Origin of the sequence: Pseudomonas baetica, assembly GCF_002813455.1 — a bacterium.
GTDB lineage: Bacteria > Pseudomonadota > Gammaproteobacteria > Pseudomonadales > Pseudomonadaceae > Aquipseudomonas > Aquipseudomonas baetica.
Window position 1 is genome coordinate 113,879 of the sequence record NZ_PHHE01000001.1, and the last position, 57,671, is coordinate 171,549.

Below are 57,671 nucleotides of genomic sequence, written 5' to 3' on the forward strand. Positions count from 1 at the left end.
TTTCTTCGGCCCGAGCTGGCGCCAACCCACCGTTGAATTGATGGGGTCGAACCCAGTTGTACTGATGCATCAAGAAGTGACTGATATCGCGCTGGGCTTCTTGAGCCGTTCTGTAACCCGTGGTCGGTATCCATTCCGTTTTCAAGCTGCGAAACACGCGCTCCATTGGCGCGTTGTCCCAGCAATTTCCCCGCCGGCTCATGCTCTGGCGCATCCGATAACGCCACAGCCGCTGGCGAAATAGACGACTCGCATACTGTGACCCTTGATCCGAGTGAAACAGCAGGCCTTGAGGTTTGCCTCGTTGCTCGTAAGCCATATCCAGCGCCTTGATAACCAGATCGGCGTCCGGCTTTTCCGACAACGCCCAGCCCACTACCCGGCGTGTGCAAAGATCCAGCACGACAGCCAGGTAATGCCATTTCCCCTGGGCCCAGATGTAGGTGATGTCGCCGCACCACACCTGGTTGGGTGCCGGAACATCGAACTCCCGATTCAAGATGTTCGGGATATCCAACCGTTCAACTGTCGCTCGTTTATAGGCATGTGATCCGGGCTGTTTACTGACGAGTTCAAGCTCGCGCATCAGGCTGCGCACTTTGAATCGACCGAGCTGCTCACCGTCGTCACGCATCAGCGACAGGATGCTGCGGCTGCCCGCAGCACTGCGACTTTGCGAGAACAGCTCGCTCACCCGGCTGCGCAACCGCAGCCGTTCGACATCAGGTGTTCGGCGCCTAAGGCGCTGGGCGTAGTAGCACGAACGGGTGACTTCAAACACCTTGCACAGCCAATCAATCGGCTCATGGACGCTCAGCTGATTGATCAGCGCGTACGCTCGTGATCTTCCGACATCAAGAGCGCGGTAGCCTTTTTTAATATCGATTTTTCCCGTTCAAGGCGGGCAATCCGGGCTTCCAGCTCCTGGATTTTCTGCTGTTCCGGAGTCAGCGCTTTGCTCTGTGGAGTGACGCCTTGGCGCTCCTGCTGAACCTGATCAACCCAGCGGCGCAGGGCCGATTCGCCGATGCCGAGTGAACGGCTGGCTTCGATGTAGCTGTAGTTTTGTTTGAGTACGAGGTCGGCAGCCTCGCGCTTGAATTCAGCAGAAAAGGAACGGCGTTGTTTGGTCATCTGACACCTCGATCTGGCGAGCATTCTCGCCTAAATGGGTGTCCGGTTTCATTAGACCACTACAGATAGCACTCAAGCGACCGCTAATTGCGAGAAGAAGCAACGGTTGGTTGATGAGATCGACCAACTGATCACCCGACGTGATAAATACCTGAGGACGGCTGAAGAGCAATACGCCGAGATTGCACCGTTGGAAGCATTACTGGAGGGCGACGAAGAATTAGACGCGATTCGTCTGCGTGAAGTCCGCAGTGAGTACAACACGCTGAAAATTCCATACGACTCCAATAAGCACCATGCCTGGATCTTAGATACTCAGATCACTCGTCGCGAGCAACTGCTCAATCACGAAACCTTGATGGCCGATTACACCGAATCGATGGCGAACTGGAAAGCCGACGAGCAAGAGCTCAACGAAAAACGCGAGAGCCTCAGCACCCGTTTGGAGCAGATCCAGCAGCAAGCAGTGGAAGACTTGGCCAAAGCTCGGCAAGCCGAAACCGATGCAGCCACAGCCTACGCACAGTCAGTTGCCTGGGGCGACACTGAGGGCGAAAAGAACGCCAATACAGACGCGCAAAAGGCTGCGAAAAACCTTGCAACTGCCATCGAGCACAATCGTCGCCAGCACCTAATCATTACCGCGCTGGAGCAGGAACTGGTCATCGTCGACCAACACATTGCCGAGGCGCAAAGCGAACACCTCGCCATCCAAAGAACGGCCTTGTTGCTAGCCGAAAAGGTACTGGCAGAGCAGTGGAACGAAAAAGCTCAAGCACTAATGAATATAGGCGCCAAGCTGTGGGCTACCCAACGTTTGCTGGGTGGCGACCAACTCAGCCTTAGAAGGTTGGTGCTGCCTAAAGAAGGTGAAGGCTTCGACACGTGGGGTAGTCGTGAACTCGCTGACCGCTCATACAAGTTCACCGTAGAAGACATCCTCTCGCTGTAACGCAATGAGCCGCCTGAAACAGCCTGCGTACGCGGGCTGTTTATAATTTCACCGGGACCAACACCATGATTATTCAAATCCAAAGCAGCGCAAGCTGGAACGACACCTTGAAAGCGCGCAAGGAACACTTGACTGACTTGCTGAAAATCGTCGACATCAAAACCGGAAAAATCACACCCGTCCAGACGCTCACTGTCACGCTGATCAAGGAAGAAATCAGCTATATTGAGAGTAAGTTGAAAGGTCGGCCATAATTATAAACTTGTAAGCTCTACCACCATTCAGATAATTATTTTCTTAGCGCACATCAGGAAGTCACAATGTCTAAACTTGCCGAATACCGCCAGCTTGAAAAACACCTTGCCGAGCAGCTCCAAGCCCTGGAAGCTTTGAAGGGTGACAGTGATCTGAAGAAAGAAATCGAGTTCGAAACCAAGCTCCGTGGATTGCTAGGCCAGTATGGTTTCAGCCTGAAGCACATCATCAACCTCCTAGATCCGCAGAGCACCAAACTCGGTGTAGCTTCGACCGCTAAAAAAGACACTCGTAAGCCCCGAGCGCTCAAGACGTACAAAAACCCTCACACAGGCGAGGTTGTGGAAACGAAAGGAGGTAATCACAAGACACTGAAAGAGTGGAAAACCAACTACGGTTCCGAAGAGGTTGAAAGTTGGCTGAATAAATAATGTAGCTTGCATAAAAGGCCTCTGAGAGGTCTTTTTCTTTATCCTGAGCTGCAATTGTCCTGCGAGCATCAACATTTCTTGTATTCTTAACTCGACGTGATCGAGGGTGTTCTAGGATTACCGTAGCCTCCTCGATGCGCCATGGGCGGATGACAACAGCACCGCATAACTTGGTGCGAAGCAGAATTGCGCCACTCAACAATGCCAAATAAAGGGAATTTAATTATGCACCTTATAATACCATCTTACGAACCCGCCGCTGGAGAAGGTTTCGGTAAGGATCTTTTCAACAGGAAGCCGTTCGCTACATCTCTTACTAATCTTGTCCGCAGAACAAATGATCCGCTTGTAATAAGCCTTAACGGTCATTGGGGCGAAGGAAAAACCACATTCGTCAAAGCCTGGCAAACGCTCTTGGACGAAAACAATGTGCCAAATATATATATAGATGCTTTTGCTTCGGACTATGTAGACGATGCATTTATGGTGGTTGCTGGGGCGATTACCGACTATGTGCAGCAAAAAATACCAAAAGATAAAACCGAAGTTTTTTTAGATAAAGCCAAGCACGTTGGCGCACATCTCCTATCCTTAAGCACGAAAATTGGCATCAGAGCAGCAACGGCTGGCATAGTTAGCGGTGATGACTTCAAAGATTTAGACAAGGCAGTTGAGGGAGCGGGCGCCGACATTAGCAAAAGCGCTGAAGAATATATCAAACAAAAGCTAATTAATCACAAAAAAGAAAGCGCCTCAATAATACAATTCAAAAAATACCTCTCAACCATTCCAAACTTATTAAAACCCAAGACTGATCACTCTCTTACAATAATAATCGACGAACTCGATAGATGCCGCCCGTCATTCGCAGTTGAAATGCTCGAAAAAATCAAGCACCTATTCTCCGTAAACAACATTACATTTGTTTTAGTAATAAACAAAACTCAACTACAAGAATCTATCCGCGCTACCTATGGTACGAATATCGATGCACACACGTACTTGCAGAAGTTTTTAACCATTGAGGCAGATATACCTCTAAAGGGTCTTAGCGAGAAAAGTACAGTCTCGATCTATTGTGAATACCTAGCCGAAGCTCACGACCTAGATGATAAAGAGGATGTACAGGTGCTAATGGCAGCCTTGGGAGACCAGTTGGGAATGACGCTAAGGCAAATGGAGCGTGCGTTCAGCATTTACGCTCTTACATCATTGTCGGGACGTATGCCAAGAGACGAGTCCATAGGTCTCTTCGTAGTACTATGCGTTATTAAAGTAACACATCCAGATATTTTCTTCAGAATAAAGAATGATACGATCACGTACTCTGAAATTTATAAAACACTAAACTATATTGAATCAGGCGACAAAGAATACCCTCACGAGCTAAATTTCAGCTTAAAATGGCTAAAAGCCCTCATAATAAGCAACGATGAATACGTAAAACTACCTGAAGACGACTATTCGAAGCAGTTATTTTCCAGAGGACATAGGCGCAACAGGAAAAAAATGGTAGAGGACGCAACAAACAGAATCTCCACCTTCAATATATCCTAACAACTCATTTAAGCTCATTGGATACATGCACAACATATAACTGAAAGCGTCGCTCACTAGCGACTGCTTTCAGCCAAAAAATGTCGATATCAACCAGCACTCGAATCATAAATGTCCAAAAAATCGCAAAAAAAACCCGTAAAATCATTCATCCAAACTGGATTTAAAACCTAGCGCTCTCTTCTCCAACCAATGAGCAAGTATATCTTTTTGTTTGCCATTAACAAAAAACCTATCAATATCCTTCAACCTTAATTCGAGTACCTCCTCATAAATCACTGGACAACGCTTATTACCGCCATTAGAGAGCGACATATACTCCTCCCCCTTTATTATATAATTACCATTACCAATAAAATCGGAAGTTACATTGGACACGGAATCAATACTGCAGGCGAGTTGAATCCTCCCTTGAAGACTCGCCTCATTCCAGTTGAAACGCGGAGAGTATTGAAGTTTAGTTAATAGCGTGACAATCAATTTAGCCGCAGAATGTTGATCCTCTTGCCAATCCCCAGTACTTCCAGCTGTTTTATACCAACAAAACTCTTTAACCAGCGAACCGTTAAGCGGATTTCTTAACACATCCACCGCGCCATGTTTGAAAGGACTATTAAGCAAGGTTAGCGATTTTTCGTAAATAATATCGTCAATGAATACCCTGCATCCTTTTCCAGACTTCTCTAGACCCACCGCTCGAGTTACTGCGCTTCCCAAAACAAAATGCCCAATTGACCGATTGACTTTACTTGGTTCAACAATCTCACCGTAAGCGATACCTCCCCTAGACAATAGTCCTACACCGACAGAGTCCCACATGAAGGACCGAGCAGCATCCAAGACAGCTACTACATTCTCTGACCAAATATATGCACAGTCGGAAAGTTGAGCGACTTTTAAATCTTTGTGAGAGCCGGCAATAGACGTCAAGCAAGACCTAAACTGTGTGAGTAGCTGACCGCAAAACAAATTGGCGGTAGAACTCGGAGAAGATGAAACCCCCCACACCTTAAAATCGTGCTCGCTTAGAGCTACCTGATTTTGAGTTAAAGCGCCAACCCCTAGCATGTCTACAAAAAAACCGCCCCCTGATATTGCCTCATATTGCACTCCTCCGGCGCATCTATACCTAATGAAAGACTAACCAATGACAACTCCGTTGTCGTTGCAAATCAGCACAGTCGTTCATGAGCGGATTAGTTGGTCTGGATTGATATATCCGTATCCACCGTTGAAGTTATAATGCTCGCGATCTCAGTATATAGATCCACATCCTCTTCATCAGAGGATATAGAAACGACCAAGCTATAGCGCGCTTGTGAATTTGACTTCCCTAAGTGCGGGCGATATTTCCACCAACCGGATACCGGAGAAATTGCAATTTTGTCTCGCGATGCTAATTCAATAGCTGGACCTATCCAGACATCACAGTGTATTGATCCAGCAGAAATGCTTTTTGGCCCAAATACCCATCTATTATCCGCCTCTGTTTGTGGAGGCCTCTCCGCCAATGAATCAAGCTTATTAATTCGATGCCGAAAAGCTGGTTCAGTCTCATCTTTTTTCTTAAGATCGAATCGAAGCCCAAAGGACTGGTATCGTGCTGGATTTACCTGAGCCATCTCGCCAGGGCTAGGTTCGACGAAGTATGAAAGAGTAACCTTCAGCCGTACTGTTCGATTCTCAAGACGCTCCAGCTCAATTCTAGGCCATGGTAAATTGTAGTAGTGAATCTCTTTAAAATGCGCGCCCCCAACTTCTCGACCTTTTTCGTTTAGATCTCTCGCAAACGGTTGAATCTTCGTCTCAGCAATCAGCGCCAAATCATTTTGGGCAGACGCTAAAGCACGAGAAAGAAGAGGCACCCCGTATCCGAAGTGGCGTGCGAGTGAGATCCGCTGGCTTTTATTTTTATTTTTTCGAAGTTTCTCCGTCATGACGGGTGTCCACTGAGCACTGTGGATCATGAGCGCACGAACCGTTTCCGGCCACATTTTTGGATACTCCGCCATAATTGCTGCAGCCATTCCGGCTGCTTGCGCTGTAGAGGAGCTAGTCGCCCAAAACTCTTCAAAAGGCCTATCAGTGAAATCCTTACCAGTTGTTAACACTGATAATATCGGGACACCTGATATGATTTGCGTTGCATCAGGGCTAATTGCCTTATTACCAGCTTCAAACACGATCTCGGGTTTGATCGGCGTCAGGGAGTGCTCCCAGTCTATGGATGCACGACTGTAAGGACTGTGATCGCCAGCACCTGCTGCTACAGACCAACCTTCATAACCTGGTTGATCTTGGATATCTATCTTGTCGGTAAAACCACCTACTGCAATAGCGTTCCAAGACTGTGCCGGATCTTCGATAGGAAAATCATACAGATCTGCTACATCTTCAGGATTCGTAGAGTCAGGAATATTTCCCGCTGAAACGATAAAAAGTCGGCGCGGACCACTCTCCCCGCTTTCACCAATATCACCTGTCATTGATCCGCTACAGATCTGATCTATGGCAGAGCTCCAGGTCGTAGGTCGCTCTCCTGAGACATCTTGGTTGGATACAGCCATGCAAAATACACGGTTTCGAAGTGGCTCATTAGTCTCTGCCAAGCTCACCGCTGACTGGGTGATATATCCATAGCTTGAGGGTTCATTTCTATCCCAGCCCACCGGCGGGAGGAATTTAATTGACTCCAGCTTTGCGGATAGATCAATTACTCTGTCCTCCGCAAGAATATAAGTGAGATCCCCGTATAAGGCGACCCCCGCCATGTTGGTTCCATGGCCATCGTGATCGAACACCCCCCACTCTGCCCTAATTGCTTGGCAGTCTTCAGGAGCTAAAGCTGGCTGTATCAAGGGGTGAGTATAGTTGACGCCATGATCTAGCACGCAAATGGCCGGACTCTCCGCTCTAGGGGGAATCAGTCTACTCACGAGATCAAGAGTCCACTCGGACTTCTCTCTAGAAGTTAAACGTGTAAAGAAATAAGGGTTATCACTTGCCTTTCGTAGCTCTTCTACGCCGTCAGAATTTGCAACAAGAATAGATACCTCAAGAGTATTAGCGTAAATCAACACTACTTCTGTATCCGGAAAACTTAGAGAATTCTCGCTGACGCGAAGCTTTAGATTTTTAGCTATACGCCGAACTTGGTCAGCTCTCGATGATACACACCAACATTCCCACCACAGCGTCGCTGATAAACCTTCCGGGAAAGGTCGAGAGTCCGTCCAAAGAGTTTGAATATCTCCCAACGTAAAATTTTCTATAGGGGAGAATTTAAGATCATTTTTTGGCTTTCCAGAATCTGTTCTCTCCTCGGCGTATTCCTGCAACTTCAGTTCCAGAAAATCCATAGCATGGTGAGGAACGTAGAGCGCTCCGAGAGTCGAACCGTCTTCGAGAATGCGAAGCGCTGACAGTCGAATATTTTGCGTTTTCCAGTTTAGGTCAGGAACCGGCGAGTCCGCTTCAAGTTCCACTTCCAAGTAACACGCTTGAGGAGACTCGCTGATGTCATCTGCAAAGTAACCATTCTGCCCACTCCGTGCTGCAGAAAATGCAAGTGAAAGCTTTTCGCGGAGACGAGTGCCATGTCCCTCTTCCCTGATATTCACTACACTGCTTAGATCACGATCACGGCGCTGGTAAGGTCGATCAACCTTGTATCGATCAACTCTAAAATGTGGAAGCTCGTAGGTGGACGCCATACCGGATATTTCCCTAATCCAAGGCTTTTTATTCTGAGCAACCTAGCCAAGGGTAAGTCCGGACATGGTTTCTTTCAGACTGTGGCGCTCTTTCAACGCATTAACTATTGCTTCAGTCGATGCATGTTTCTCTTCCAAGAGTATGACATCTTTGATTATCTCGGAGGCAGCCCTAGTGATCTCCGCCTGACTGAGCCCCTTCGCAGCAGCTACAAGTTTCGCCCACGGCACTCTACTTGGTAAATAGCTGTGTATTCGCATTTCCAGTATTTCTTTAATACCATTTGCGTCAGGAAGAGAATACTCAACTATGTCATCAAATCGCCGAAATAAAGCACGATCAAGAAGCTCAGGATGGTTGGTGGTCGCTAGAACGAGGCTGTCCGTACTATTCGCCTCCTCAAGGAACTGGAGGAAGGAGTTAAGCACACGGCGCATTTCACCAACATCGTTGTCGGCGTTTCGGCGCCCCCCAATTGCATCAAACTCATCAAAAAGATATACGGCTCTAACAGAGGCTATTTGATCAAAAATCAGACGCAGCTTAGATGCTGTTTCTCCCATAAAGCGTGTCATCAAAGCGTCTAGACGTATGGTAAAAAGTGGGAGTCGCAATTCACCTGCCAAGATCGAAGCAGTAAGTGTCTTTCCGGAACCTGGAGGCCCCACTAGCAACAACTTGGAGCTAGGAGCTAGGCCGTGGCTGCGCAATTTATCTCGCTGACGCTGCTGATGAATCAGACGGGTAAGGCGCTCTTGTTTCGGACGGTCAAGAATCAAATCTCGCAGTTGAGACTTCGGATAACTGACCGACAGCAGAGCCTCCAGCTCACCACGTGGCTTGGAGATTGGGATCGCAACCTGCTGGTTCGGTCCAGGCTTTTGCGCCTTGGTGAGGGGATCGCGCTTTCTAGCTGAATCAACAAGCGCTTTAAGCTCATCGGCAGTATCGCGTCGGCCTCTACGCGCCTCTGCTGCAGCAACCTGTAGAGCGATAGAGAGAAACTGTTCCTCATCACCTTGGTTGTGACTACTCAGCAGAGCAATGATTTGTTGGGCCGTAGCCATCGCCGTCCATGTCCTATCAATGGGTCGTAGGGTTAGCTACCCAGTTTAGTCGATCACCTGGCTAGAGCCTACACACGGCCATCCGATTTATTTAAGAGCTTAGGAACGCTGCCACGCGGTAAGCGGCCAGCGAACACACCTTCAGAAATCCGGAATTAAGGGCGATGGTGTCCGCCTATTTTTAAGCGGACGCGATCACCCTTATCGCCAGGATTTCCATGCGCCAACGAAGCTCCTATCCCAAACCCTTCAAGGCCCAGGTTGTGCAGGAATGCCTGAAACCCGGTGCCTCAGTTTCCAGCGTCGCCATCAGCCACGGCATCAATGCCAACGTGATTCGCAAGTGGCTGCCGATTTACCGTGATAAACCTGTCGCGCCACTTCCCGCGTTTGTACCGCTGCAACCAATGCCTAAACGGCACGCTGATGAAGCGGTGGTGATCGCACTGCCGCTGGGCGACAAAGCCATCACGGTCAAATGGCCCATCACCGACCCGGACGGCTGCGCACGTTTTATCCGCAGCCTCTCGCAATGATACGCATCGACGCCATCTGGCTCGCCACTGAGCCCATGGACATGCGCGCCGGCACCGAAACTGCGTTGGCCCGCGTGGTCGCCGTGTTCGGTGCGGCGAAGCCGCACTGCGCTTATCTGTTCGCCAACCGCCGGGCCAACCGGATGAAGGTGCTGGTGCACGATGGCGTGGGCATCTGGCTTGCCGCACGGCGTTTGAACCAAGGCAAGTTTCACTGGCCTGGCACTCATCGCGGTTTGGAAGTCGGGCTCGACGCTGAACAACTTCAAGCGCTGGTGCTCGGTTTGCCATGGCAGCGAGTTGGCGCTAACGGCGCAATCACAATGATTTAGCCTTGCTTTTCAGCTGTGGCAGGTGGATCGCTTTGGTAAAATCCACGGCATGACTTCCTCTCCCAATCTCGACCAAATGACACCCGAACAACTGCGCGCACTCGCTGCGCAGTTGCTGTCGAAGGTCGACACCATGGGCCGAAAAATCCATCGTGACGAGACGATCATCGAGCAGCTCTCTCACGAGATTGCCATCCTCAAGCGGCACAAGTTCGCCAAGCGCAGCGAACAGATCAGCCTGGCGCAAGGCAACTTGCTCGATGACCTGCTCACCACTGACCTTGAGGCTATCGAGGCAGAACTGAACGCGCTTCGTCCCGCCCCAACGTCGGACGAAACCCGCCAAAAACCCAAGCGCGCGCCGCTGCCGCCGCAGTTCCCACGTACCGTCATTCGTCACGAGCCAGAGAACACCCAGTGTGTCTGCGGGTGTCAGCTTCAGCGCATCGGCGAAGACGTCAGCGAGAAGCTGGATTACACGCCGGGCGTGTTTACCGTTGAGCAGCATGTACGTGGAAAGTGGGCCTGCCGCCAGTGCGAAACACTGATCCAAGCACCGGTGCCGGCCCAGGTGATCGACAAGGGCATCCCGACCGCAGGCCTGCTGGCGCATGTGATGGTGGCCAAATTCGCTGATCATCTGCCGCTGTACCGGCAAGAAAAGATCTTTGGCCGTGCAGGCCTGGCGATCCCGCGTTCAACGCTGGCTCAGTGGGTGGGCCAAACTGGCGTACAGCTACAACCGCTGGTGGATGCACTGCGCGAAGCGGTGCTGGCTCAGCGAGTCGTGCATGCCGATGAAACGCCGGTGCAGATGCTGGCGCCCGGCGAGAAGAAAACGCACCGAGCTTATGTCTGGGCTTATTGCACCACGCCGTTCTCGGCACTGAAGGCCGTTGTCTACGACTTCAGCCCCAGCCGTGCTGGCGAACATGCACGGAACTTCCTTGGCACGTGGAACGGCAAGCTGGTCTGTGATGACTTCGCGGGTTACAAGGCCAGCTTCGAGCTGGGCATCACCGAAATCGGCTGCATGGCGCATGCCCGCCGTAAGTTCTTCGACCTGCATGTGACGAACAAAAGCCAGTTGGCCGAGCAAGCGCTGCACTCAATCGGCGGGCTGTACGAAGTTGAACGGCAGGCCAAAGACATAAGTGATGAAGAACGATGGCGATTACGCCAAGAAATAGCGGTGCCCATTGCACAGAAATTACATGAGTGGATGCTGGCTCAGCGCGACCTCGTGCCCGAGGGCTCGGCCACGACCAAGGCTCTGGATTACAGCTTGAAACGCTGGGTAGCGCTGACGCGCTACCTGGATGATGGTGCCGTGCCCATCGACAACAACCCGGTGGAGAACACGATCAGGCCATGGGCGCTTGGGCGCTCCAATTGGTTGTTCGCAGGGTCTCTGCGCAGTGGCAAACGAGCGGCAGCGATCATGAGTTTGATCCAGTCGGCACGCATGAACGGGCATGATCCGTACGCGTATCTCAAGGATGTACTGACGCGATTGCCGACGCAGAAAGCCAGTGAGATCGAGCATCTACTGCCGCATCAATGGATGCCTGGCTGATCTACGCAAGGCGTATTCCCCATACGCTTACGAATGAGCGGCTGGCGAGGCCGGGAATAAGCCGGCGCTACCTCGATCAGCAGAGATGCCCTCAGGCAGCCCGAGCCTCGCTCTCATCCTTTCCCGGAATCGTCTTCACGATGTAGCAGCGCTGCGGCCCCAGACCGGGTAACCGGACCAAGCTCGATGCCTTGCCGTCGCTGGCCGGCTCCAGCACTCCGCGTTGCAGCAGTTCCTTGTTCACGGCGTTGATGTTCATGCCCCGGAAGATCTCCGAGCGCCACGCTTCGGGCAGTACGTAATAGGTGTTGGTGGTATGCATGGTGTCGCCCATGCCGTGCTCCAGCGTCTTGCGAAAGCCGAGACGATCGATGGTGCGCGGGCCGTGTTCGTCGATCTTGGCCGCCGCCGATTCCCAACGGGTGAAGCGGCTTTCGCCGAAACGTTCGATGACCTGGCGCAGGCGCGCCAAGATCGCATCACCCTCGAAGTTACCGGCGCCGCCCCGCACCTTTGGCCAGGTTTTAGGCTCACGCGAGCAGCAGCGGTCCGTCAGCATCCCGGTGATACGGACGCGGATGTTGAGTGAATTAGGTATCGAGAGGTCGTCGGTGGATTTCGCGCGGAATAAGACAGGGCGTCTTTGCGGATGCACCAGTTAGATCTAACTAGATGCCAATGTCAGTTATGCGAATAGGTTTTAGGGGCTGGGTCGAAATTAGAGTGAATGGCGCAACCGGTTCGAGTCGGCAGGGGGCTGTTGTTAATTAAAGGGTAGGTAACACCGTGCGGTGCAATGCCGTGTCGGGAATGAATAGGGGGAGGGCGTACCACTTTCCAGCAGACGAAAAAAAAGGCCTTGCTAAGCAAGACCTTTCTTAATTTTGGTGCCCCGAGGGAGACTCGAACTCCCACTCCTTTCGAAAACGGATTTTGAATCCGCCGCGTCTACCAATTCCGCCATCAGGGCTCAATGGCGGCGAAGTATAGAGAGGTGATTACCGTTGGTCAATCACGTTTCATGGTCAATTTTCGATATTTCCGCTAGACTTTCGGGCCCTGCTAGACGAACCCCATCATGCGCGTTGCTGACTTTACCTTCGAACTCCCTGATTCGCTGATCGCTCGCCACCCTTTGGCTGAGCGTCGCGGTAGTCGCCTGTTGACCCTGGATGGGGTCAGCGGCGCCCTCGCACACCGTCAATTCACTGATTTGCTTGAGCATTTGCGCCCGGGCGATTTGATGGTGTTCAACAATACCCGGGTGATTCCGGCGCGGCTGTTCGGGCAGAAAGCGTCCGGCGGCAAGCTGGAAATCCTCATTGAGCGGGTGCTCGATGCGCATCGCGTGCTGGCCCATGTGCGTTCCAGCAAGTCGCCGAAGCCGGGTTCGAAGATTCTCATCGACGGCGGTGGCGAAGCCGAGATGCTCGCGCGTCACGACGCGCTGTTCGAGCTGGGCTTCGATGAAGAGGTGCTGCCGCTGCTCGATCGCGTCGGGCACATGCCGTTGCCTCCTTATATAGATCGCCCGGATGAGGGCTCGGATCGCGAGCGCTATCAGACTGTGTATGCCGAGCGCTTGGGCGCTGTAGCGGCGCCGACGGCGGGGTTGCACTTCGATCAGCCGCTGATGGAGGCGATTGCCGCCAAAGGCGTCGAGACTGCATTCGTCACGTTGCACGTGGGCGCCGGTACGTTCCAGCCCGTGCGCGTCGACAAGATCGAAGATCACCACATGCACAGTGAGTGGCTGGAAGTCGGCCAGGACGTGGTCGATGCCGTCGCGGCCTGTCGTGCGCGCGGTGGTCGGGTGATTGCCGTGGGCACCACCAGCGTGCGTTCGCTGGAAAGTGCGGCGCGCGATGGCGTGCTCAAACCGTTCAGTGGCGACACCGACATCTTTATCTACCCAGGCCGGCCGTTCCATGTGGTCGATGCCCTGGTGACCAATTTCCATTTGCCGGAATCCACGCTGTTGATGCTGGTTTCGGCATTCGCCGGTTATCCCGAGACCATGGCCGCCTACAAGGCTGCCGTCGACAACGGTTACCGCTTTTTCAGCTACGGTGATGCGATGTTCATCACCCGTAACCCCGCACCTACTGCCCCTAAACAAACCGGCCCAGAGGAAACAGAATGAGTCGCGAATGTCGCATGTCCTTTGAGCTCCTGGCCACCGATGGCAAGGCCCGTCGTGGTCGGCTGACTTTCCCGCGTGGCACCGTCGAGACCCCGGCTTTCATGCCGGTCGGTACTTACGGCACGGTCAAGGGCATGTTGCCGCGTGACATCGTCGCCACTGGCGCGGAGATCATCCTGGGCAACACCTTCCACCTGTGGCTGCGCCCCGGCACCGAAGTGATCAAGGCGCACGGCGACCTGCATGACTTCATGCAGTGGAAAGGCCCGATCCTGACCGACTCCGGCGGTTTCCAGGTGTTCAGCCTCGGCGCGATGCGCAAGATCAAGGAAGGGGGCGTGACCTTCGCCTCTCCGGTCGATGGCTCGAAAGTGTTCATGGGCCCGGAAGAGTCGATGCAGGTTCAGCGCGATCTGGGTTCCGACATCGTGATGATCTTCGACGAATGCACGCCGTACCCGGCTGACGAAGACGTCGCCCGTGTGTCGATGGAGTTGTCGCTGCGTTGGGCCCAGCGTTCGAAAAACGCCCACGGTGAAAACACCGCGGCACTGTTCGGCATTGTGCAGGGTGGCATGCACCAGGATCTGCGCATGCGTTCGCTGGAAGGCCTGGACAAGATCGGCTTTGACGGCCTCGCCATTGGCGGTCTGTCGGTGGGCGAACCGAAGCACGAAATGATCAAGGTGCTGGATTATCTGCCGGGCATGATGCCCGCTGACAAACCTCGTTACCTTATGGGCGTTGGCAAACCGGAAGATCTGGTTGAGGGTGTGCGCCGCGGTGTGGACATGTTCGATTGCGTGATGCCAACCCGTAATGCCCGCAATGGGCATCTGTTCATTGATACCGGCGTGCTGAAGATCCGTAACGCGTTCCATCGCCATGATGATTCGCCGCTCGATCCGACCTGCGATTGCTATACCTGCCAGAACTTCTCCCGCGCTTATCTGCATCACCTGGACAAGTGCGGCGAAATGCTGGGAAGCATGCTCAATACCATCCATAACTTGCGCCATTATCAGGTGCTGATGGCTGGTTTGCGCGAGGCTATTCAACAGGGTACATTGGCCGCCTTTGTCGATGCCTTCTACGCCAAACGCGGGCTCCCCGTTCCGCCTTTGGACTGAGTTTTCTGACCCCAAGATTCAACATTTGCAACTGGAGTGCTAAATGAGCTTTTTTATCTCTAATGCCATGGCTGACGCCGCTGCACCGGCTGCTGCCGGCCCAATGGGTGGCGGTTTCGAGTGGATTTTCCTGGTCGGCTTCCTGGTCATCTTCTACCTGATGATCTGGCGTCCACAGGCCAAGCGCGCCAAAGAGCAGAAGAACCTGCTGAGCAGCCTGCAAAAGGGCGACGAAGTGGTCACCACCGGCGGCATCGCCGGCAAGATCACCAAAGTGGCCGATGACTTCGTGGTTCTGGAAGTTTCCGACACCGTGGAAATGAAGTTCCAGAAAGGCGCCATCGCCGCCACGCTGCCAAAAGGCACGCTGAAAGCGATCTAAGGTTCCAACTTCTACTCAATCGACGGGGCGCGCAAGGCGCCCCGCGTTCATAACGGGCGGCGTGATGCTGAACAAATACCCTCTGTGGAAATACATTCTGATCCTGGCGGTGCTGGCGATCGGTCTGATTTATTCCGCTCCCAATCTATACCCCGATGACCCGGCCATTCAGGTCAGCGGCGCCAGCACGGCACTGCAGGTCAATCAGGCCGATCTGGATCGCGTAAGCACCGCGCTCAAAGAGTCCGGGATCAACGTCAAGGCAGCCACGCTGGCGGCCAACGGCAAGGGCGGTCTGATCCGTCTGACCAAGGCTGAAGACCAACTGCCGGCCAAAGACGTTGTGCGCAAGGCATTGGGTGATGACTACGTCGTCGCGCTGAACCTGGCACAGACCACCCCGCAATGGCTGCGCAATCTGGGCGCGCACCCGATGAAGCTGGGTCTGGACTTGTCCGGTGGTGTGCACTTCCTGCTGGAAGTGGACATGGACAAAGCCCTCGATGCACGCCTGAAAGTCTACGAAGGCGACGTCAAGAGCCTGCTGCGTAAAGAGAAGCTGCGCTATCGCAGCCTGCCGCAACTGGGCGGTGCCATTCAGTTGGGCTTCAGCGATGAAGATGCCCGCGAACAGGCCCGTGCGCTGATCCGCAAGAATTTCAACGATTTCGACATTGTTCCGGCCGACCTCAACGGTCAACCGGTGCTGCGTCTGGCGATGACCCCGGCCAAGCTGGCGGAAATCCGTGAATACTCCATCAAGCAGAACTTGACCACGGTACGTAACCGCGTCAACGAGCTGGGTGTTGCCGAACCGATCGTCCAGCGTCAGGGCGCCAACCGCATCGTGGTTGAGCTGCCGGGCGTGCAGGACACTGCCGAAGCCAAGCGTATTCTGGGCAAGACGGCCAACCTTGAGTTCCGTCTGGCGGCAGAGCCGGGCGCTTCGAAAGCCACTTCCGAAACGTTCGAGTTCCGTGAAGGCAATCGTCCTCCGGCGCAGATCGAGCGTGGCCTGATCATCACCGGTGACCAGGTGACCGATGCCAAGGCCGGTTTCGGCGAGCACGGCACGCCTGAAGTGAACATCCGTCTGGATGGCCACGGTGGCGAGCTGATGAGCCGCGCGACCCGTTCGAACGTCGGTCGCAGCATGGCGGTGATCTTCATCGAGCAGCGTCCGGTCACCACTTACACCAAGCAAGTGGTTAATGGCGTCGAGAAAGACGTTGCTGTTCAGACCTTTAAAGAAGAGAAGAAGATCATCAGCCTGGCGACCATTCAGTCGCCACTGGGTGCTCAGTTCCGCATCACTGGCCTGAACGGTCAGGGCGAATCCTCCGAGCTGGCGCTGCTGCTGCGAGCCGGTGGTCTGGCGGCGCCGATGTACTTCGCTGAAGAGCGCACAATCGGCCCGAGCCTGGGTGCTGACAACATCACCAAAGGTATCGATGCGTCGCTGTGGGGCATGCTGTTCGTGTCGCTGTTCATCATCGCCATCTACCGCTTCTTCGGCGTCATCGCCACCGTCGCACTGGCGGTGAACATGGTGCTGTTGCTGGCCCTGATGTCGCTGCTGGGGGCAACGCTGACCCTGCCGGGTATCGCCGGTATCGTGCTGACCATGGGTATGGCGGTCGACGCCAACGTGCTGATCTTCTCGCGGATCCGTGAAGAGATCGCCGCCGGCATGACCGTGCAGCGTGCAATCAACGAAGGCTTCGGCCGGGCATTCACCGCGATTCTCGACGCCAACCTGACCACTCTGTTGGTCGGCGGGATTCTCTTTGCCATGGGCACCGGCCCGGTCAAAGGTTTCGCAGTGACCATGTCCCTCGGGATCTTTACCTCGATGTTCACGGCCATCATGGTGACCCGCGCAATGGTCAACCTGATCTTCGGCGGACGTGACTTCAAGAAGTTGTGGATTTAAGGGGCTGCCATGTTACGTACAATCAACTTCATGGGCGTTCGCAACTTTGCGTTCGGCGTCACAGTATTCCTCACCCTGCTGGCGATCTTCAGTGTCGCCACCAAGGGTATGAACTGGGGTCTGGACTTCACCGGCGGTACGCTCATCGAGCTGACCTACGAGCGTCCGGCCGATGTCACCAAGGTGCGCGAGCAGCTGGTGACTTCGGGTTATCACGAAGCCATCGTGCAGAGCTTCGGTGCGACTACTGATCTGCTGGTGCGCATGCCGGGTGAAGATCCGCAGTTGGGCCACCAGGTGGCGGAAGCGCTGCTGAAGGTCGGCGGCGACAACCCGGCAACGGTCAAGCGTGTCGAGTTCGTCGGCCCGCAGGTCGGCGAAGAGCTGCGCGACCAGGGCGGCCTCGGCATGCTGCTGGCGCTCGGCGGCATCCTGATCTACCTGGCGTTCCGCTTTCAATGGAAGTTCGCGGTCGGCGCCATCGTTTCGCTGATCCACGACGTGATCGTGACCATCGGTATCCTGTCGTACTTCCAGATCACGTTCGATCTGACCGTACTGGCGGCGGTGCTGGCGATCATTGGTTACTCGCTGAACGACACCATCGTGGTATTCGACCGGGTTCGTGAGAACTTCCGCGTGCTGCGCAAGGCGACGCTGATCGAGAACATCAACATCTCGACCACCCAGACCCTGCTGCGCACCATGGCGACGTCGATCTCCACCTTGCTGGCAATCGCAGCGCTGTTGTTCTTTGGTGGCGACAACCTGTTCGGCTTCTCGATTGCCCTGTTCATCGGTGTACTGGCGGGTACTTACTCGTCGATCTACATCGCGAACGTGGTGTTGATCTGGCTGAACCTGACGACTGAGGATCTGATTCCTCCGGCCAACACCGAGAAGGAAGTCGACGACCGTCCATAACGGCCATCGCTTTTCCAGCTGTCAGCCAGAAAAGGCGCGAGTTGAACTCGCGCCTTTTTTTATGCTCCAAGGCTGGGAGAAGCGCGGGCGCGTCCCGCATGTGATGGTCAGGAGGTTCATGTGAACAAGTCGTTGCTGGTTGGTGCGGTATTGGGTGCTGTCGGTGTAACTGCCGGGGGTGCTGTTGCCACCTACAGCCTGGTTAAAAGCGGCCCTGAGTATGCGCAAGTGCTGGCCGTTGAACCGGTCAAGACACAGATCAAGACGCCACGTGAAGTATGCAAGGACGTTGCGGTGACCCGGCAGGCGCCGGTCAAGGATCAACACCAGATTCTCGGTACCGCCATTGGTGCCGTAGCGGGTGGTTTGCTGGGTAACCAGGTCGGCGGCGGCACCGGCAAGAAGATTGCCACGGTCGCTGGTGCTGTCGGTGGTGGTTATGCCGGTAACAAGGTGCAGGAAGGCATGCAAAACCGTGACACCTACACCACGACACAAACTCGCTGTAACACCGTGAATGACATCAGCGACAAAGTCGTTGGTTACGACGTGCGTTACTCGCTGGACGGCAAGGAAGGCAAAGTGCGGATGGATCGCGATCCGGGCAACCAGATTCCGGTCGACAAGGAAGGTAAGCTGGTTCTGTCGCAGAATGAGCCGGGTCAGTAAGTACCGACTGTTTTAAAAAGAAGCACCCTGCGGGGTGCTTTTTTGTGCCCGCCATTTCTGGCTTTGCCGTGATCCCTTGTGGGAGCGAGCCTGCTCGCGAATGCATTCTGACAGTCAACATTGATGTCGGCTGGCATGCCGCATTCGCGAGCAGGCTCGCTCCCACATGAAGATTTTGGTGATCTGAAGATCGAATCCCAGGCATAAAAAAAGGTTCTTCACGGATTACCGGGAAAGACGCTCTTGATTTTCATGAAAAAGAATTCGCTATCCCGGTAACCGTACGCCATCCGTTTGATAACCTTTATTCGATTGTTTATGCCTTCCAACTGCCCCGTGTGCATCGGCCAGCGAACCCGGCTGACGATTCCCCGCCAGTAACCCTTTAGCCGTTTGGCGAACAGGATCAGAGCCGGTATCGCGCTTTCATCAGCGTGGCGCAGCCATTGCTTCCAGGCTGATCTCCAGCCCCAGGCGGTACTTGGCGTCCAGAGCGTTTTGAGTTCAGCTTTCATCAAGTAGACCGTCATCAACGCTTGGTTGGCCGCCAGCAAATCCTCCAAGCGGACCTGTTGCTCCGGTGTTTTCAGGTTCTGCGGGTTGCGCAGGAGCAGCCAACGCGCTTGCTTGATGACCTTTCGGGCCGGCTTGTCGTGACGCAGTCGATTGGCTTCGTCGACGCGAACCCGATCAATCACCTCTCGGCCATATTTGGCCACCACATGGAAAAGATCGTAGACCACTCGCGCTTTTGGGCAGTGCTGACGAACCTCCAGATCAAAAGCGGTGTTCATGTCCATTGCCACCGCTTCGATTCGGGCGCACCCCTCTGGCCCCAGCTCTTCGAAAAATGGCCTGACCGCCGCCCGGCTGCGGCCTTCGCCGATCCACAGCACCCGTCGCGTATCCGCGTCCAGAACAACGCTGGCATAACGATGACCTTTGAATAATGCGAACTCGTCCATCACCAAGCGTCGCGGTTGCGCCTTTGGCAAAACGCTCAATGCTGCTTGCAAGGCTCGACGCTCCAGCACCCGAACGGTCTCCCAATGCAGCCCAAACATCTGCGCTACGTGCAACGTGGGAAGGCGTTCACAGGCTTGAATGACCGCCTCTGCCAGACGCCGTGTCATACGGGCATAGCGATCCAGCCAACTGACGGCCTCCATGCGTTTGCCACAGTCGCGGCAACCAACGCGTCGGAGCAAAACGCTCAGGCGTACTGCGCGACCGAGAATGGGTAAATCACGAATGACTCGCTGGCAATACTCATGCGTGGTTGAACAGGGTTTTTGGCACCCACCACAGGAAGGGAATCGGGTGGCGTGGGGTGTCAGATCGATCTGGAGGGCATCACCATCAGGCTTGATCGTGACGACAGAAAAGCCCTCCCAAAAAGGAAGGAAAGTATTAATATCGTGCATAAGAACGCCGGTTTGTTAGATGTGTTTGCTCGCACGAACATCATCAATCAAATCGGCGTTCTTGTTTCTGTGTTTCCCGGGATTCCGTGAAGAACCTAAAAAAAGCACCCCGAAGGGTGCTTTTTTCGTTTCGCGGGAAGCTTAGCGCTTCAGCGAGGCCGGCAGGTGCGGCTGGATCGCCGTCAGGACTGCCTTGAAGCATTTGGTGTTGCCGGCAACGATGTGGCCTTTCTCAAGGAAGTCGTGACCGCCGGTGAAGTCGCTCACCAGACCACCAGCTTCCTGGATCAGCAGGGCGCCTGCAGCCATGTCCCACTCGGACAGGCCCGACTCCCAGAATGCATCGAAACGACCGGCAGCCACATAAGCCAGGTCCAGGCTTGCCGAGCCGGCGCGGCGGATGCCGGCAGTCTGGCCAACCAAGGCGCGGAACATGCCCAGGTAGTTGTCGAGGTTGTCCATCTGGTCGTCACGGAACGGGAAGCCAGTGCCGAGCAGAGCGCCGTCAAGGCTGGTGCGACCGCTGACGCGCAGACGACGACCGTTCAGTTGAGCGCCGCGACCACGGCTGGCGGTGAATTCTTCCTGGCGAACCGGGTCCAGAACAACAGCGTGTTCCAGGCGACCGCGGTATTTGCAGGCAATGCTGACAGCGAAGTGAGGAATACCGCGCAGGAAGTTGGTGGTACCGTCCAGTGGGTCGATGATCCACAGGTATTCTTCGCCTTCGATCCCGGTGCCGGCGTGCAGGCCAGTCTCTTCACCCTGGATCGAATGATTCGGGTAAGCCTTGCGCAGGGCATCGATGATTTTCTGTTCGGCGGCGCGATCGACCTCGGATACATAATCCTTGGCGTCTTTTTCGTCGACCTTGATGGTATCCAGGCGCTCGATGGAGCGGAAGATCAGTTCACTGGCGCTGCGGGCGGCGCGCAGCGCGATATTCAGCATGGGCTGCATGGATGTGTCACCTAAGGTTGTTAAAGAAAGCCGCGCATTCTATCAGAACTTTTCTTCAGGTGAAGGTCGCTGTTCGCTTTCATAGCTTAACGGTAGGCTGTTCTGTAAGATTTGCACCCCTTTCCTGTGTCCGAGAGCGCCTCCCTTGCTGCAGAATATTCGTGTCGTCCTGGTCAATACCAGCCACCCCGGCAACATCGGCGGGGCCGCGCGCGCCATGAAAAACATGGGTCTGTCGCGGCTGGTGCTGGTCGAACCGCGGCTATTCCCGCACCACGAAGCCGATGCTCGCGCTTCCGGTGCCGGTGACATCCTTGAAAACGCCCAGGTCGTCGCCACCCTGGAAGATGCCTTGGTCGGCTGCAATCTGGTGCTTGGCACCAGTGCCCGCGACCGGCGCATTCCCTGGCCGCTGCTGGATCCGCGCGAGTGTGGCACCAAAGTGGTCGAAGAGGCCGGGCAGGGCGCTGAAATCGCTTTGGTGTTTGGTCGTGAAGATTCCGGCCTGACCAACGACGAGCTGCAGCGATGTCACGTTCACGTACACATCCCCTCCGATCCTGAGTTCAGCTCGCTGAATCTCGGCGCGGCGGTGCAGGTGTTGAGCTATGAAGTGCGCATGGCGTGGTTGGTCGCGCAAGGTCAGCCAAGCAAGATCGAGAAGGAAGAAGTGGCCTCGGTGAAAAGCGCCGAGCTGGCGACCATGGATGAGCTGGAGCGATTCTATGAGCACCTGGAGCAAACCTTGGTCGCCATCGAATTCCTCGATCCGGAAAAACCGCGGCACTTGATGGCGCGCCTGCGCCGGTTGTACGGACGCAGCTCGGTCAGTCGAGCGGAAATGAATATTTTGCGTGGCATCCTCACGGAAACCCAAAAAGCGGCCCGTGGTGAGCTTCTTAAGCGGAAGGACTAAATGATGTTTGAGCGTTTGCGTGAAGATATCCAAAGCGTATTCCATCGAGACCCGGCGGCGCGTAACGCTTTTGAAGTCCTGACGTGCTACCCCGGCATGCATGCGATCTGGATTCATCGACTGGCCGGGATGCTGTGGCGCCATGATCTGAAATGGCTGGCGCGTCTGGTGTCGAATTTCGGCCGCTGGTTGACCGGGATCGAGATTCATCCGGGGGCGAAAGTCGGTCGTCGCTTCTTTATCGACCACGGTATGGGCATCGTCATCGGCGAAACCGCCGAGATTGGCGATGACGTCACGATTTATCAGGGCGTGACCCTCGGTGGCACCAGTTGGAATAAAGGCAAGCGCCATCCGACGTTGGGTGACGGTGTCGTCGTCGGTGCCGGCGCGAAAGTGTTGGGACCGTTCACTGTCGGCGCCGGTGCCAAGGTCGGCTCCAATGCGGTAGTGACCAAGGAAGTGCCGCCGGGCGCCACGGTTGTGGGTATTCCAGGGCGGATCATCGTCAAATCCGATGAGGAGCAGGACGCCAAGCGCAAGGCCATGGCCGAGAAGATCGGTTTCGATGCCTATGGTGTGAGCGAAGACATGCCTGACCCGGTGGCGCGCGCCATTGGGCAGTTGCTCGATCACCTGCAAGCGGTGGATGGGCGTCTGGAGGGGATGTGCGGCGCACTGAAGGATCTGGGCAGCAATTACTGTGCGAAAGATCTGCCTTCGCTGCGCGAAGAAGACTTCGCCTGCGTGAAGGGCAAGGATCAGAGTCAGGCCAGCTAAATCGCGTCGACTTCTTCGCGAGCAGGCTCGCTCCCACTTTGGAGTGCGTTCTCCTGTGGGAGTGAGCCTGCTCGCGAAGAACGATAACGCGCAACCACTGGCTGTACGCCGACAGCCTTTGCTATGATGCGCGCGCTCTTTTGCGGGTAAACCCGACTAAAGCACTAGGTCTTATAGTTGACTTAAATGCTCGGGAATTGCATACTCCCGCCCATTCTGAACTCCGTGGTAACTGTCCATGCGACTGACTACAAAAGGCCGATACGCCGTGACCGCCATGCTTGACCTGGCGTTGCACGCGCAGCACGGGCCGGTGTCCCTGGCCGATATCTCCGAGCGCCAAGGCATCTCCCTGTCCTATCTCGAACAGCTTTTCGCCAAGCTGCGCCGCAGCAACCTGGTTTCCAGTGTTCGCGGTCCGGGCGGTGGCTACCAGTTGTCCCGCGACATGCAGGGTATCCAGGTGGCTCAGGTGATCGATGCGGTGAACGAATCGGTCGATGCCACCAAATGCCAGGGCCAGGGCGATTGCCATTCCGGCGACACCTGCCTGACCCATCACCTGTGGTGCGACCTTAGCCTGCAGATTCACGAATTTCTCAGCGGTATCAGCTTGGCTGATCTTGTGACTCGCCGTGAGGTGCAAGAAGTAGCCCAGCGCCAGGATCAGCGTCGTTGCAATGGCAAGGCGCCGCGCCTGGACAAGATTGAAGCGTCCGCCGTCGAATGACAGCCAAAGAGCTAGCGGCACGCCAGCCAGCCTGATTTAGGAGATAGTCCATGAAATTGCCGATTTACCTTGATTACTCTGCGACCACCCCGGTCGATCCGCGCGTTGCGCAAAAAATGAGTGAATGCCTGCTGGTCGACGGAAACTTCGGTAACCCGGCTTCCCGTTCCCACGTGTTCGGCTGGAAGGCTGAAGAGTCCGTAGAAAACGCCCGTCGTCAGGTGGCCGATCTGGTCAACGCTGATCCGCGTGAAATCGTCTGGACGTCCGGTGCTACCGAGTCCAACAACCTGGCAATCAAGGGTGCGGCACATTTCTACGCCTCCAAGGGCAAGCACCTGATCACCTCCAAGATCGAGCACAAGGCTGTCCTCGACACCATGCGCCAACTGGAGCGTGAAGGTTTCGAAGTCACCTACCTTGATCCGACTGAAGACGGTCTGATCACTCCGGCCATGATCGAAGCTGCGTTGCGCGAAGACACCATCCTCGTGTCGGCCATGCACGTGAACAACGAAATCGGCACCGTCAACGATATCGCTGCCATCGGCGAGCTGCTTCGTTCGAAGGGCATCCTGTTCCATGTTGACGCTGCTCAGTCCACTGGCAAGGTCGAGATCGACCTGCAGAAACTGAAAGTCGACATGATGTCGTTCTCTGCTCACAAAACCTACGGCCCTAAAGGCATCGGCGCGTTGTACGTCAGCCGCAAGCCGCGTGTGCGCATTGAAGCGACCATGCACGGTGGCGGTCACGAGCGTGGCATGCGTTCCGGCACCCTGGCGACCCACCAGATCGTTGGCATGGGCGAAGCGTTCCGTGTCGCAAAAGAAGACATGGCCGCTGAAAACGTTCGTATCAAAGCCTTGAGCGACCGTTTCTACAAGCAGGTCGAGCATCTGGAAGAGCTGTACGTCAACGGTAGCCTGATTGCCCGCGTTCCGCACAACCTGAACCTGAGCTTCAACTACGTTGAAGGCGAGTCGCTGATCATGGCGCTCAAGGATCTGGCGGTTTCGTCCGGTTCGGCCTGCACCTCGGCATCGCTTGAGCCTTCGTACGTGCTGCGCGCCCTGGGCCGCAACGACGAACTGGCACACAGCTCGATCCGCTTCACTTTCGGCCGCTTCACGACCGAAGAAGAAATCGACTACGCCGCGCAGAAAGTCTGCGAGGCTGTTACCAAGCTGCGCGCTCTGTCGCCGCTTTGGGACATGTACAAAGACGGTGTCGACATTTCGAAAATCGAGTGGGCGGCACACTGATTTCAAGTCGCCGCGAACCGGCCCTGTCACCCAGGTTGCAGGGCTTTAAGAGCGACTCTCTGATGAGTGAGGATTAAGCATCATGGCTTACAGCGAAAAGGTCATCGACCACTACGAAAACCCGCGCAACGTCGGCAAGATGAACGCGGAAGATCCTGATGTCGGCACCGGCATGGTCGGCGCTCCGGCGTGCGGCGACGTCATGCGCCTGCAAATCAAGGTCAACGATCAGGGCGTTATCGAAGACGCCAAGTTCAAGACCTACGGCTGCGGTTCGGCAATCGCTTCCAGCTCCCTCGCCACCGAGTGGATGAAGGGCAAGACCCTGGACGAAGCCGAAACCATCAAGAACACTCAGCTGGCCGAAGAATTGGCCCTGCCACCAGTGAAGATTCACTGCTCGGTACTGGCTGAAGACGCTATCAAAGCGGCTGTTCGCGATTACAAGCAGAAGAAAGGCTTGATCTGACTTTCTGGATTTGGCGACGAGTAAGGAGTCAACGATGGCTATCAGCATGACAGAAGCGGCTGCTCAGCACGTGCGACGCTCCCTCAACGGGCGCGGCAAAGGTGAAGGGATTCGTCTGGGTGTTCGCACCACAGGTTGTTCCGGCCTTGCCTACGTGCTGGAGTTTGTCGACGAGGTGGTTGCAGAGGATCAGGTGTTCGAAAGTCACGGCGAAAAAGTGATTATCGACCCGAAAAGCCTGGCCTACCTGGACGGCACCGAGCTCGATTTCGTCAAGGAAGGGTTGAACGAAGGCTTCAAGTTCAACAACCCCAACGTACGCGGTGAGTGTGGCTGCGGCGAAAGCTTCAACATCTGAGGCTTGTCGTGGGTATTCCTTGTCATTTCGCTTTATTCGAGCTGCAACCGAGTTTCCGTCTGGATCTCGAGCAGTTGGCCACGCGCTACCGAGAGTTGGCGCGCGGCGTTCATCCTGACCGTTTTGCCGATGCTTCCGAGCGCGAGCAACGGTTGGCGCTCGAGCAGTCTGCACGCCTCAATGAGGCCTATCAGACGCTCAAGAGCCCGCCCCAGCGTGCGCGCTACCTGCTGAAAGTCAGCGGGCATGAAGTGCCGATGGAAGTCACGGTCCATGACCCCGAGTTTCTTTTGCAGCAGATGCAGTGGCGCGAAGAACTCGAAGACCTCCAGGACAGCGCCGATCTCGACGGTGTCGCGGTGTTCAAGCGTCGCTTGAAAGTGGCTCAGGAAGAACTCAACGAAAGCTTCGCAGCCTGTTGGGATGATGCAGCGCAGCGCGAACAGGCCGAACGCCTGATGCGACGCATGCAGTTCCTCGACAAGCTCACCTACGAAGTGCGCCAGTTAGAAGAGCGCCTCGACGATTAACCCAGTGCCGCTCCGGTCGCACGCCTGATATACAGATAAGTCCTGATCACGATGGCCCTACTGCAGATCGCCGAACCCGGCCAAAGTCCTCAACCGCACCAGCGTCGTCTGGCTGTGGGGATCGACTTGGGCACTACCAATTCGCTGGTCGCTGCGTTGCGCAGTGGTCTTTCCGAGCCGCTGGCCGACGCTGACGGGCAGGTCATCCTGCCGTCTGCCGTGCGTTATCACGCCGATCGCGTCGAAGTCGGCGAGTCGGCCAAGCTGGCCGCGTCCTCCGATCCTCTGAACACTGTGCTCTCGGTCAAGCGCTTGATGGGTCGTGGTCTGTCCGACGTCAAGCAATTGGGCGAGCAACTGCCGTACCGCTTTGTCGGCGGCGAATCGCACATGCCGTTCATCGACACCATTCAGGGGCCGAAAAGCCCTGTCGAAGTCTCCGCTGATATCCTCAAGGTCCTGCGTCAGCGCGCTGAAGCGACCTTGGGTGGCGAGCTGGTTGGTGCGGTGATCACTGTTCCTGCCTATTTCGACGATGCTCAACGTCAGGCCACCAAGGATGCGGCGAAACTCGCCGGCCTGAACGTGCTGCGCCTGCTCAATGAACCGACCGCCGCCGCTGTGGCTTACGGTCTGGATCAGCATGCCGAAGGCCTGGTGGCCATTTATGACCTGGGCGGTGGCACCTTCGATATTTCGATTCTGCGTCTGACCGGTGGTGTTTTCGAAGTGCTGGCCACTGGCGGTGACAGCGCGCTGGGCGGCGATGACTTCGATCACGCGATTGCCGGCTGGATCATCGAGAGCGCCGGCCTGTCCGCCGATCTCGATCCGGGTGCGCAGCGCAATCTGCTGCAAACCGCCTGCGCAGCAAAAGAAGCCCTGACCGATGCGGCGAGTGTTGAAGTTGCCTACGGTGACTGGAAAGCCCAACTGACTCGCGAGGCCTTTGATGCGCTGATCGAGCCGATGGTCGCTCGCAGCCTGAAAGCCTGCCGTCGCGCCGTTCGTGATTCCGGTGTTGAGCTGGAAGACGTTCACGCCGTGGTCATGGTCGGCGGTTCGACTCGCGTACCACGGGTTCGTGAATCCGTTGCCGAAGCCTTCGGTCGTCAGCCGTTGACTGAAATCGATCCGGATCAAGTGGTGGCCATCGGTGCTGCGATCCAGGCCGATACCCTGGCTGGCAACAAGCGCGATGGCGGCGAGCTGCTGTTGCTCGACGTGATTCCGCTGTCCCTGGGGCTGGAAACCATGGGTGGCCTGATGGAGAAGGTGATTCCGCGCAATACCACCATCCCCGTCGCCCGTGCTCAGGATTTCACTACTTATAAAGATGGTCAGTCGGCCATGGCCATTCACGTCTTGCAGGGCGAGCGTGAACTGATCAGCGACTGCCGCTCGCTGGCGCGCTTCGAGTTGCGCGGTATTCCGGCGATGGTGGCCGGTGCGGCGAAGATTCGCGTGACCTTCCAGGTCGATGCCGACGGTCTGCTCAGCGTTTCCGCCCGTGAACTGGGTTCGGGCGTTGAGGCGAGCATTCAGGTCAAGCCGTCCTACGGTCTGACCGACGGCGAAATCGCCAAGATGTTGAAAGATTCGTTCCAGCACGCCAATGACGACAAGGTTGCCCGCGTCCTGCGTGAGCAGCAAGTCGATGCCCAGCGTCTGATTGAAGCGGTGCAGGGCGCTCTGGAAGTGGACGGCGAGCGATTGCTCGACGCCGAAGAGCGCATGGTCATCGACTTGCAGTTGCAGGAACTGGCCGAACTGATGAAAGGTACTGATGGTTACGCCATCGAGCAGCAGACCAAGCGTCTGTCGCAAGTGACCGACGCTTTTGCTGCCCGCCGCATGGATCTGACGGTGAAAGCCGCTCTGTCGGGGCGCAACCTGAATGAAATCGAGGATATCTGATGCCGCAGGTCATTTTTCTGCCCCACGAGAAGTTCTGCCCTGAAGGCATGGTGGTCGAGGCTGCGCCCGGCACATCGATTCTCGAACTGGCCCATGAACACCACATCGAGATGGAAAGCGCCTGCGGTGGCGTCTGCGCCTGCACCACTTGCCATTGCATCATCCGCGAGGGTTTCGACTCGATGGAAGAGGCTGACGAGCTGGAAGAAGATTTCCTCGATCGTGCCTGGGGTCTGGAAGCGCAATCGCGCCTGGCCTGTCAGGCTATCGTGGGTGAAGAAGACATCACCGTCGAAATTCCGAAATATTCGCTTAACCATGCGGCCGAAGCGCCGCACTGACTGGTAAGACTGTCATGAGCTACGGTTGGAATGATGTTCAACGCATTGCAGAAGAATTGGCTGAAGCCAAGCTGGATGTGGATCCGCTTTCTGTCAATTTCGTCGACCTGCAGCGATGGATCAAGGAACTGCCTGACTTCGACGACACCTCTGGCCGTGTTGGCGAGAAGGTGTTGGAAGCGGTTCAGGCGCTCTGGATCGAAGAAGTAGACTGATCGTCCTCGCAGGTTAGGCAATACCCAAGAACCCGCGTATAATTCGCGGGTTTAATTTTTCGCAAATTACCGTTTCTGGAGTTACACCATGGCTGTTCAACGTACTTTCTCCATCATCAAGCCTGACGCTGTTGCAAAAAACGTCATCGGCGAGATCACCACTCGTTTCGAAAAAGCAGGCCTGCGCGTTGTAGCTTCGAAACTGAAGCAACTGTCCAAAGCTGAAGCTGAAGGCTTCTACGCTGAGCACAGCGCTCGTGGTTTCTTCGGCGACCTGGTTGCTTTCATGATCTCCGGTCCTGTTGTCGTTCAGGTTCTGGAAGGCGAAAACGCTATCGCTCTGAACCGTGAGCTGATGGGCGCTACCAACCCTAAAGAAGCTGCTGCCGGTACCATCCGCGCTGATTTCGCTGATTCCATCGACGCCAACGCTGTTCACGGTTCGGACTCCGAAGCCGCAGCTGCTCGTGAAATCTCGTACTTCTTCGCAGCTACTGAAGTAACCACTCGCTAAGCATTGGCTTAAGAGTGAAGGTGAATCCATGACTACATCGACTGTAAAAACCAACCTGCTGGGGCTGACTCAACAGGAAATGGAAAAATTCTTCGACTCAATCGGGGAGAAGCGTTTCCGTGCCGGTCAGGTAATGAAATGGATTCACCATTTTGGTGTCGATGATTTCGACGCCATGACGAACGTCAGCAAGGCCTTGCGCGACAAGCTCAAGGCTATTGCCGAGGTCCGTGGTCCCGAAGTGGTCAGCGAGGACATTTCCAGCGACGGCACCCGTAAGTGGGTGGTGCGCGTGGCGTCCGGCAGCTGCGTCGAGACCGTATACATTCCCCAGGGCAAGCGCGGCACTCTGTGCGTTTCGTCCCAGGCAGGCTGTGCCCTGGATTGCAGTTTCTGCTCCACCGGCAAGCAAGGCTTCAATAGCAACCTCACCGCCGCCGAAGTCATCGGTCAGGTGTGGATTGCCAACAAATCTTTCGGCAGTGTCCCGGCAACCGTCGACCGTGCCATCACCAACGTGGTGATGATGGGCATGGGTGAGCCGCTGCTGAACTTCGACAACGTCGTCGCCGCCATGCATCTGATGATGGATGACCTCGGCTACGGGATTTCCAAGCGCCGCGTGACCCTGTCCACGTCGGGTGTGGTGCCGATGATCGATGAGCTGGCCAAGCACATCGACGTATCCCTGGCGTTGTCCCTGCACGCACCGAATGACGCATTGCGTAACCAATTGGTGCCGATCAACAAGAAATATCCGCTTAAGATGCTGCTCGAGTCGTGCAAGCGCTACATGTCCGCCCTTGGCGAGAAGCGTGTGCTGACCATCGAGTACACCTTGCTCAAGGACATCAACGATAAAGTTGAGCATGCGGTGGAAATGATCGAGCTGCTGAAGAACATTCCGTGCAAGATCAACCTGATTCCGTTCAACCCGTTCCCGCATTCCGGGTACGAGCGGCCGAGCAACAATGCTATCCGACGGTTCCAGGATCAGTTGCATCAGGCCGGTTTCAACGTCACTGTCCGCACCACCCGTGGTGAAGACATCGACGCTGCGTGTGGTCAATTGGTAGGGCAGGTGCTGGATCGCACCCGTCGCAGCGAACGTTACATCGCCGTGCGTGAGTTGAGCGCCGACAGCGATCTGGCACAGAACGCTGCGAACACTAACTAAGAGAGGATCTCTATGTCCCTGCGCTTTGCGCTGCTGTTGCTGTTGACCAGCCTGTGTGCTGGTTGTGTCCTGTCGGGTGACTACAACCCGATGAAGACCAGCAAGGGCCGCGATGAAGCGCGGGCTGCCTACGTGCAGTTGGGGCTGGGGTACTTGCAGCAAGGCATGAGCGAGCGGGCCAAGGTGCCGCTGAAGAAGGCGCTGGAAATCGACGGTTCCGATCCTGATGCCAATGCTGCTCTCGGCTTGGTGTTCCAGTCCGAAATGGAGCCTGAGCTGGCCGACGAACACTTCCGCAAGGCTTTGTCCTCCCGTCCTGCCGATGCGCGCATCCTCAACAACTACGGCAGTTTTCTCTACGAACAACAGCGTTATAAAGAAGCCTACGAGCGTTTTGAACAGGCCGCCGCCGATACCCTGTATCCTGAGCGTTCGCGTGTGTTCGAGAACCTCGGCATGACGGCGGCGAAGCTCGGTCAGCGTGATCTGGCGCAGCAGCAGCTGGAAAAGGCGCTGCGTTTGAACCGCCAACAGCCACGCGCATTGCTGGAAATGGCTGAGTTGTCCTTCGAAGACAGGCATTATGTGCCCGCGCGAGACTATTACGACCGTTTCAGCCTGCTGACCGAACAAAATGCACGTAGTCTATTGCTCGGCGTTCGGCTGGCAAAAGTGTTTGAAGATCGCGACAAGGCCGCCAGTTATGGCCTGCAATTAAAACGACTCTATCCCGGTACGCCGGAATATCAGCAATACCTGTCGGAGCAATGATGAAAGCGGCGCATCCCGAAGTTGTAGCAGCGAATCGCGTTAACCCCGGTGAGACCCTGCGCCAGGCCCGCGAAAGCAATGGCTGGTCGCTGGCCGAAGTGGCCCTCAAGCTCAACCTCACCGTGACTTCCCTGAGCAATCTTGAAGCCGGCGCTTTCGACAAGCTGCCGGGGCATACCTTCGCTCGCGGTTACATTCGCGCTTATGCCAAATTGCTCGGCATGGACCAGACCGTTCTGGTCCAGCAATTCGACCAGTCCACCGGCACCGATTCCCAAGGCAGCAACGTCCACGCTCTGGGTCGTATCGAAGAGCCGGTGCGGGTTTCCCACACCATTTTGCGTATCGTCAGCTTGCTGTTGCTGATCGCGGTCATCGGCGGCGGTTTCGTCTGGTGGCAGGATCAGACGTCGCAGCGCACCAAAGACCTGGCCAGCCTGACACCAGAGCACGTCGAAGTCGAAGGCGCCGACGGCACCACCCAGATCCATCCGATTGACGAGCCGGAAGATCAGGCTGTCGCCGAAGCTCAGACCGAGGGCGCCACTGCCCTGGCGCTGCCGCAATCGGAAACCACCGCCGGCGCTGCTGGCGCCGAGCCTGCTGCTCCGGCAACTGCGCCAGCAGCGCCGGCGACGCCAACAGCACCGGTTAACACACCGGCCCCGGTTGTCGCCACCCCGGCCACTCCTGCACCGAACGTTCCCGCGACGCAAGCGCCGACCGCCACGGCGCCAGTCGTTCCTGCGACGCCTGCGCCAACCGCGCAAGCGACCGCTCCAGTTGCCGGCGACGGCCAGGTGCAATTGCAGTTCACCGGCGATTGCTGGGCGCAAGTTACCGATGGTCGCGGCAAAGTGCTGTTCAGTGGTCTGAAACATAAAGGCGACAGCGTGGCTGTCAGCGGCAAGCTGCCGCTGAACGTGCGTCTGGGCGTTGCCCGCGCCGCACAGGTCAGCTACAACGGCCAGCCGGTCGATATCGCTCCGTTCACCAGTGGCGAGACTGCTCGCCTGAAGTTGGGTCAATAAGTCATGCACGGCGAATCTCCAATCAAACGTCGCGAATCGCGCAAGATCTGGGTCGGCAACGTACCGGTGGGCGGCGATGCGCCGATTGCTGTGCAGAGCATGACCAACAGTGACACCAATGACGTGGCCGCCACCGTTGCGCAGATCAATCGTCTGGAAGCCGCCGGCGTCGACATCGTTCGCGTATCGGTGCCGGACATGGACGCCGCCGAGGCGTTCGGCAGAATCAAGCAACTGGTCAAGGTGCCGTTGGTTGCCGACATTCACTTCGACTACAAGATCGCGTTGCGCGTAGCCGAGCTGGGTGTGGACTGCCTGCGGATCAACCCGGGCAACATCGGTCGTGAAGACCGCGTGCGTGCCGTGGTCGATGCCGCCCGTGACCGCGGGATCCCGATCCGCATCGGCGTCAACGCCGGCTCGCTGGAAAAAGACCTGCAAAAGAAATACGGCGAGCCGACCCCGGCCGCGCTGGTCGAGTCCGCCTTGCGTCACGTTGAACACCTCGAACGCCTGAATTTCCAGGACTTCAAGGTCAGCGTGAAGGCTTCCGACGTGTTCATGGCCGTTGAAGCCTACCGCTTGCTGGCGAAAGAAATTGTCCAGCCGCTGCACCTGGGCATCACCGAAGCCGGTGGATTGCGTTCGGGCACAGTGAAATCCGCCGTGGGCCTAGGTATGCTGCTCGCCGAGGGGATTGGCGATACTATCCGCATCTCGCTGGCGGCCGACCCGGTCGAGGAAGTGAAGGTCGGTTACGACATTCTCAAGTCTTTGCATCTGCGTTCCCGTGGCATCAACTTCATCGCCTGCCCGAGCTGCTCGCGGCAGAACTTCGATGTGGTCAAGACCATGAACGAGCTGGAAGGGCGTCTTGAAGACCTGCTGGTGCCGCTGGATGTCGCGGTGATCGGTTGTGTGGTCAACGGCCCCGGTGAAGCCAAGGAAGCCCATATCGGCTTGACCGGCGGCACGCCAAACCTGATTTATATCGACGGCAAGCCGTCGCAGAAACTGACGAATGACAATCTGGTGGACGAGCTGGAAAGGCTGATCCGCCAGAAAGCGGCCGAGAAGGTCGAAGCTGACGCAGCGGTTATCGCGCGCGGCTGAGCTGACTGAACGCCGAACGAATTTAAGGATTTAAAGTGAGCAAGTCTCTGCAAGCCATTCGTGGCATGAATGACATCCTGCCCGAACAGACCCCGCTGTGGCGTTATCTGGAGGGCACTGTGGCGCGTCTGCTGGATAACTACGGTTACAAGCAGATCCGCATGCCGATCGTCGAATTCACCGAGCTGTTCAAACGCTCGATCGGTGAAGTGACCGACATCGTCGAAAAAGAGATGTACACCTTCGAAGACCGCAACGGCGACTCCCTGACCCTGCGCCCGGAAGGCACCGCGGCGTGCGTGCGTGCGGTGCTCGAGCACGGCATCACCGGCGGTGGCCAGGTGCAGAAACTCTGGTACATCGGCCCGATGTTCCGTCACGAGCGCCCGCAGAAAGGCCGTTATCGCCAGTTCCACCAGATCGGTCTGGAAGTGTTCAACCTCGACGGTCCGGACATCGATGCCGAACTGATCATCATGACCTGGCGCCTGTGGGGCGAGCTGGGTATCCGTGATGCGGTCAAACTCGAACTGAACAGCCTCGGCACCAGCGAGTCCCGTGGTCGTTATCGTGAAGCGCTGGTCGAGTACCTCTCGGCGCACCACGACAAGCTCGACGAAGACAGCCAGCGTCGTCTGAAAACCAACCCGCTACGCGTGCTCGACACCAAAAATGCCGACACCCAGGCCGTGCTGGTCGATGCGCCGAAGATGGCGGATTACCTCGACGACGAGTCCCGTGCTCACTTCGAAGGCCTGAAGGCTCGTCTGGATGCTGTTGGCATTCCTTACGTGCTTAACCCGAAACTTGTTCGCGGCCTCGACTACTACAGCAAAACCGTTTTCGAATGGGTCACCGACAAGCTCGGCGCCCAGGGCACTGTGTGCGCGGGCGGCCGTTACGACGGTCTGGTCGAGCAAATGGGCGGCAAGCCGACCACAGGCGTCGGTTTCGCCATGGGCATCGAACGTCTGGTGCTGATGCTCGAAACCCTGGAGCAGATCCCGGAAGAAATCTCCCGTCAGGTCGATGTCTACCTCTGCGCCTTCGGTGAAGAAGCCGAGCTGGCCGGTCTGGCTCTGGCCGAACGGGTACGCGATCAACTTCCAAACCTGCGTCTGCAAGTCAATGCTGGCGCCGGCAGTTTCAAAAGCCAGTTCAAGAAAGCCGACAAGAGCGGTGCGTTGTACGCACTGATCCTGGGTGACGACGAAATGGCCCAGCAAGTGGTAGGTTTCAAACCCCTGCGTGGCCAGGGCGAACAACAAAGCATTGCTTGGGATGCGCTTGCCGCTCACCTGGCCACCTGCGTCGTGCAGGGTTGAAGCTGTCTAAACAGCCGATTTAGCGATTAAGGAGTATTGGGGTGTCGAGTACCGAAGACGAACAGTTGGCGGATTTGAAGGACTGGTGGACACGCAACGGCAAACCTCTGGTCACTGGCGGCCTGTTGGCGCTGGTCATCGTGTTCGGCTGGCAGGCTTATCACAAGTATCAGAGCAACCAGTCGCAAGGCGCCTCGGTGCTTTACCAGCAACTGCTGGAAACCACGCTGACGCCTGACGGCAAGCCTGATGCTGCCCGCGTTGCGGACCTGGCCGGCAAGCTCAACAGCGAATTCGGCGGCACTGCCTACGCGCAGTACGGCAGCCTGTTCGTGGCCAAGGTTGCAGTCGACAGCGGCAAGCTGGATGACGCCGCAACCGAGCTTAAAGCCATCGTCGACAAACCGGCCAACCCGGCGCTGGGCGAAATCGCCCGTCAGCGCCTGGCGCAGGTGCTGGGCGCGCAGGACAAGGCTGAAGACGCTTTGAAACTGCTCGACGGCGACGCTGACAAAGCGTTCCTGGCCACCCGCGAAGAACTCAAGGGCGACCTGCTGGTGCGGCTGGGTCGTACCGACGACGCGAACAAGGCGTATCAAAAAGCCAAGGCGGCACTGTCGGATGAAGCGGCGGTCGGTGGCCTTCAAATCAAGCTCGACGACCTGGCCAAAGGGGATGCGTGACGTGATCCGTTGGAAGCATGCAGCATTGCTGGCTCTGGCCATTTTGGCCGCGGGTTGCAGCAGCAACAGCAAAAAAGAATTGCCACCGGCTGAACTGACCGACTTCAAAGAAGAAGTGGTTCTGCAAAAGCAGTGGAGTCGTTCGATCGGTGACGGTCAGGGCGAAACCTACAACATGCTGGTACCGGCGATCGACGGTGACACCATCTACGCCGCCGATGTAACCGGCGTGGTGATGGCCATGGATCGCGGCAATGGCGACGTGAAGTGGAAACAGGATCTTGATTTGCCTGTCTCCGGCGCCGTTGGCGTGGGTTACGGTCTGGTGCTGATCGGTACGTTGCGTGGCGAAGTTGTCGCTCTGGACACCAGCAATGGTGAAGAGAAGTGGCGCGCTCGCGTCAACAGCGAAGTTCTCGCGCCACCGGCCAACAACGGTGACGTGGTAGTGGTGCAGACCCAGGACGATCGTCTGATCGGTCTGGATGCATCCACCGGTACGCAACGCTGGGTGTACGACAGCACGCCGGCCGTTCTGACCCTGCGTGGCACCAGTGCACCGCTGGTGACCAACCGTCTCGCGGTAGCGGGTCTGTCGACGGGTAAAGTGGTCGCTCTGGATATTTCCAACGGCGTGCCGGTCTGGGAACAACGGATCGCGATTCCACAAGGTCGTTCGGAACTGGAGCGCGTGGTCGACATCGACGGTGGCCTGCTGCTGTCCGGCGGTACGCTGTACGTTGCCAGCTATCAGGGTCGCGTTGCGGCACTGGATCTGGAAAGCGGCCGTCAACTCTGGCAGCGCGATGCGTCGAGCTACGCCGGTATCGCCCAAGGTTTCGGCAGTGTTTACGTGAGCCTGTCTTCGGGCACCGTTGAAGGCGTCGACGAACGTTCCACCACAGCATTGTGGAGCAACGACTCGCTGGCCCGTCGTCAACTGTCGGCTCCGGAAGTGTTCTCCAGCTATGTGGCAGTGGGTGACCTGGAAGGTTATCTGCACCTGTTGAGTCAGGTTGACGGTCGTTTCGTCGGCCGTGAGCGCATCGACAGCGACGGCCTGCGTGCCCGTCCGCTGGTGGTGGGTGACACGATTTATGTGTATGGCAACAGCGGCAAACTGGAAGCCCTGACCATCAAGTAACAACTATGCTTGGGGATAACACCCCAGGCAGCTTCACTTGTGGGAGTGAACCTGTTCGCCCCCACAGTGTTGCCCCGAGCACCAGCCGCTGCCACGCAGCGGCTTTTGTATTTTCTGAAATAACGAAGTGGAGAGCCGCATGGTTCCCGTAATCGCCCTGGTGGGCCGACCGAACGTCGGCAAATCCACCTTGTTCAACCGCCTGACCAGGACTCGCGACGCCATCGTCGGCGACTTGTCCGGTCTGACCCGTGATCGCCAGTACGGTGAGGCCAAGTGGCAAGGGCGTTCCTACATTCTGGTCGACACCGGTGGTATCTCCGGTGACGAGCACGGTATGGACGAAAAAATGGCCGAGCAGTCGCTGCTGGCCATTGAAGAAGCAGATGTTGTGCTGTTCCTGGTAGATGCCAAGGCCGGTTTTACCGCCGCCGACCAGATGATCGCCGAACACTTGCGCAAACGTAACAAGCGCTCCTATGTGGTTGCCAACAAGGTCGACAACATCGACCCGGAAATGGCCCGCGCTGAGTTTGCTCCGTTAGGCATGGGCCACGCGATTCCGATCGCCGGTGCTCACGGCCGTGGCATCACTCAGATGCTGGAAATCGCCTTGGGTGATTTCCCGAGAGACGCAGAAGAGCCGGAAGACGGCGAAGAAGAAGTCGTTGCCGAAGGTGAGGAAGCCAAGCGCATTCCTGGCCCGAGCGAAAAAGACGGGATCAAGATCGCCATCATCGGTCGTCCGAACGTCGGCAAGTCGACTCTGGTCAACCGGATGCTCGGTGAAGACCGGGTAATCGTCTACGACCAACCCGGCACCACGCGCGACAGTATCTACATCCCGTTCGAACGCAATGAAGAGAAGTACACGCTGATCGACACCGCCGGTGTACGCAAGCGCGGCAAGATCCACGAAGAAGTCGAAAAGTTCTCCGTGGTCAAAACCCTGCAGGCGATCAAAGACGCCAACGTGGTGATCTTCGTGATGGACGCCCGCGAAGGCGTGGTCGATCACGACCTCAACCTGCTGGGCTTCGCGATCGAGGCCGGTCGTGCGCTGGTGATCGCGATCAACAAGTGGGACGGCATGACGCCGAGCGAGCGCGACTTCGTCAAGGTCGAGCTGCAGCGTCGCCTGTTCTTCGTTGACTACGCCGACATCCACTTCATCTCGGCACTGCACGGCACTGGCGTGGGCAACCTCTACGCTTCCGTACAGAACTCGTTCAAGTCGGCGGTCACCCGCTGGCCGACCAACCGTCTGACCCAGATTCTGGAAGACGCGGTTGGCGAGCACGCGCCACCGATGGTCAACAACCGCCGGATCAAGCTGCGTTACGCCCACTTGGGTGGCGCGAACCCGCCGATCATCGTGATCCACGGTAACCAGATCGAGAAAGTGCCGAAGTCGTACGTGCGCTATCTGGAGAACACTTACCGTCGTGTGCTGAAGCTGGTCGGTACGCCGATCCGCATCGAGTTCAAGGGCGGCGAGAACCCGTACGAAGGCAACAAAAACACGCTGACCGATCGCCAGGTCAACAGGAAGCGTCGGATGATGTCGCACACAAAGAAAGCCGACAAGAAGCGCCGCGACAAGAAGTGATTTATCACTTCGTGTAGGAGCTGCCGCAGGCTGCGATCTTTTGATTTTGCTTTAAAGACAAGATCAAAGGATCGCAGCCTTCGGCAGCTCCTACATGGGTTCGGCGATAAGAAGGGTGCTCACCAGAGCGCCCTTTTTTTATGGGCGCCGGATGGGCTATCCTCGGGCTCTCCCGCGCCGTCGTCAGAGCCGGGTGCAGAGCAGGGAACCCCCGATGATCACCAGTAAGCTGCCGAATGTCGGCATCACTATTTTCACGCAGATGTCTCAGCTCGCGGCGCAGACCGGAGCCATCAACCTGTCCCAGGGTTTTCCTGATTTCGACGGCCCGCAGTCCCTGCGCGATGCGGTAGGTCGGCATATTGCCAGTGGCCACAACCAGTATTCGCCGATGACCGGCCTGCCGGCACTGCGCGAGCAGATCTCCGCGAAGATCGCCCACAGTTACGGCGTGAATGTCGATGCTGACCATGAGGTGACGGTGACGCCGGGCGCGACCCAGGCGATCTTCTGCGCCATTCAGGCGGTTATCCACAGCGGTGACGAAGTCATCGTGTTCGACCCGTGCTACGACAGTTACGAGCCCGCGACGGAGCTGGCGGGCGGTCGTTGCGTGCATGTGCAGTTGAGGCCAGACGATTTCTCCATCGATTTCGGCAAGCTTGCAGCGGCCCTGACCCCACGCACGAAAATGATCGTCCTCAACACCCCGCACAACCCGAGCGGTGCCTTGATCAGCCGCGCCGAACTGGATCAGTTGGCGGCGTTGATTCGTGATCGTGATATCTATCTGATCAGCGACGAAGTCTACGAACACCTGGTGTTCGACGGCGTGCCGCATGTCAGCGTGCTCGCCCACGAGGAGCTGTATCGGCGTGCCTTTGTGGTCAGCTCGTTCGGCAAGACTTACCACGTCACTGGCTGGAAAACCGGCTATGTCGTCGCACCGCCAGCGTTGACTGCGGAACTGCGCAAGGTGCATCAGTACGTCAGTTTCTGCGGCGTCACGCCGCTGCAATACGCCTTGGCCGATTACATGGCCGAGCACCCGGAACACGTCGAAGAGTTGCCGGGTTTCTATCAGGCCAAACGTGATCTGTTCTGCGATCTGCTGGCACCGTCGCGATTCAGCTTTACCCGTGTCACCGGTACGTACTTCCAACTGGTCGATTACTCGCAGATTCGTCCCGACCTGAACGACGTCGAGATGGCCATGTGGATGACCCGCGAGCACGGTGTGGCGAGTATTCCGGTGTCGGTGTTCTATCAGAGCCCACCCGAAGGCCAGCGCCTTGTGCGCCTGTGCTTTGCCAAACGCGAGGAGACGCTGCGCGAAGCGGCGGCCAAATTATGCGCGATCTGAGTACCTTGCCCGATCTCAATCTGGCGCTGATCCAGACCAGCCTGGCTTGGCATGATCGCCAGGCCAATCTTGAGCATTTTGATGCATTGCTGGAGCAGGCGCGGGGGGCGGATCTGATTATCCTGCCGGAGATGTTCACCACCGGTTTCTCCATGGAGTCGCAAACCCTCGCCGAAGTCGAGAATGGTCCGACCAGCAAATGGCTGAAAGTGCAGGCAGCCAAGCTGAATGCGGTGATCACCGGCAGCGTGATCATTCAGGCGGCCGACGGTAGTCATCGCAATCGCCTGCTCTGGGCGCGGCCCGACGGCGAAGTGCTGCATTACGACAAGCGTCACCTGTTCCGCATGGCCGGCGAGCACAACCACTACACACCCGGCGAGCGCCAGGTGCAGTTTGAGCTCAAGGGTTGGCGGATTCGTCCGCTGATTTGCTATGACCTGCGCTTCCCGGTGTGGAGCCGCGATGCACAGGACACCGATCTGCTGCTGTACACCGCCAACTGGCCGGGTGCGCGACGCCTGCACTGGAATCGTCTGCTGCCAGCACGCGCCATCGAAAACCTCTGCTACGTGGCGGCGGTGAATCGAGTGGGGACTGACGGCAAGGGCTTTGCCTACACCGGCGACAGTCAGGTACTCGATTTCCAGGGTGAGAGCCTGCTGGCGGCGGGGGAGGCTGACGGCGTGTTCAAGGCAGTGCTGGAAGCGGCACCACTGGCGGCTTACCGCGAGCGTTTTCCGGCGAATCTGGATGCGGACACGTTCGAGTTCACCTGATTTGCGGGTTGTCTGTGCGGACCTCTTCGCGGGCAAGCCCGCTCCCACAGGGATTGTGGGTGTACACCCGATTTCATGTACACCGCGACCACTGTGGGAGCGAGCCTGCTCGCGAAGGGGCCAGACCAGGCAATACAAAAAACATCAGGCAAAAAAAGGCCCCGAAGTTCGCACTTCGGGGCCCTTTGCATTTCAGCGATGGCTTACGCCGCTTTCGCTTCCGGCTGGCTCAGCGAGCGGTTCAGTGCACTGAACAGTGCCTTGAAGCTGGCGGTGGTGATGTTTTCATCGATACCCACGCCGTGTACCGCACGTTCGCCGTTCACGCGCAGCTCGATGTACGCCGCTGCCTTGGCGTTGGTGCCCGCGCCGATCGCGTGTTCGTTGTAGTCCATGATTTCCACCGGAATCGGCAGACCGGCCACCAGTGCTTCCAGCGCACCGTTGCCTTTGCCGCGCCAGTGCAGATTGGTTTCGCCCTGACCCTGGCTGGCCACTTCCACTTCGACGGCGCTGTTGCCGTTTTCTTCCTGCAGGCGATGGCTGACCAGCGCGTACGGGGTGTTGGCTTGCAGGTATTCGCTGATCAACAGCGAGTGAATCTGCTTGGCGGTCATCTCCAGACCCAGACGGTCGGTTTCACGCTGCACGACCTGGCTGAACTCGATCTGCATGCGACGCGGCAGGCTGATGCCGTATTCCTGTTCCAGCAAGTAAGCGATGCCGCCCTTGCCCGACTGGCTGTTCACACGAATCACTGCCTCGTAGCTGCGGCCGATGTCGGCCGGGTCGATCGGCAAGTACGGCACTTCCCACAGGGTGTCGGATTTTTGCTGGGCAAAGCCCTTGCGGATCGCATCCTGGTGCGAGCCGGAGAACGCGGTGTGGACCAGGTCGCCGACGTACGGGTGACGAGGGTGAACCTGGATCTGGTTGCACTCTTCGACGACTTTGCGCACGCCGTCGATGTCGGAAAAGTCCAGCTCAGGGTCAACGCCCTGGGTGTACATGTTCAGGGCTACGGTGACGAGGTCGACGTTACCGGTACGCTCGCCGTTACCGAACAGGCAGCCTTCGACACGGTCGGCGCCGGCCATCAGGCCCAGTTCGGTGGCGGCCACGCCGGTGCCACGGTCGTTGTGGGTGTGCAGGCTGATGATCACGCTGTCACGACGGTTGATGTTACGGCCGAACCATTCGATCTGATCGGCGTAAATGTTCGGGGTCGCGCATTCAACGGTGGCCGGCAGGTTGAGGATCATCTTGTGCTCAGGCGTCGGGTTCCAGACCTCGATCACTGCGTCACAGACTTCCTTGGCGAATTCCAGCTCGGTGGCGCTGAAGGTTTCCGGCGAGTATTCGAACGTCCACTCGGTGTCCGGCTGCATCGCTGCGTATTTGACGAACAGCTTGGCGGCGTTGACTGCGATGGCCTTGATGCCGTCCTTGTCCTGATTGAAGACGATGCGACGGAAAGACGGCGAGGTGGCGTTGTACAGGTGAACGATGGCTTTTTTCGCACCGCGCAGGGATTCGAACGTGCGCTCGATCAAGTCTTCACGACCCTGGGTCAGCACCTGAATGGTGGTGTCGTCCGGGATGTGGCCTTCTTCGATCAGGGTACGCACGAAGTCGAAATCGGTTTGCGAAGCGGCCGGGAAGGACGCTTCGATTTCCTTCACGCCGACCTGCACCAGGGTCTTCCAGAAGCGCAGTTTCTTCACAGCGTCCATTGGCTCGATCAGCGACTGGTTGCCGTCGCGCAGGTCGGAGCTGCACCAGATCGGCGCGGCGTCGATGGTTTTCGACGGCCAGGTGCGATCCGGCAGGTTGATGACGGGGAACGCGCGGTATTTCGAAGACGGATCTTTGAGCATGCTCATCGGGAAATTCCTTATTGTCTGGGCCGAAAAGAGGCGGCCTGCCGGTGTTACGAATGTTCAGGGAAAGCGTGGGACGAGGTGCCGCGATTCAGCCTGGCAGTCGTGCGCTGACGAGGCACAGGCTGCGGTGCTGGCGAAGCTGAATAAGGGTGTGAGAGGTTTTCATGCCTTCAACCCTAACCGCGGGTGGGGAGGATGGCAAGCAGTCGAAAAAAATTGAGAGGAATACTCGAAAAGCTGGATTTTGCGCGATTTTATTGTGCTTAATGCCATAGATCGTTGTTAGTTTTGCGCAGGGTTTGATAGCTGCGCAATTCAGGAAGATGGGCTCTTCATGATTTGGGGTGGAGTGGTTTGTCTGTGCATATTTCGGTGTATGGAAGACCGCCTTCGGGAGCAAGCCCCCTCCCACAATGATCCGGGATGTTCGAAAATCTTGTGTACACCGGAGAAACGTGTGGGAGGGGGCTTGCTCCCGAAGAGGCCAGCAGCCTTCACTGAGGAATCAGGGCTGGAATGCACCAATGAAAATCGCCGGATCCACCCGCGCATCGTTCAGGCTGATATTCCAGTGCATATGCGGCCCGGTCGCCCGCCCCGTCGAACCGACCTTGCCCACCACCGCGCCACGCGCCAGTTGATCGCCAACCTTCACGTCAATTTTCGACATATGGCAGAACATGCTGATAAAGCCCTGGCCATGGTCGACAAATACCGTGTTGCCGTTGAAGAAGTAGTTACCGGTCAGAATCACCTTGCCTCCCGCCGGGGTCTTGATCGGCGTGCCCGCCGGCACCGCAAAGTCGAGGCCAGCATGCGGGTTGCGCTCTTCACCGTTGAAGAATCGACGCACACCGAACTTGCTCGACAGCGGCCCGTTGACCGGTTTGTCCAGCAGCAGATTGCTCGGGGTGTTCGGGCTGAAGCTGCGGTAAGCCTTGATCTGCTCGGCCAGCTCGCCTTCGATGCGCTTGAGGTTGGCCGGGTTCGGATTGACCTGCTGGGTATTCTTCAGGGTGATGCGCTGTTCCGGGTATTTCTTGTTACCAACCGTGAACGGCAGATTACGCCCACCACTGCTGATCTGCTGTGCGCCGGGTTTAACGGTCAGCGGCACGCCAACAATCGCCAGCCAATTGTTCTGTTCTTTCACCACCAGCACCGGTTTGCCCTGATAAGTGGCTTTCGGTGCCTGCGCAGCGGCGCCCAGATCAACCACTGCCACGCCGCCCGGCACCGGTTTGTTCAGCAGCCGGGTGATGTAACTGTCGGCGTGGGCATTGAAGGTCAGACAGAGCAAAAACAGTGGAGCGAGAAAACGCGGCATGGATCAGTCCAGTAAAGAAAGGGTGACAGGCGTGAGGTGATTGTCCTCGACGCGCACTTGCAGTTCGCCTTCGCCGAGTTTGGCTTTCAGGCGCTGGCCAGTATGGGTTTGCGCGGCGTTGCGGATCGCATGGCCGCGTTCGTCGAGCAGAATGCTGTAACCACGGCCAAGGGTCGCCAGTGGGCTGACCACATGCAGCGTCTGCATCTGACTGTGCAGTTGCAGGCGGCGGTTCTTCAGACCTTCGCGCATGGCGCGCGGCAAGCGTTCGGCGAGGCTGTCCAGACGTTGGCGCAACATCGCCAGTTGCCGCCCCGGATGCTGCCCGGCGAGGCGGGTCTCCAGGCGTATCAGGCGTTCGCGACGGGTATTGAGGCTGCGTTCGAATGCCCGGCGCATACGCATGTCCAGATCATCCAGGCGCTGAGCCTGCTGGCGCAGTCGTTCGCCGGGATGGCGCAGGCGACGGGCCATGCCTTCCAGGCGCAGGTGATCGCGCATCAAGCGGTCACGCATGCGCATCACCAAGCGGCGATGCAGGCTTTCGACCTGGCGGATCAGGTGGCTGGAATCGGGGGCGAGCAGTTCGGCGGCAGCGGAGGGCGTCGGTGCGCGCACGTCGGCGACAAAGTCACTGATCGACACATCGGTTTCATGGCCAACGGCGCTGACAATCGGTGTCACACAGGCATCGACTGCGCGCGCTACGGCTTCTTCGTTGAAGCACCAGAGGTCTTCCAGCGAGCCGCCGCCACGGGCGAGGATCAGTGCGTCGAAGCCACGCGCGTCCGCCATCTTCAAGGCGCGAACGATCTGTGCGGTGGCCTCGCGACCCTGCACGGCGGTCGGAATCAACGTCAGTTGCACTTGCGGCGCACGGCGGCGGAACACGCTGATGATGTCGCGGATCACCGCGCCGGTCGGCGAACTGATGATGCCGATGCGCTGTGGATGCGCCGGCAGCGGCACTTTGCGCTCGGCACTGAACAGGCCTTCGGCGCTGAGCTTTTCCTTCAGCGCATCGAAGGCCAGACGCAGGGCGCCGTCACCCGCCGGTTCCACGGTGTCGAGAATCAGTTGATAGTCGCCACGGCCTTCAAACAGCGAAACCTTGCCGCGCACCTTCACCGCCAGGCCGTCTTTCAACGCCTGACGCACCCGCGCCGCGTTCTGCCGGAACAGTGCGCAGCGCACCTGAGCACCGCTGTCCTTGAGGGTGAAATAGATGTGGCCGGACGCCGGACGGGCGAGGTTGGAGATTTCGCCCTCGACCCAGATGTTGCTGAACACGTCTTCAAGCAACACCCGCGCGCGGCCGTTGAGCTGGCTGACGGTCAGGACTTCACGGTCCAGGCCAAGTCTTGCAAAGGGATCTTTAATCATGGGGCGCAGTTTAAAGGCATTTGCCAGTCAATCACCATGACACAACACAAAACCCTGTGGGAGCGAGCCTGCTCGCGAAAGCGGCGTTACAGACGATTCAGATGATGACTGACACGGCGCCTTCGCGAGCAGGCTCGCTCCCACAGGAGGGATTTGTGAAGGTCTGGATGAAGTGGTGCGTCAGGGGTGTTGGATTCTGGCGATAGGCGAGGGCGACGGTGCTGTGGCAGTGTGGATCGGCCAGGGGCAGAAAGCGCACGCCGCTCGGGGCGATGTCCTGCATGGATTCGGGCAGCAGAGCGATGCCAAAACCGGCCTGGATCAACTGCAATTGCGTGGTTTTGCGCGACATCACCCGCGCGGCTTTCGGGAAGAAGCCGTGACGCATGCACAGCTCGGCACACAGATAACTCAGGCCGCCGCGTTGCGGGTGCGGGATCGAGATGAACGCCTCGTCCTTCAGTTGGGCCAAGTCGACACGTTCGGCTGCAGCCAACCGATGCCCCATCGGAACTGCCAGCAGCAAGCGCTCAATAAACAGCGGCACCACCTGAATCCCTTCACGCTGACGCAATACGGGCAGGCGCAGCAGGCCGACATCGAGGCGTCCTTCGGCCAACTCTTCCAATTGCGCCTCGGAAGACAACTTGCCGATATCCAGTGACACGCCGGGCTGTTGCTGCAGATAAGCGCCAATGTCACTGAGCAGCCGGCCACTGATAGACACAGTGCTGGAGTGACTGAGGCGCAATGTGCCGAGCTGGCCATTGCCGACCTCGGTGGCCATGGCGCTGGCCTTGCTCAGCTCGTTCAGCAGATTTCTTGCTCGCGGCAGAAATGCTTCCCCAGCCGCTGTGAGGCGAGGCTGGCGCGCGGTGCGCTCGAACAGCGGGGTTTGCAGGCGGGTTTCCATGTCCTTGATCTGCCGGCTCAGCGCCGATTGCGCAACGAACAAACGTTCAGCTGCAGCACTGAAACTGCCGCATTCGGCAATTTCCACGAAGTAACGTAATTGGCGGGTTGAAAGCACAGGTATGCCTTTTCGAGATGGGTAAGCGGCCTGGAAGATATTAGTCGCAACCCTCTGCGCTGGCTAAAGTCGTCACAGGCTTGTTAAGGAAGCGGATCGATGAGTGCGGTGGCGTTGTTGAGTGAATGGACATGGGGCGCAGGAGGCTGGGCGGTGATCGCGTTGGGGATCGCCTTGGCTTATATCGTGTTCGGCATTGCCGGGTTCGGCACGGCATTGGTGGCGGGGCCAATTCTGATTCTGTTCATGCCGTTGTCGAAAATCGTGCCGTTGCTGGTGCTGCTGGATTTCGTCGCCGCGTTCGGCAATCTGCTGCCGTCGCGGCGCGATGTGGCTAAACCGGAGCTGTTGCGGCTGCTGCCGTGCATGGCGGTGGGGTGTACGTTGGGGGTTATTTTTTTGCTCAACCTTAAATCCGATCTGTTGTTGCTGTTGATGGGGGTGTTCATCAGCGCTTATGCGGTTTACAGCTTGTGGGTCAAAGCGCGGCCCGCGCAATTGTCCGCAGGGTGGGCAGTGCCGATGGGCACGGTGGGTGGCCTGTTCGGGGCGTTGTTTGGCAGTGGCGGCTTTCTTTATGCGATCTATCTCAATAGCCGTTTGCCGAAAGACGCAGCCCGGGCCACGCAAAGTGCGCTGATCAGTTGCAGCACGGTGGTGCGTTTGAGTCTGTTCGCCATCGCAGGTGTGTATGCCGAGCTACCCTTGTTGATGCTGGCGCTGTGTCTGTTGCCGGCCATGGCGCTGGGGTTGTGGATCGGGCGGCGGTTGACGATGCGTTTATCCCGCGAGGCGTTTGTGCGACTGGTGACCTGGCTGGTGCTGGCCAGTGGTCTGGCGTTGATCGGGCGCTATTTGAGTACTTGACCGGATTTTGTCAGGGATTAAGCTGCCGGCCTTCAGGGCCCCTTCGCGGGCAAGCCCGCTCCCACAGGGAAATGCATTCCAATGTGGGAGCGGGCTTGCTCGCGAAGGCGTCAGAAGCCATACCGCAGGACTGTCCATGAACTCGCAAAGCATCATCGTCCCGAAAATCTCCACCCTGCCGGTCCACGAACCCCGGGCCCGGGCGATCGTGCGCTGGCTGGTGCGCAAGAACATCATCGAAGAAGAACTGACCACCTGCGGTCGCACCGGCAACCGCATGGCCCACGCCATCGCTGATGGCGCCCGCGCCGTGGTGTTGCATCCCGAGGCGCTGCCCTTCGGCGAGCCGATCAACGGGTTGGAGATCGTCACCAAGCGCTGCATCTATACCCCGGCCAAAGGTTTTCTCGAAGAAGCCGGTTGCGCCGAGTGCCGTCGTGAAGTCGGCGAAGCACTGTTCGAAAGCCTGGAAGACTGGTTCCCGGGCCGCACAGACAACTTCACTTGCCCCGAATGCGGGCATGAAGATGACATCAACGGTTTTCTGTTTTTGCAGGAATGCGCGTTTTCCAACCTTGGTTTCATCTTCAATAACTGGCTTGAGGCCGGCTTCAAGCAAAGCTTTATCGATGAGTTCGCTGATTGGCTCGATCAACCTGTCTCTTGGGTCAAGGTGGAGCTGTAGCGGCGGGGATCCCCGTACATCAGCAACATTGATATTAAGCTGAGTTTTACATTGAACAGCAGGGGGTGTCTGACTATAATGGCGCGCTTCCATTTTCCCGCTCGGGAGCCCCCGCGATGCTGCGTATCAGCCAAGAAGCTCTGACATTCGACGACATTCTCCTAGTGCCCGGTTATTCCGAGGTGCTTCCTAACGAAGTCAGTCTCAAGACCCGCCTTACCCGTGGCATCGAACTGAACATTCCTCTGGTTTCTGCCGCCATGGACACCGTTACTGAAGCCCGTCTGGCAATCGCCATGGCTCAGGAAGGTGGCATCGGCATTATCCACAAGAACATGACCATCGAGCAGCAAGCTGCCGAAGTGCGCAAGGTCAAGAAGTTCGAAGCCGGCGTCGTCAAGGATCCGATCACCATCGAGGCAGATGCCACGGTTCGTGACCTGTTCGAATTGACCCGCATGCATAACATTTCCGGCGTTCCGGTACTGCACGATGGCGACCTGGTCGGCATCGTCACTTCCCGTGACGTGCGTTTCGAAAGCCGTCTGGAAGCCACCGTCCGTGAAGTGATGACGCCCAAAGAGCGTCTGGTCACGATCAAGGAAGGCGCGAGCAAGGACGAAGCACGCGAACTGCTGCACAAGCACCGCATCGAGCGCGTGCTGATCGTCGACGACAAATTCGCCCTCAAAGGCATGATGACCGTCAACGACATCGAAAAAGCCAAAGCCTACCCGCTGGCCAGCAAGGACGATCAAGGTCGTCTGCGCGTTGGCGCTGCGGTCGGTACCGGTAAAGACACCGGTGATCGCGTAGCCGCTCTGGTCAACGCTGGCGTAGACGTCGTGGTAGTCGATACCGCGCACGGCCACTCCAAAGGCGTGATCGACCGCGTTCGCTGGGTCAAACAGAATTTCCCTGAAGTGCAGGTGATCGGCGGCAACATCGCCACCGGCGCCGCTGCCAAGGCTCTGGCCGAAGCAGGCGCTGACGCAGTCAAGGTCGGTATCGGCCCTGGCTCGATCTGCACCACCCGCATCGTCGCCGGTGTCGGCGTTCCGCAAATCAGTGCCATCGCCAACGTTGCCGCTGCCCTTGAAGGCACCGGCGTACCGTTGATCGCCGACGGCGGCATCCGTTTCTCCGGTGACCTGTCCAAGGCCATCGTGGCCGGTGCTTCCTGCGTGATGATGGGCTCGATGTTCGCCGGTACTGAAGAGGCGCCGGGCGAGATCGAACTGTTCCAGGGCCGTTCGTACAAGGCTTATCGCGGCATGGGTTCGCTGGGCGCCATGTCCCAGGCGCAAGGCTCTTCCGACCGTTACTTCCAGGACTCCTCGGCAGGCGCCGAGAAACTCGTTCCGGAAGGCATCGAAGGCCGTGTGCCGTACAAAGGCACCCTGAGCGCGATCATTCACCAGTTGATGGGCGGTCTGCGTTCCTCGATGGGCTACACCGGTAGCGCCAACATCGAAGAAATGCGCACCAAGCCTGAGTTCGTGCGGATCACCGGCGCTGGTATGGCCGAATCCCACGTTCACGACGTGCAGATCACTAAAGAAGCGCCAAACTACCGCGTAGGTTGAGCCTTCAAGCAATAAAGTAAGCAACCGGGGCTGTTTGATTCAGCCCCGAGTTGTTTCTGAATCACGACTGTTTCTGAACGACTTAGACGAGACTGAATCATGGCCCTCGATATTCACGCTCACCGCATCCTGATCCTCGACTTCGGTTCCCAGTACACCCAACTGATCGCCCGCCGCGTGCGTGAGATCGGTGTGTACTGCGAACTGCACCCGTTCGACATGGACGAAGATGCGATCCGCGAATTCGCGCCTAAAGGCGTCATCCTCGCCGGCGGCCCCGAGTCCGTGCACGAAGCCAACAGCCCGCGCTGCCCGCAGGCGGTGTTTGACCTGGGCGTCCCGGTCTTCGGTATCTGCTACGGCATGCAGACCATGGCCGAGCAACTGGGCGGCAAAGTTGAAGGTTCCGAACTGCGCGAGTTCGGTTACGCCCGTGTCGACGTGGTCGGCAAGAGCCGTCTGCTCGACGGCATCGAGGATCACATCGACGCTGATGGCCTGTTCGGCCTCGACGTGTGGATGAGCCACGGTGACAAGGTCACCAAGATGCCGGAAGACTTCCACATCCTGGCCAGCACCCCGAGCTGCCCGATCGCCGGCATGTTCAACGACGATCGCGCCTACTACGGCGTGCAGTTCCACCCGGAAGTGACGCACACCAAGCAGGGCGGTCGCATCCTGTCGCGCTTCGTTCTCGACATCTGCGGCTGTGAAGCCCTGTGGACGCCGTCGAAGATCGCTGAAGACGCCATCGCCAACATCCGCGCTCAGGTCGGCACCGACAACGTGCTGCTGGGTCTGTCCGGCGGCGTTGACTCCTCGGTGGTTGCTGCACTGCTGCACAAAGCCATTGGCGATCAACTGACCTGCGTGTTCGTCGACAACGGCCTGCTGCGTCTGCACGAAGGCGAGCAAGTGATGGCCATGTTCGCCGAGAACATGGGCGTCAAAGTGATTCGCGCCAACGCTGAAGACCAGTTCCTCAACAACCTGGCCGGCGAAGCGGATCCTGAGAAGAAGCGCAAGATCATCGGTCGCACCTTCATCGACGTCTTCGATGCTCAGTCCAACAAACTGGAAAACATCAAGTACCTCGCTCAGGGCACCATCTACCCGGACGTGATCGAGTCGGCTGGCGCGAAAAGCGGCAAGGCGCACGTGATCAAATCGCACCACAATGTGGGCGGTCTGCCGGAAGAGATGAACCTGAAACTGGTCGAGCCACTGCGCGAACTGTTCAAGGACGAAGTCCGTCGTCTGGGCCTGGAACTGGGCCTGCCGTACGACATGGTCTACCGTCACCCGTTCCCGGGCCCGGGTCTGGGCGTGCGCATCCTCGGTGAAGTGAAGAAGGAATACGCCGACCTGCTGCGTCGTGCCGACCACATCTTCATCGAAGAACTGCGCAAAGCCGACTGGTACCACAAAGTCAGCCAGGCGTTCGTAGTGTTCCAGCCAGTGAAATCGGTTGGCGTTGTTGGCGACGGTCGTCGTTACGCCTGGGTGGTTGCCCTGCGTGCCGTGGAAACCATCGACTTCATGACCGCGCGTTGGGCACACCTGCCTTACGAACTGCTGGAAACCGTATCCGGCCGCATCATCAATGAAATCGAAGGCATTTCGCGCGTGACTTACGACGTGTCGAGCAAGCCGCCGGCGACGATTGAGTGGGAGTGATCCCGCGTCGCGACCTCTAGAATTCATGGTTGGATTCGCAGAGGCGCAAGAGGGGTTATAGAAAATGCCAGTCAGTTAATCTGACTGGCATTTTTGTTTTTGGTGGAAAGTGCGGAGGCAGGCGCAGGTATTAGAGGAACTGTGACCGAATCAAATCCGTATCGAACGGCGTTATTCCTTGATCAGTTGCAAACACCGCTTGTGCCTGCTGCGGCGAAGCCACTCGTTCGCCTCGTGCTCGTACATGCAAATCGAACAATGTCTCCAGATCAGGCCGTGGTGTATGTACCAAAGCCCGTAGCATCAACGAAATCCCGCTGAGGTTGTTCCCGACATTGTTCCACCGGGGAGCTGAGGTCAGTCCCAGGTCGGCCCAGATCACGCGCCGCTCCTGCAAGTCCATCACAAATGGCAGGCAGATCTCTGTGTCGGATGCGATATCGATACGATCGAACACCGTTCGCGGCTCGAATACTTCTCCCGATGCGGTATCGGCGCGGGCCATCCAGCCAGCGAAGCATTCTGGAAGATCGCAGTACGGTTGCTGGGTGTACGAGTTGATGGACGTGACGACATAACGGATACCTTTCTCGACGAGGACATCAAGGTCGAGGTCGATGAACTCCGAAGCCCCTTCGGGTGCGTCGACGATGTCGCCGCTGTGGCAGCCACCGTAATCTCTCAGGTTGTAGTACGCAACCGTTTCTCTGAACACGAAGTTGGCATCGAAAAATGCGGCTGACAAATCGATGTCCGTGCGTGAACGACCGTTTTTCCACCACAGGAACAGACGAATGAAGCGTGTGTCAGGCATCGGCAGACGACTGCCCCGCACCAGTGTCCGTAGCGATTTCGAAGAAGCGCGTTGTGCCAGCGGTACCCTGTATTCGAGTAATTCTGGATCGATGTAACAGCGACCCAATGGCGGGAGTGTCGCAAACCGCGTTACCAGAGCGTCCTCGCAGATTCGGGCTGCACGAGCCAGCACCTCGGGTGCGAGAAGCTCTCGGCCATCCTTGATGCCATAGACTTTGGCGAATGAGCCTTTCGGTGTGAACGCCCGAAGTGGCAGGGGGCGTGGCGCACGTGACTGGGCCAGCAACTGCAGCAGGACAGGCGAGGACACTTGTGGTGCAACAGCCTCGAACGCATCGAGAACCGGCTCTGGTTCCGTCGCGCGCCGCAATGTTGCGTCCAGCCGTCGTGCGAACTCACCGGGACGACTCTGTAGCACTGGCACAAGCTCGGCAATATCGCGCTGGGCGAACAATGTTTCGACACGTGAACCAAACGAGGCAGGCGCTTCGTTGCGACGCGCCGCCGTAATGGCGGCCAGCGCTCGTGGGTATTTATCGGCGTAATCGCCCGGATGAAGTACTTCAGCCAGGCGTTTCCATCGCTCGGCATGCCGCATTACGTCTTCCATAGCATTGGGTATTTGATCTAGCAGACTCAACAGCAGACGGCGAATCGGGCGCTTCATCGCTTTGAAACGTGTCGTAGCAGTTGCCAGTGATACGTCTCCTCCATTCAGCGCGATCGCCAGTCGTAGCACGTCAGTCGCCGTTTCTACGTTTTGCTCCAGAAATGCTTCCACCCGAGCATCGCCAGCTACATGCAGGATCAGTGCGCCGCCAACCTGTGCCCGTATCTCCCGGAACGGGACGACCTCAGGCAGCAGACGGAACACATCACTTTTGTACTCGCGGATAAACCAGATGACATCGGCCGCTTCCTCCTCGGAGAGCGAGGTGCTTGATGAAACCAGCGGCTCGAGCAGTGACTCGAACTCAGGGATGCTTCCCGGTTCGATAACCCAAGGAATGAAGTTGCCTTCAAGCATTGGAGGTCGAGAGTCTTCAGTCGCGGGTAAACGTCGAAGCGTGTGGTAATGCATGACGGCGTCGAGGTACAGCTCGGCCTCCGAGGCCGTCAGAACCTGCTCAGGAAAGTCAGGGTAAAACGGCCGGTGGTGCACATGTGCGCCACTCCTGTGCCGAAGAACTCCGACAATGTCACGCAACCAGTACTTGAGCTCTGTCGGCGACAACAGGCCGATTTGCTCAATCAGAGGCTCTGACAGTACGCACCGGAACGCCGCGATTTCCCGGACAGCCGACGCGACCTGAGCGCGCGTGGCACCACCAGTGCCCATCGGGACGTGAACTTTGCTGCGGCGACGCAGGAACAACTCCTGATTCATGCTTGATTTTCTCCCTGGGTCGCCGTCGTAAGCGAGCTGCAGCGTCATGTCTACAGCCGATATGAAAACGCCTGCTGGGAGCAGGCGCGGTGTGGAGAGCGGAACCCCTAGTTCATAGGGTTTAGAAGGAAGGTGTTCCATAGCCACGCCGGCATTCTACGGAAAGTTCTCCCCGGTTGTCAGGTTGCTTCGCATCTCAACGGTAACAAGCTGCGTCACCAGAAAAATAGGTGCTGACGAGCGACAAAGCGCGCGTCCATCGTCCTGACGGGCAGCGGCGATATTGGCCAAGTTTGCCCTCAGGGGTGGGGATGTGCGTGATCCCTATCGAGGTTTGATTTTCTAAATCCGTCGTTAATAACAAACCTCCAAATCAAAAGATCAGGAGTTTTTTAAAGTGTGTATTTGTCGAGTTAGGTGACGTCAATTGGAGGCTCCCGATCAACTTTTCTGAACGTTAACGAAATTCGACGGCCGCGTAGGTTGCCCTGCTCATTTTTGCGCTGTGGTATCTCATGAGACCATTCGTATCGGGCCGGACCATCCATTGAAACCGCGCTTCGTTGAAAAAGGTTAGTCTCGAATTTTTCATCGCCCGATCTGAACGTCATTTGCCACGTTTCGCACAGACTGATGGTAACGATAGGGCCGCGGAAGCAGTCAGGGCAATCAATGTGCTTACTGATCCCTTGATTTCCTATGTACTCGTTCACGATGACTTGATCAGGTAACTCTTTGACCAAGCCTAGATCAAGTAACCGCTGTCCCAGAGTTTGTGCCCACTTCGGCAAAGGTCCCAAGTACGAGGCAGAGTCAACTTTGCGAAGCTTGTAATTGTACTTCCAACCATAGTGCTGGACCCTGCGTTTCAAGTCAGATAACCACTCACCTAGCTCGACCCAGTCGAGCAAACGGAGCTCTTCTGCTTCGGTTATGAAGTCACGAATGACCTTAAGACCTTTCGGGGCAAGAGGGTCCGTCACCACAGGAAGGACATATTCGGTAGGTGGCAAAGGCAGCTTTTGCGCAATACTTCCGGTCGCCAGCCATTTCTTGAAAATATCTGAGTCAAACCGGTCGACATGCTCGATATTTTCGGGCAGAGAAAGATAAAGATCTCCCATGACCTTCAACAGTCGAGAGTCTTGATCAATTTGAATTTGGCCATCCCCCGATAGCTGGATAGTTGCGTTTTGAATGCGCAAGCTAGGGCGAATTGCTGCCGGGTAGAGACGTTTGGCAATCTCGATAGCTTTATCCTGAACTAGAGGATTGTCGAAGTCGGCGCTATACCAGTTTCCGCGCTTACCTAGCGGGCGTTGTGCCCAAACTTGATCGGCACATAAAAGCTCTATCTGGCCGTCAGCGAGTCTCCAATCAAGTGCTCCGGTCTTGTGAGTGGGCCATTGCGGTGCCGGAGACTTTGCACTCGATCCCGATTGCCAAGTGAGGAGTGCTAACCGTCTACTCGATTCGGTTAGACCTCTGAAGCGTAGCTCCAGGTTTCGATAGCCGGTGACCAGCCCACTCAAAATCGCCCCTGACCACCAAATAGCCGGTGGTAGGGCAGGCATGTCATTTTTCCATGTGATGAATTGATCAGGTTTAGGACGCAACAGAATCAGTTGCAACACCAGACCTACCGGATCGTAGTCACCTCTTTCTTTTTGCACGACCTGTTTGTCTTCCAGAATCGCACTCGTTTGCAGCAGCAGATCGTCGAGAGTTCCTGGCTCAATGGCGGCGCACCGTGCTTTGTCGCATATCGTTTCAAGCAGATCCGAAGGGCGCCATGCCTCTCGTACATTGATTTCGGAAAAGGTTTCCAGCATGGCGCGCCACAAGGCTATTGCCGGCGTCATGTTTGTCGGATTGCAAGGCTGATGCCATGGCAAATGATTGAGCCATGGCGCATCCAGTGCCGCGATAACCTCAGGCGTCTGATGCTCTGAAAGTGAGTCGCATAGAGCATCCAGCCACGGTTCTATGGTCGGAATAGCCCAGACAGCCATCGTTGCAGCGCCTCGCAATGCATTCCATCGATTTGGTGGGAACGCAGGCGTGCTTGGCGATTTTTTGGGTGGATTAAAAGCCTGAGTGACCTCATCGGCAACGAGAATTGGCTGTTCTGGCAACGCAAGATTCGAGAAGCCCTGAACCATTGCGATCAAACGTTCTTTGTCAGATTCAGACTTCACGCAGAAGTGGCTTACTGCGAATAGAGGTAATGCGCTAGGCCAGCAGACTTTCTTGTCTTGGTCCATATCAATCAAACCGTTGGACCAGGCTCGGTTTCGGTGTCTCAGTACTTTAATTGTTGGAAGCAGGCTCGAATCAAACCAGACGGTAACGGCGATTCGATCCTCTGGGAAATTACGCTCTAAAGGCTTACTTACACCGAGGTACAAGCCCGGCTCGTTCGCAGGCATGCACCACTCATCAGCCAGAAAACTCAGCCAAGCCCTGTGGTCGAGCGAGAGAGCCAATCGGCTTTCGGGTGGCTGAGGATTTTCAGGGCGAGCGTCTTCCTGTTCGCTTTCAAGGAACAATGGCATCGTTGTCATTGGCGCCTGCGGCTTCGCAATCATCTGTTCAAAAGGTTCGGAGCGGGTAATCGGGAGATTTGATGCTGAGTCAAAGGAGGCAGACCGTTGAAAATGGTGAGGTGATCCCGTGCTCGCGCGCAGAGCATGTACAGGCGTCTTTGCTCATCGGTGAGGCTTTCCGGAGTTGAGCGAAAGAGATCTTGCAAGTAGACAGCATTGAATTCAAGGCCAATCACCGCGAGGCTTGTCAGAACAGTAATTCCGGGCGTCATCAGCTTAATTCGATGCTCGCTGCCCCTAGGAGACTCGTGGGTGTAAGCATCGACTCGTGTATCAGGAGGCAACGCAGCCTGCAAAAGCGTTTGCAGCGTCTGGGCATCTTTGACTTTATGTACGATCACACCGATTGATCCACCTCGGTTACGGTAACCATTGGCGATCAAGCTCACAGCATCCGCCCAGCTGGAAATAGGTTCGAGGCGTGGTACCGAGCCTCCGCGTCCGCGTCGGATAATGCCGGGTGGCAATGTATTGGCGCGATGATGGAAGTGTTCAGCGACCCACGCAATTTCTTCGGTGTTCCGATGGTTTTCCTTCAGCCTTACTGGATTAGGCATCGGCGCATTGCGGATATCCTGAATAGAGGCTCGCTGACTATCCGTGGTTTGATCTTCATCGGCAAAAACAGTGACGGTTTTTGCGCCGTATCGCACTGCCCACGCGTAGAATTCAGCGGGTAAGTTTTGACCTTCATCAATGATCAGATGGTCAAGCGTAGGCTCAACATTCGCAGCCTCATACTGTGCCATCACGGCAGGCCAATCGTAGTGAAAAGGTCTGACTGGTTGAGGGGCGGCGAAATTGAATCGAGTGAAGAAGTCTGTGGTGAAGAACGTGCTCATAGTTTTTGTCGCGACGGTCCCATTACCCAACTGAGCCGCAAGTGCAGCAAGCATTCTATTTCTGGTAATGAGTACAGCACTACGTTTCAGATTTCTCAGATATTGGGTGCGGTGAACGGCCATGGTCGTTTTTCCTGAACCTGGTGGCCCCAGTACAAACAAGTTCCTATCCGGTGGCGCATCGTAAATCTGCATTTGTTCGTCGATCAAATCATCTAAGAGCGGGAGTTTCATGAACGATCATCTCTGAAAATTTAATTTGTCGCACTCTTGAAGAAGAGGGCGTAATGAAGATCTTTAGGGTTACGCGTGAGCTCAAACCGCTCGACTTTCTCGCGAAAGGACTGAAAACCGCCGGCGATCAGGGAGTCACTGAACGCAGGGAATTTTTCCCGGGCTTTTGGGCTTGAACTGTTGGTATAGAGCACCGCGCATGGACCAGGACCTATGCGCTTGTGAGCGGCAAGGATGTCAGCAACCAATTCCTCCGGATCCAGAGTTGGGCTGGCAAGCAGGTACGACGCAACGAAGATAGTGAGTTCACCTCGCACGGCTCCGAAGTCGATATCCGACAGATCGTCGGTGAACTGAAGGTGCGTTTGAGGGTGCAGAGCGCCTTGGGCCTTTGTGGCATCTGCCATCTGGTTTCCCAGAGAGAGCATGGATTCATACCGATCCACGCCGTAATAACGGAACATCTTTTCTGGTCCCAGCACCGAAGCCAGAGACAGGCCCGCAGTAAATGGGCCGCAGCCGAGATCGATTACCGTCGGGCGGTTGCTCAAAACCGAGGTTTTGAAGAGCTGGTCGAAAGCACATCTGAGTTCATCCAGATGTCGACTTTGGTTGTATTTTGCATAAAGAAGAGCTTTGTCCGGGCCTGCGAGTTTTTTTTGAGGGGCATCAAAGTTAGCTTGTCCACCCTTAATGACTTCAAAAAAAACCGTGTCTCGCGGCCATCCCAAATACGTATCGGCTGTAGTTCGACAGTCGGCGTTAATTGGGTCGTTGACCACTTGGTCGATTACCCTGTCGAGCCATCCCGGGTATGCAGGCATGCACAGTCCTTGTGTTTTTATTTGGATCCAATGAAGGGTTGCGATCAAAGTGCCACTATTTTATCCATACATCAACCCCCCCTATTGGAGAATTGCCAGTACGCTCTGCAAGTGATTTTTCGCCCTGTGCGGCCCCGGGTCACCCTTACTGTTTCGCAATTGCAGGTGTATCGTATTCGCCCTTTACGGGTCTGCGGGCCCGTCGCTGATACGTGAGGTAGTTGAGTTCATGTCCTTTACCCGTCGCCAAATCCTCGGTGGCCTGGCCGGTCTTGTTGTCGTTGGCGTGGGAGCGGGGGGCGCGTCGCGTTACTGGCTGGGCAAAATGGCTGACGCTGAGGCTGGTCACGACTACGAGCTGATCGCCGCGCCGCT

The 57,671-nt window shown here is 56.8% G+C and carries 54 protein-coding genes, 1 tRNA gene and 1 pseudogene (2 of these 56 running past the window's edge); 40 read left to right on the top strand and 16 right to left on the bottom strand.

Features of this window, described 5'->3' with window-relative positions; translation table 11 throughout:
* Positions 1-1,134, bottom strand: a protein-coding gene (locus tag ATI02_RS00535) for an IS3 family transposase (protein WP_100845154.1) whose coding sequence is annotated in 2 segments (ribosomal slippage) — positions 1-879 and positions 879-1,134 — 1,164 coding nt in all; it reaches 29 nt to the left of the window's first position. Because the reading frame shifts where the segments join, the coding sequence is not laid out codon by codon here.
* Positions 1,135-1,240: 106 nt separating this feature from the next.
* On the opposite strand from ATI02_RS00535, the gene ATI02_RS00540 reads away from it, so the two are divergent.
* The 4 genes from ATI02_RS00540 to ATI02_RS00555 all read left to right on the top strand — a co-directional run bounded on the left by ATI02_RS00540 (position 1,241) and on the right by ATI02_RS00555 (position 4,329).
* The gene (locus tag ATI02_RS00540; RefSeq protein WP_238156274.1) at positions 1,241-2,086 is read left to right on the top strand and encodes a chromosome segregation protein SMC; all 846 of its coding nucleotides are present in this window, start codon (positions 1,241-1,243) and stop codon (positions 2,084-2,086) included.
* 65 nt (positions 2,087-2,151) lie between these two features.
* Positions 2,152-2,340: a hypothetical protein gene (locus ATI02_RS00545; RefSeq protein WP_100845155.1), complete on the top strand. Its 189-nt coding sequence runs from the start codon at positions 2,152-2,154 to the stop codon at positions 2,338-2,340.
* Positions 2,341-2,406: 66 nt separating this feature from the next.
* The gene (locus ATI02_RS00550; RefSeq protein ID WP_100845156.1) at positions 2,407-2,772 is read left to right on the top strand and encodes a histone-like nucleoid-structuring protein, MvaT/MvaU family; all 366 of its coding nucleotides are present in this window, start codon (positions 2,407-2,409) and stop codon (positions 2,770-2,772) included.
* A 225-nt stretch (positions 2,773-2,997) separates the two neighbouring features.
* Complete coding sequence (locus tag ATI02_RS00555) at positions 2,998-4,329, top strand: KAP family P-loop NTPase fold protein (protein WP_157815117.1); 1,332 nt, start codon at positions 2,998-3,000, stop codon at positions 4,327-4,329.
* Positions 4,330-4,473: 144 nt separating this feature from the next.
* Here the strand turns inward: ATI02_RS00555 and ATI02_RS31905 are convergent, their stop codons facing one another.
* The 3 genes from ATI02_RS31905 to ATI02_RS00565 all read right to left on the bottom strand — a co-directional run bounded on the left by ATI02_RS31905 (position 4,474) and on the right by ATI02_RS00565 (position 9,110).
* Complete coding sequence (locus tag ATI02_RS31905) at positions 4,474-5,439, bottom strand: hypothetical protein (RefSeq protein WP_146166116.1); 966 nt, start codon at positions 5,437-5,439, stop codon at positions 4,474-4,476.
* Between the two features lie 86 nt (positions 5,440-5,525).
* Positions 5,526-8,042, bottom strand: a complete 2,517-nt coding sequence (locus ATI02_RS00560; RefSeq protein ID WP_100845158.1) for a S8 family peptidase — start codon at positions 8,040-8,042, stop codon at positions 5,526-5,528.
* 42 nt (positions 8,043-8,084) lie between these two features.
* Complete coding sequence (locus ATI02_RS00565; protein ID WP_100845159.1) at positions 8,085-9,110, bottom strand: AAA family ATPase; 1,026 nt, start codon at positions 9,108-9,110, stop codon at positions 8,085-8,087.
* 218 nt (positions 9,111-9,328) lie between these two features.
* Between ATI02_RS00565 and tnpA the strand changes: the two genes are divergently transcribed.
* From tnpA to tnpC, 3 genes are read left to right on the top strand one after another with little or no spacing between them, the layout of a single operon-like run.
* Entirely contained in the window at positions 9,329-9,646 is a 318-nt protein-coding gene (gene tnpA, locus ATI02_RS00570; protein ID WP_095188479.1) for an IS66-like element accessory protein TnpA, read from the top strand.
* Positions 9,643-9,978, top strand: coding sequence for an IS66 family insertion sequence element accessory protein TnpB (tnpB, locus tag ATI02_RS32495; RefSeq protein ID WP_157815118.1), 336 nt, complete (start codon positions 9,643-9,645; stop codon positions 9,976-9,978). The genes tnpA and tnpB overlap by 4 nt, the downstream gene beginning before the upstream one ends.
* Before the next feature lie 49 nt (positions 9,979-10,027).
* Entirely contained in the window at positions 10,028-11,554 is a 1,527-nt protein-coding gene (tnpC, locus tag ATI02_RS00580) for an IS66 family transposase (protein WP_095188477.1), read from the top strand.
* A 91-nt stretch (positions 11,555-11,645) separates the two neighbouring features.
* Here the strand turns inward: tnpC and ATI02_RS00585 are convergent.
* Positions 11,646-12,103: pseudogene (locus ATI02_RS00585) on the bottom strand (DUF927 domain-containing protein); the annotation flags it as partial.
* 336 nt (positions 12,104-12,439) lie between these two features.
* Positions 12,440-12,524 (bottom strand) — tRNA-Leu (locus tag ATI02_RS00590).
* Positions 12,525-12,632: 108 nt separating this feature from the next.
* Between ATI02_RS00590 and queA the strand changes: the two genes are divergently transcribed.
* From queA to ATI02_RS00620, 6 genes are all read left to right on the top strand, one after another.
* Positions 12,633-13,697: a tRNA preQ1(34) S-adenosylmethionine ribosyltransferase-isomerase QueA gene (gene queA / locus ATI02_RS00595; protein WP_100845160.1), complete on the top strand. Its 1,065-nt coding sequence runs from the start codon at positions 12,633-12,635 to the stop codon at positions 13,695-13,697.
* 14 nt (positions 13,698-13,711) lie between these two features.
* Positions 13,712-14,827 (top strand): tRNA guanosine(34) transglycosylase Tgt, encoded by a 1,116-nt coding sequence (gene tgt, locus ATI02_RS00600; protein WP_167394860.1) that lies wholly within the window; start codon positions 13,712-13,714, stop codon positions 14,825-14,827.
* A 43-nt stretch (positions 14,828-14,870) separates the two neighbouring features.
* A complete protein-coding gene (yajC, locus tag ATI02_RS00605) occupies positions 14,871-15,209 on the top strand; it encodes a preprotein translocase subunit YajC (protein ID WP_007916913.1) in 339 nt (112 codons plus the stop codon).
* A gap of 64 nt (positions 15,210-15,273) precedes the next feature.
* Complete coding sequence (gene secD / locus ATI02_RS00610) at positions 15,274-17,142, top strand: protein translocase subunit SecD (RefSeq protein ID WP_095191845.1); 1,869 nt, start codon at positions 15,274-15,276, stop codon at positions 17,140-17,142.
* Positions 17,143-17,151: 9 nt separating this feature from the next.
* Entirely contained in the window at positions 17,152-18,066 is a 915-nt protein-coding gene (gene secF, locus ATI02_RS00615; protein ID WP_095191846.1) for a protein translocase subunit SecF, read from the top strand.
* Positions 18,067-18,186: 120 nt separating this feature from the next.
* Entirely contained in the window at positions 18,187-18,735 is a 549-nt protein-coding gene (locus ATI02_RS00620; protein ID WP_095191847.1) for a glycine zipper 2TM domain-containing protein, read from the top strand.
* Between the two features lie 218 nt (positions 18,736-18,953).
* On the opposite strand, the gene ATI02_RS00625 is transcribed toward ATI02_RS00620, so the two are convergent.
* Entirely contained in the window at positions 18,954-20,105 is a 1,152-nt protein-coding gene (locus tag ATI02_RS00625; RefSeq protein WP_238156162.1) for an ISL3 family transposase, read from the bottom strand.
* On the opposite strand from ATI02_RS00625, the gene ATI02_RS32500 reads away from it, so the two are divergent.
* Complete coding sequence (locus ATI02_RS32500; RefSeq protein ID WP_238156214.1) at positions 20,028-20,249, top strand: hypothetical protein; 222 nt, start codon at positions 20,028-20,030, stop codon at positions 20,247-20,249. The two genes, ATI02_RS00625 and ATI02_RS32500, sit on opposite strands and share 78 nt — an antisense overlap.
* A gap of 51 nt (positions 20,250-20,300) precedes the next feature.
* Here ATI02_RS32500 and suhB read toward each other — a convergent pair whose 3' ends face one another.
* Positions 20,301-21,119, bottom strand: coding sequence for a type III secretion system regulator SuhB (suhB, locus tag ATI02_RS00630; RefSeq protein ID WP_016773320.1), 819 nt, complete (start codon positions 21,117-21,119; stop codon positions 20,301-20,303).
* A gap of 145 nt (positions 21,120-21,264) precedes the next feature.
* On the opposite strand from suhB, the gene trmJ reads away from it, so the two are divergent.
* From trmJ to ATI02_RS00735, 21 genes are all read left to right on the top strand, one after another.
* Positions 21,265-22,035, top strand: a complete 771-nt coding sequence (gene trmJ, locus ATI02_RS00635) for a tRNA (cytosine(32)/uridine(32)-2'-O)-methyltransferase TrmJ (RefSeq protein ID WP_100845163.1) — start codon at positions 21,265-21,267, stop codon at positions 22,033-22,035.
* 3 nt (positions 22,036-22,038) lie between these two features.
* Positions 22,039-22,815 (top strand): serine O-acetyltransferase, encoded by a 777-nt coding sequence (gene cysE, locus ATI02_RS00640; protein ID WP_100848406.1) that lies wholly within the window; start codon positions 22,039-22,041, stop codon positions 22,813-22,815.
* Positions 22,816-23,053: 238 nt separating this feature from the next.
* A complete protein-coding gene (gene iscR / locus ATI02_RS00645; RefSeq protein ID WP_007956690.1) occupies positions 23,054-23,545 on the top strand; it encodes a Fe-S cluster assembly transcriptional regulator IscR in 492 nt (163 codons plus the stop codon).
* 50 nt (positions 23,546-23,595) lie between these two features.
* Positions 23,596-24,810 (top strand): IscS subfamily cysteine desulfurase, encoded by a 1,215-nt coding sequence (locus ATI02_RS00650; protein ID WP_095190534.1) that lies wholly within the window; start codon positions 23,596-23,598, stop codon positions 24,808-24,810.
* A gap of 82 nt (positions 24,811-24,892) precedes the next feature.
* A complete protein-coding gene (gene iscU, locus ATI02_RS00655) occupies positions 24,893-25,279 on the top strand; it encodes a Fe-S cluster assembly scaffold IscU (protein ID WP_003227907.1) in 387 nt (128 codons plus the stop codon).
* Positions 25,280-25,313: 34 nt separating this feature from the next.
* Positions 25,314-25,637 carry an iron-sulfur cluster assembly protein IscA gene (gene iscA, locus ATI02_RS00660; protein WP_007903589.1) on the top strand — a complete coding sequence of 108 codons (324 nt, stop codon included), beginning with the start codon at positions 25,314-25,316 and terminating at the stop codon, positions 25,635-25,637.
* Between the two features lie 8 nt (positions 25,638-25,645).
* Complete coding sequence (hscB, locus tag ATI02_RS00665) at positions 25,646-26,167, top strand: co-chaperone HscB (RefSeq protein ID WP_095190533.1); 522 nt, start codon at positions 25,646-25,648, stop codon at positions 26,165-26,167.
* Positions 26,168-26,218: 51 nt separating this feature from the next.
* Positions 26,219-28,084 carry a Fe-S protein assembly chaperone HscA gene (gene hscA / locus ATI02_RS00670; protein WP_100845164.1) on the top strand — a complete coding sequence of 622 codons (1,866 nt, stop codon included), beginning with the start codon at positions 26,219-26,221 and terminating at the stop codon, positions 28,082-28,084.
* The gene (fdx, locus tag ATI02_RS00675) at positions 28,084-28,425 is read left to right on the top strand and encodes an ISC system 2Fe-2S type ferredoxin (RefSeq protein WP_007916885.1); all 342 of its coding nucleotides are present in this window, start codon (positions 28,084-28,086) and stop codon (positions 28,423-28,425) included. The genes hscA and fdx overlap by 1 nt, the downstream gene beginning before the upstream one ends.
* Before the next feature lie 14 nt (positions 28,426-28,439).
* Positions 28,440-28,640, top strand: a complete 201-nt coding sequence (iscX, locus tag ATI02_RS00680; protein WP_100845165.1) for a Fe-S cluster assembly protein IscX — start codon at positions 28,440-28,442, stop codon at positions 28,638-28,640.
* An 88-nt stretch (positions 28,641-28,728) separates the two neighbouring features.
* Positions 28,729-29,154 carry a nucleoside-diphosphate kinase gene (ndk, locus tag ATI02_RS00685; protein WP_007916882.1) on the top strand — a complete coding sequence of 142 codons (426 nt, stop codon included), beginning with the start codon at positions 28,729-28,731 and terminating at the stop codon, positions 29,152-29,154.
* A 28-nt stretch (positions 29,155-29,182) separates the two neighbouring features.
* Positions 29,183-30,331, top strand: coding sequence for a dual-specificity RNA methyltransferase RlmN (rlmN, locus tag ATI02_RS00690; protein WP_095190530.1), 1,149 nt, complete (start codon positions 29,183-29,185; stop codon positions 30,329-30,331).
* Between the two features lie 12 nt (positions 30,332-30,343).
* A complete protein-coding gene (gene pilW / locus ATI02_RS00695) occupies positions 30,344-31,102 on the top strand; it encodes a type IV pilus biogenesis/stability protein PilW (RefSeq protein ID WP_095190529.1) in 759 nt (252 codons plus the stop codon).
* Positions 31,102-32,133 carry a RodZ domain-containing protein gene (locus tag ATI02_RS00700; protein WP_095190528.1) on the top strand — a complete coding sequence of 344 codons (1,032 nt, stop codon included), beginning with the start codon at positions 31,102-31,104 and terminating at the stop codon, positions 32,131-32,133. The genes pilW and ATI02_RS00700 overlap by 1 nt, the downstream gene beginning before the upstream one ends.
* Before the next feature lie 3 nt (positions 32,134-32,136).
* On the top strand, positions 32,137-33,246 hold the full coding sequence (ispG, locus tag ATI02_RS00705; protein WP_095190527.1) for a flavodoxin-dependent (E)-4-hydroxy-3-methylbut-2-enyl-diphosphate synthase: 1,110 nt from the start codon (positions 32,137-32,139) through the stop codon (positions 33,244-33,246).
* A gap of 35 nt (positions 33,247-33,281) precedes the next feature.
* Entirely contained in the window at positions 33,282-34,571 is a 1,290-nt protein-coding gene (hisS, locus tag ATI02_RS00710; protein ID WP_100845166.1) for a histidine--tRNA ligase, read from the top strand.
* A gap of 41 nt (positions 34,572-34,612) precedes the next feature.
* The gene (locus tag ATI02_RS00715) at positions 34,613-35,254 is read left to right on the top strand and encodes a tetratricopeptide repeat protein (protein WP_095190525.1); all 642 of its coding nucleotides are present in this window, start codon (positions 34,613-34,615) and stop codon (positions 35,252-35,254) included.
* Positions 35,247-36,398 carry an outer membrane protein assembly factor BamB gene (gene bamB / locus ATI02_RS00720; protein ID WP_095190524.1) on the top strand — a complete coding sequence of 384 codons (1,152 nt, stop codon included), beginning with the start codon at positions 35,247-35,249 and terminating at the stop codon, positions 36,396-36,398. The genes ATI02_RS00715 and bamB overlap by 8 nt, the downstream gene beginning before the upstream one ends.
* A 139-nt stretch (positions 36,399-36,537) precedes the next feature.
* Positions 36,538-38,007: a ribosome biogenesis GTPase Der gene (der, locus tag ATI02_RS00725; RefSeq protein WP_095190523.1), complete on the top strand. Its 1,470-nt coding sequence runs from the start codon at positions 36,538-36,540 to the stop codon at positions 38,005-38,007.
* A 214-nt stretch (positions 38,008-38,221) separates the two neighbouring features.
* Complete coding sequence (locus ATI02_RS00730) at positions 38,222-39,370, top strand: pyridoxal phosphate-dependent aminotransferase (RefSeq protein ID WP_100845167.1); 1,149 nt, start codon at positions 38,222-38,224, stop codon at positions 39,368-39,370.
* Positions 39,358-40,149, top strand: a complete 792-nt coding sequence (locus ATI02_RS00735) for an amidohydrolase (protein ID WP_100845168.1) — start codon at positions 39,358-39,360, stop codon at positions 40,147-40,149. The genes ATI02_RS00730 and ATI02_RS00735 overlap by 13 nt, the downstream gene beginning before the upstream one ends.
* A 203-nt stretch (positions 40,150-40,352) precedes the next feature.
* On the opposite strand, the gene leuA is transcribed toward ATI02_RS00735, so the two are convergent.
* From leuA to ATI02_RS00760, 4 genes are all read right to left on the bottom strand, one after another.
* On the bottom strand, positions 40,353-42,032 hold the full coding sequence (leuA, locus tag ATI02_RS00740) for a 2-isopropylmalate synthase (protein WP_095190520.1): 1,680 nt from the start codon (positions 42,030-42,032) through the stop codon (positions 40,353-40,355).
* A gap of 505 nt (positions 42,033-42,537) precedes the next feature.
* Positions 42,538-43,359, bottom strand: coding sequence for a M23 family metallopeptidase (locus tag ATI02_RS00750; RefSeq protein ID WP_100845169.1), 822 nt, complete (start codon positions 43,357-43,359; stop codon positions 42,538-42,540).
* Positions 43,360-43,362: 3 nt separating this feature from the next.
* Positions 43,363-44,742 (bottom strand): exodeoxyribonuclease VII large subunit, encoded by a 1,380-nt coding sequence (gene xseA / locus ATI02_RS00755; protein WP_100845170.1) that lies wholly within the window; start codon positions 44,740-44,742, stop codon positions 43,363-43,365.
* Positions 44,743-44,839: 97 nt separating this feature from the next.
* A complete protein-coding gene (locus ATI02_RS00760; RefSeq protein ID WP_100845171.1) occupies positions 44,840-45,772 on the bottom strand; it encodes a LysR family transcriptional regulator in 933 nt (310 codons plus the stop codon).
* A 99-nt stretch (positions 45,773-45,871) separates the two neighbouring features.
* On the opposite strand from ATI02_RS00760, the gene ATI02_RS00765 reads away from it, so the two are divergent.
* From ATI02_RS00765 to guaA, 4 genes are all read left to right on the top strand, one after another.
* Positions 45,872-46,639: a sulfite exporter TauE/SafE family protein gene (locus ATI02_RS00765; protein WP_100845172.1), complete on the top strand. Its 768-nt coding sequence runs from the start codon at positions 45,872-45,874 to the stop codon at positions 46,637-46,639.
* 136 nt (positions 46,640-46,775) lie between these two features.
* Entirely contained in the window at positions 46,776-47,324 is a 549-nt protein-coding gene (locus ATI02_RS00770; protein ID WP_095190514.1) for a sugar ABC transporter ATPase, read from the top strand.
* Between the two features lie 116 nt (positions 47,325-47,440).
* Positions 47,441-48,910, top strand: a complete 1,470-nt coding sequence (gene guaB / locus ATI02_RS00775) for an IMP dehydrogenase (RefSeq protein ID WP_100845173.1) — start codon at positions 47,441-47,443, stop codon at positions 48,908-48,910.
* A gap of 99 nt (positions 48,911-49,009) precedes the next feature.
* Complete coding sequence (gene guaA, locus ATI02_RS00780; RefSeq protein ID WP_095190513.1) at positions 49,010-50,587, top strand: glutamine-hydrolyzing GMP synthase; 1,578 nt, start codon at positions 49,010-49,012, stop codon at positions 50,585-50,587.
* Positions 50,588-50,717: 130 nt separating this feature from the next.
* On the opposite strand, the gene ATI02_RS00785 is transcribed toward guaA, so the two are convergent.
* The 4 genes from ATI02_RS00785 to ATI02_RS00800 all read right to left on the bottom strand — a co-directional run bounded on the left by ATI02_RS00785 (position 50,718) and on the right by ATI02_RS00800 (position 57,296).
* Positions 50,718-52,838: a TerD family protein gene (locus tag ATI02_RS00785; protein WP_238156273.1), complete on the bottom strand. Its 2,121-nt coding sequence runs from the start codon at positions 52,836-52,838 to the stop codon at positions 50,718-50,720.
* A 365-nt stretch (positions 52,839-53,203) separates the two neighbouring features.
* Positions 53,204-55,354 (bottom strand): alpha-ketoglutarate-dependent dioxygenase AlkB, encoded by a 2,151-nt coding sequence (locus ATI02_RS00790; protein ID WP_157815119.1) that lies wholly within the window; start codon positions 55,352-55,354, stop codon positions 53,204-53,206.
* A 20-nt stretch (positions 55,355-55,374) separates the two neighbouring features.
* Complete coding sequence (locus ATI02_RS00795; protein ID WP_100845175.1) at positions 55,375-56,472, bottom strand: AAA family ATPase; 1,098 nt, start codon at positions 56,470-56,472, stop codon at positions 55,375-55,377.
* 20 nt (positions 56,473-56,492) lie between these two features.
* Entirely contained in the window at positions 56,493-57,296 is an 804-nt protein-coding gene (locus ATI02_RS00800) for a small ribosomal subunit Rsm22 family protein (RefSeq protein WP_100845176.1), read from the bottom strand.
* Between the two features lie 229 nt (positions 57,297-57,525).
* Between ATI02_RS00800 and ATI02_RS00805 the strand changes: the two genes are divergently transcribed.
* Positions 57,526-57,671, top strand: partial view of a multicopper oxidase family protein gene (locus tag ATI02_RS00805; RefSeq protein ID WP_100845177.1) — the beginning only. 1,231 nt of this gene lie beyond the right edge of the window; 146 of the gene's 1,377 nt are visible here — the first part of the coding sequence; its start codon is at positions 57,526-57,528; its stop codon lies off the right edge, out of view.

Excerpts from the sequence above, each read along its gene's own strand:
- leuA (WP_095190520.1), bottom strand. The coding sequence starts at position 42,032 with ATGAGCATGCTCAAAGATCCGTCTTCGAAATACCGCGCGTTCCCCGTC.
- iscA (WP_007903589.1), top strand. The coding sequence starts at position 25,314 with ATGGCTATCAGCATGACAGAAGCGGCTGCTCAGCACGTGCGACGCTCC.
- tnpC (WP_095188477.1), top strand. The coding sequence starts at position 10,028 with ATGACTTCCTCTCCCAATCTCGACCAAATGACACCCGAACAACTGCGC.
- ATI02_RS00765 (WP_100845172.1), top strand. The coding sequence starts at position 45,872 with ATGAGTGCGGTGGCGTTGTTGAGTGAATGGACATGGGGCGCAGGAGGC.
- cysE (WP_100848406.1), top strand. The coding sequence starts at position 22,039 with ATGTTTGAGCGTTTGCGTGAAGATATCCAAAGCGTATTCCATCGAGAC.
- guaB (WP_100845173.1), top strand. The coding sequence starts at position 47,441 with ATGCTGCGTATCAGCCAAGAAGCTCTGACATTCGACGACATTCTCCTA.
- ATI02_RS00750 (WP_100845169.1), bottom strand. The coding sequence starts at position 43,359 with ATGCCGCGTTTTCTCGCTCCACTGTTTTTGCTCTGTCTGACCTTCAAT.
- iscR (WP_007956690.1), top strand. The coding sequence starts at position 23,054 with ATGCGACTGACTACAAAAGGCCGATACGCCGTGACCGCCATGCTTGAC.
- ATI02_RS00730 (WP_100845167.1), top strand. The coding sequence starts at position 38,222 with ATGATCACCAGTAAGCTGCCGAATGTCGGCATCACTATTTTCACGCAG.
- hscA (WP_100845164.1), top strand. The coding sequence starts at position 26,219 with ATGGCCCTACTGCAGATCGCCGAACCCGGCCAAAGTCCTCAACCGCAC.
- ATI02_RS00735 (WP_100845168.1), top strand. The coding sequence starts at position 39,358 with ATGCGCGATCTGAGTACCTTGCCCGATCTCAATCTGGCGCTGATCCAG.
- suhB (WP_016773320.1), bottom strand. The coding sequence starts at position 21,119 with ATGCAGCCCATGCTGAATATCGCGCTGCGCGCCGCCCGCAGCGCCAGT.
- ATI02_RS00795 (WP_100845175.1), bottom strand. The coding sequence starts at position 56,472 with ATGAAACTCCCGCTCTTAGATGATTTGATCGACGAACAAATGCAGATT.
- ndk (WP_007916882.1), top strand. The coding sequence starts at position 28,729 with ATGGCTGTTCAACGTACTTTCTCCATCATCAAGCCTGACGCTGTTGCA.
- ATI02_RS00785 (WP_238156273.1), bottom strand. The coding sequence starts at position 52,838 with ATGACGCTGCAGCTCGCTTACGACGGCGACCCAGGGAGAAAATCAAGC.
- ATI02_RS00550 (WP_100845156.1), top strand. The coding sequence starts at position 2,407 with ATGTCTAAACTTGCCGAATACCGCCAGCTTGAAAAACACCTTGCCGAG.
- tnpB (WP_157815118.1), top strand. The coding sequence starts at position 9,643 with ATGATACGCATCGACGCCATCTGGCTCGCCACTGAGCCCATGGACATG.
- ATI02_RS00650 (WP_095190534.1), top strand. The coding sequence starts at position 23,596 with ATGAAATTGCCGATTTACCTTGATTACTCTGCGACCACCCCGGTCGAT.
- guaA (WP_095190513.1), top strand. The coding sequence starts at position 49,010 with ATGGCCCTCGATATTCACGCTCACCGCATCCTGATCCTCGACTTCGGT.
- bamB (WP_095190524.1), top strand. The coding sequence starts at position 35,247 with ATGCGTGACGTGATCCGTTGGAAGCATGCAGCATTGCTGGCTCTGGCC.
- ATI02_RS00790 (WP_157815119.1), bottom strand. The coding sequence starts at position 55,354 with ATGACAACGATGCCATTGTTCCTTGAAAGCGAACAGGAAGACGCTCGC.
- secD (WP_095191845.1), top strand. The coding sequence starts at position 15,274 with ATGCTGAACAAATACCCTCTGTGGAAATACATTCTGATCCTGGCGGTG.
- iscX (WP_100845165.1), top strand. The coding sequence starts at position 28,440 with ATGAGCTACGGTTGGAATGATGTTCAACGCATTGCAGAAGAATTGGCT.
- secF (WP_095191846.1), top strand. The coding sequence starts at position 17,152 with ATGTTACGTACAATCAACTTCATGGGCGTTCGCAACTTTGCGTTCGGC.
- ATI02_RS00800 (WP_100845176.1), bottom strand. The coding sequence starts at position 57,296 with ATGCCTGCATACCCGGGATGGCTCGACAGGGTAATCGACCAAGTGGTC.
- der (WP_095190523.1), top strand. The coding sequence starts at position 36,538 with ATGGTTCCCGTAATCGCCCTGGTGGGCCGACCGAACGTCGGCAAATCC.
- tgt (WP_167394860.1), top strand. The coding sequence starts at position 13,712 with ATGTCCTTTGAGCTCCTGGCCACCGATGGCAAGGCCCGTCGTGGTCGG.
- ATI02_RS00545 (WP_100845155.1), top strand. The coding sequence starts at position 2,152 with ATGATTATTCAAATCCAAAGCAGCGCAAGCTGGAACGACACCTTGAAA.
- ATI02_RS00560 (WP_100845158.1), bottom strand. The coding sequence starts at position 8,042 with ATGGCGTCCACCTACGAGCTTCCACATTTTAGAGTTGATCGATACAAG.
- ATI02_RS00565 (WP_100845159.1), bottom strand. The coding sequence starts at position 9,110 with ATGGCTACGGCCCAACAAATCATTGCTCTGCTGAGTAGTCACAACCAA.
- ispG (WP_095190527.1), top strand. The coding sequence starts at position 32,137 with ATGCACGGCGAATCTCCAATCAAACGTCGCGAATCGCGCAAGATCTGG.
- xseA (WP_100845170.1), bottom strand. The coding sequence starts at position 44,742 with ATGATTAAAGATCCCTTTGCAAGACTTGGCCTGGACCGTGAAGTCCTG.
- yajC (WP_007916913.1), top strand. The coding sequence starts at position 14,871 with ATGAGCTTTTTTATCTCTAATGCCATGGCTGACGCCGCTGCACCGGCT.
- ATI02_RS00700 (WP_095190528.1), top strand. The coding sequence starts at position 31,102 with ATGAAAGCGGCGCATCCCGAAGTTGTAGCAGCGAATCGCGTTAACCCC.
- pilW (WP_095190529.1), top strand. The coding sequence starts at position 30,344 with ATGTCCCTGCGCTTTGCGCTGCTGTTGCTGTTGACCAGCCTGTGTGCT.
- ATI02_RS00770 (WP_095190514.1), top strand. The coding sequence starts at position 46,776 with ATGAACTCGCAAAGCATCATCGTCCCGAAAATCTCCACCCTGCCGGTC.
- fdx (WP_007916885.1), top strand. The coding sequence starts at position 28,084 with ATGCCGCAGGTCATTTTTCTGCCCCACGAGAAGTTCTGCCCTGAAGGC.
- iscU (WP_003227907.1), top strand. The coding sequence starts at position 24,893 with ATGGCTTACAGCGAAAAGGTCATCGACCACTACGAAAACCCGCGCAAC.
- tnpA (WP_095188479.1), top strand. The coding sequence starts at position 9,329 with ATGCGCCAACGAAGCTCCTATCCCAAACCCTTCAAGGCCCAGGTTGTG.
- queA (WP_100845160.1), top strand. The coding sequence starts at position 12,633 with ATGCGCGTTGCTGACTTTACCTTCGAACTCCCTGATTCGCTGATCGCT.
- ATI02_RS00555 (WP_157815117.1), top strand. The coding sequence starts at position 2,998 with ATGCACCTTATAATACCATCTTACGAACCCGCCGCTGGAGAAGGTTTC.
- rlmN (WP_095190530.1), top strand. The coding sequence starts at position 29,183 with ATGACTACATCGACTGTAAAAACCAACCTGCTGGGGCTGACTCAACAG.